Origin of the sequence: Cupriavidus sp. UGS-1 (genome assembly GCF_021213615.1) — a bacterium.
Taxonomy (GTDB): domain Bacteria; phylum Pseudomonadota; class Gammaproteobacteria; order Burkholderiales; family Burkholderiaceae; genus Cupriavidus.
This window is the reverse complement of sequence record NZ_JAJQJF010000009.1, coordinates 55,822-113,492: the sequence shown is the minus strand read 5'-3', so window position 1 is coordinate 113,492 and position 57,671 is coordinate 55,822. Positions and strand designations below refer to the sequence as shown.

At 68.3% G+C, this 57,671-nt stretch carries 46 protein-coding genes, 1 tRNA gene and 2 riboswitches (1 of these 49 running past the window's edge); of the genes, 27 read left to right on the top strand and 20 right to left on the bottom strand.

Annotated features, from left to right (window positions below; translation table 11 throughout):
* Window positions 1-139: 139 nt before the first annotated feature.
* From LRR16_RS13790 to LRR16_RS13750, 9 genes are all read left to right on the top strand, one after another.
* Window positions 140-565 carry a CoA-binding protein gene (locus tag LRR16_RS13790; RefSeq protein WP_232206266.1) on the top strand — a complete coding sequence of 142 codons (426 nt, stop codon included), beginning with the start codon at window positions 140-142 and terminating at the stop codon, window positions 563-565.
* A 129-nt stretch (window positions 566-694) separates the two neighbouring features.
* Window positions 695-1,657 carry an alpha/beta hydrolase gene (locus tag LRR16_RS13785; protein WP_232206265.1) on the top strand — a complete coding sequence of 321 codons (963 nt, stop codon included), beginning with the start codon at window positions 695-697 and terminating at the stop codon, window positions 1,655-1,657.
* 105 nt (window positions 1,658-1,762) lie between these two features.
* On the top strand, window positions 1,763-2,863 hold the full coding sequence (hemE, locus tag LRR16_RS13780) for a uroporphyrinogen decarboxylase (RefSeq protein WP_232206264.1): 1,101 nt from the start codon (window positions 1,763-1,765) through the stop codon (window positions 2,861-2,863).
* Window positions 2,864-3,435: 572 nt separating this feature from the next.
* Window positions 3,436-5,775 (top strand): primosomal protein N', encoded by a 2,340-nt coding sequence (locus LRR16_RS13775; RefSeq protein ID WP_370646812.1) that lies wholly within the window; start codon window positions 3,436-3,438, stop codon window positions 5,773-5,775.
* A 242-nt stretch (window positions 5,776-6,017) separates the two neighbouring features.
* Entirely contained in the window at window positions 6,018-10,004 is a 3,987-nt protein-coding gene (gene putA, locus LRR16_RS13770; RefSeq protein WP_232206263.1) for a trifunctional transcriptional regulator/proline dehydrogenase/L-glutamate gamma-semialdehyde dehydrogenase, read from the top strand.
* A 213-nt stretch (window positions 10,005-10,217) separates the two neighbouring features.
* Window positions 10,218-11,369: a branched-chain amino acid ABC transporter substrate-binding protein gene (locus LRR16_RS13765; protein WP_006579690.1), complete on the top strand. Its 1,152-nt coding sequence runs from the start codon at window positions 10,218-10,220 to the stop codon at window positions 11,367-11,369.
* Window positions 11,370-11,594: 225 nt separating this feature from the next.
* A complete protein-coding gene (locus LRR16_RS13760) occupies window positions 11,595-13,523 on the top strand; it encodes a tetratricopeptide repeat protein (protein WP_232206262.1) in 1,929 nt (642 codons plus the stop codon).
* Between the two features lie 123 nt (window positions 13,524-13,646).
* Window positions 13,647-14,870: a cation:proton antiporter gene (locus LRR16_RS13755; RefSeq protein WP_064574726.1), complete on the top strand. Its 1,224-nt coding sequence runs from the start codon at window positions 13,647-13,649 to the stop codon at window positions 14,868-14,870.
* The gene (locus tag LRR16_RS13750) at window positions 14,870-15,985 is read left to right on the top strand and encodes a YbdK family carboxylate-amine ligase (protein WP_006576224.1); all 1,116 of its coding nucleotides are present in this window, start codon (window positions 14,870-14,872) and stop codon (window positions 15,983-15,985) included. The genes LRR16_RS13755 and LRR16_RS13750 overlap by 1 nt, the downstream gene beginning before the upstream one ends.
* A 42-nt stretch (window positions 15,986-16,027) precedes the next feature.
* Here LRR16_RS13750 and LRR16_RS13745 read toward each other — a convergent pair whose 3' ends face one another.
* From LRR16_RS13745 to gcvT, 7 genes are all read right to left on the bottom strand, one after another.
* On the bottom strand, window positions 16,028-16,768 hold the full coding sequence (locus LRR16_RS13745) for an MBL fold metallo-hydrolase (RefSeq protein ID WP_006576223.1): 741 nt from the start codon (window positions 16,766-16,768) through the stop codon (window positions 16,028-16,030).
* A 32-nt stretch (window positions 16,769-16,800) separates the two neighbouring features.
* The gene (locus tag LRR16_RS13740; RefSeq protein ID WP_006576222.1) at window positions 16,801-17,793 is read right to left on the bottom strand and encodes an Rpn family recombination-promoting nuclease/putative transposase; all 993 of its coding nucleotides are present in this window, start codon (window positions 17,791-17,793) and stop codon (window positions 16,801-16,803) included.
* A gap of 104 nt (window positions 17,794-17,897) precedes the next feature.
* Window positions 17,898-19,274 carry an L-serine ammonia-lyase gene (locus LRR16_RS13735; protein WP_232206261.1) on the bottom strand — a complete coding sequence of 459 codons (1,377 nt, stop codon included), beginning with the start codon at window positions 19,272-19,274 and terminating at the stop codon, window positions 17,898-17,900.
* A gap of 77 nt (window positions 19,275-19,351) precedes the next feature.
* Window positions 19,352-19,885, bottom strand: a complete 534-nt coding sequence (locus tag LRR16_RS13730) for a DUF421 domain-containing protein (RefSeq protein WP_023265001.1) — start codon at window positions 19,883-19,885, stop codon at window positions 19,352-19,354.
* Window positions 19,886-20,005: 120 nt separating this feature from the next.
* Entirely contained in the window at window positions 20,006-22,924 is a 2,919-nt protein-coding gene (gene gcvP, locus LRR16_RS13725) for an aminomethyl-transferring glycine dehydrogenase (protein WP_232206260.1), read from the bottom strand.
* Window positions 22,925-22,998: 74 nt separating this feature from the next.
* Entirely contained in the window at window positions 22,999-23,379 is a 381-nt protein-coding gene (gene gcvH / locus LRR16_RS13720; RefSeq protein ID WP_006576219.1) for a glycine cleavage system protein GcvH, read from the bottom strand.
* A gap of 105 nt (window positions 23,380-23,484) precedes the next feature.
* Entirely contained in the window at window positions 23,485-24,612 is a 1,128-nt protein-coding gene (gene gcvT, locus LRR16_RS13715) for a glycine cleavage system aminomethyltransferase GcvT (protein WP_232206259.1), read from the bottom strand.
* Between the two features lie 98 nt (window positions 24,613-24,710).
* Window positions 24,711-24,858, bottom strand: a riboswitch (glycine riboswitch).
* A gap of 21 nt (window positions 24,859-24,879) precedes the next feature.
* Window positions 24,880-24,976, bottom strand: a riboswitch (glycine riboswitch).
* A gap of 208 nt (window positions 24,977-25,184) precedes the next feature.
* Here gcvT and LRR16_RS13710 point away from each other — a divergent pair.
* The 4 genes from LRR16_RS13710 (at window position 25,185) to hemN (ending at window position 30,962) form a co-directional block, all read left to right on the top strand.
* Window positions 25,185-27,269 (top strand): UvrD-helicase domain-containing protein, encoded by a 2,085-nt coding sequence (locus LRR16_RS13710; RefSeq protein ID WP_232206258.1) that lies wholly within the window; start codon window positions 25,185-25,187, stop codon window positions 27,267-27,269.
* Window positions 27,270-27,409: 140 nt separating this feature from the next.
* Window positions 27,410-28,171, top strand: coding sequence for a response regulator (locus LRR16_RS13705; RefSeq protein WP_232206257.1), 762 nt, complete (start codon window positions 27,410-27,412; stop codon window positions 28,169-28,171).
* 4 nt (window positions 28,172-28,175) lie between these two features.
* A complete protein-coding gene (locus LRR16_RS13700) occupies window positions 28,176-29,261 on the top strand; it encodes an ATP-binding protein (RefSeq protein WP_370646807.1) in 1,086 nt (361 codons plus the stop codon).
* Window positions 29,262-29,420: 159 nt separating this feature from the next.
* On the top strand, window positions 29,421-30,962 hold the full coding sequence (gene hemN, locus LRR16_RS13695) for an oxygen-independent coproporphyrinogen III oxidase (RefSeq protein WP_232206256.1): 1,542 nt from the start codon (window positions 29,421-29,423) through the stop codon (window positions 30,960-30,962).
* Window positions 30,963-31,059: 97 nt separating this feature from the next.
* Here hemN and LRR16_RS13690 read toward each other — a convergent pair whose 3' ends face one another.
* Window positions 31,060-31,980, bottom strand: coding sequence for a cytochrome c5 family protein (locus LRR16_RS13690; protein ID WP_064574708.1), 921 nt, complete (start codon window positions 31,978-31,980; stop codon window positions 31,060-31,062).
* 363 nt (window positions 31,981-32,343) lie between these two features.
* Between LRR16_RS13690 and LRR16_RS13685 the strand changes: the two genes are divergently transcribed.
* A tRNA-Arg gene (locus LRR16_RS13685) sits at window positions 32,344-32,419 on the top strand.
* A 6-nt stretch (window positions 32,420-32,425) separates the two neighbouring features.
* On the opposite strand, the gene LRR16_RS13680 is transcribed toward LRR16_RS13685, so the two are convergent.
* On the bottom strand, window positions 32,426-33,154 hold the full coding sequence (locus tag LRR16_RS13680) for a trans-aconitate 2-methyltransferase (RefSeq protein ID WP_232206255.1): 729 nt from the start codon (window positions 33,152-33,154) through the stop codon (window positions 32,426-32,428).
* Between the two features lie 172 nt (window positions 33,155-33,326).
* On the opposite strand from LRR16_RS13680, the gene LRR16_RS13675 reads away from it, so the two are divergent.
* The 6 genes from LRR16_RS13675 to LRR16_RS13650 all read left to right on the top strand — a co-directional run bounded on the left by LRR16_RS13675 (window position 33,327) and on the right by LRR16_RS13650 (window position 38,309).
* Complete coding sequence (locus tag LRR16_RS13675; protein ID WP_232206299.1) at window positions 33,327-33,701, top strand: VOC family protein; 375 nt, start codon at window positions 33,327-33,329, stop codon at window positions 33,699-33,701.
* Between the two features lie 37 nt (window positions 33,702-33,738).
* Window positions 33,739-34,428, top strand: a complete 690-nt coding sequence (locus tag LRR16_RS13670) for a YafY family protein (protein ID WP_232206254.1) — start codon at window positions 33,739-33,741, stop codon at window positions 34,426-34,428.
* A gap of 115 nt (window positions 34,429-34,543) precedes the next feature.
* Window positions 34,544-35,239 (top strand): MOSC domain-containing protein, encoded by a 696-nt coding sequence (locus tag LRR16_RS13665; protein ID WP_232206253.1) that lies wholly within the window; start codon window positions 34,544-34,546, stop codon window positions 35,237-35,239.
* A 102-nt stretch (window positions 35,240-35,341) separates the two neighbouring features.
* On the top strand, window positions 35,342-35,740 hold the full coding sequence (arfB, locus tag LRR16_RS13660) for an alternative ribosome rescue aminoacyl-tRNA hydrolase ArfB (RefSeq protein WP_232206252.1): 399 nt from the start codon (window positions 35,342-35,344) through the stop codon (window positions 35,738-35,740).
* A gap of 224 nt (window positions 35,741-35,964) precedes the next feature.
* Window positions 35,965-37,167 carry an MFS transporter gene (locus LRR16_RS13655; RefSeq protein WP_232206251.1) on the top strand — a complete coding sequence of 401 codons (1,203 nt, stop codon included), beginning with the start codon at window positions 35,965-35,967 and terminating at the stop codon, window positions 37,165-37,167.
* Window positions 37,168-37,241: 74 nt separating this feature from the next.
* A complete protein-coding gene (locus tag LRR16_RS13650; RefSeq protein WP_232206250.1) occupies window positions 37,242-38,309 on the top strand; it encodes a GlxA family transcriptional regulator in 1,068 nt (355 codons plus the stop codon).
* 31 nt (window positions 38,310-38,340) lie between these two features.
* Here LRR16_RS13650 and htpX read toward each other — a convergent pair whose 3' ends face one another.
* Together htpX and LRR16_RS13640 are read right to left on the bottom strand one after the other, a co-directional pair.
* On the bottom strand, window positions 38,341-39,219 hold the full coding sequence (gene htpX, locus LRR16_RS13645) for a protease HtpX (protein ID WP_232206249.1): 879 nt from the start codon (window positions 39,217-39,219) through the stop codon (window positions 38,341-38,343).
* 103 nt (window positions 39,220-39,322) lie between these two features.
* On the bottom strand, window positions 39,323-39,766 hold the full coding sequence (locus LRR16_RS13640; RefSeq protein WP_232206248.1) for a hypothetical protein: 444 nt from the start codon (window positions 39,764-39,766) through the stop codon (window positions 39,323-39,325).
* Window positions 39,767-40,026: 260 nt separating this feature from the next.
* On the opposite strand from LRR16_RS13640, the gene LRR16_RS13635 reads away from it, so the two are divergent.
* The 3 genes from LRR16_RS13635 (at window position 40,027) to LRR16_RS13625 (ending at window position 42,123) form a co-directional block, all read left to right on the top strand.
* Complete coding sequence (locus tag LRR16_RS13635) at window positions 40,027-40,470, top strand: Cd(II)/Pb(II)-responsive transcriptional regulator (protein ID WP_006579711.1); 444 nt, start codon at window positions 40,027-40,029, stop codon at window positions 40,468-40,470.
* A gap of 582 nt (window positions 40,471-41,052) precedes the next feature.
* Window positions 41,053-41,472, top strand: a complete 420-nt coding sequence (gene rnk, locus LRR16_RS13630; protein ID WP_023265197.1) for a nucleoside diphosphate kinase regulator — start codon at window positions 41,053-41,055, stop codon at window positions 41,470-41,472.
* 297 nt (window positions 41,473-41,769) lie between these two features.
* Window positions 41,770-42,123 (top strand): hypothetical protein, encoded by a 354-nt coding sequence (locus LRR16_RS13625; RefSeq protein WP_064574697.1) that lies wholly within the window; start codon window positions 41,770-41,772, stop codon window positions 42,121-42,123.
* A gap of 170 nt (window positions 42,124-42,293) precedes the next feature.
* Here the strand turns inward: LRR16_RS13625 and LRR16_RS13620 are convergent, their stop codons facing one another.
* The 6 genes from LRR16_RS13620 to gcl all read right to left on the bottom strand — a co-directional run bounded on the left by LRR16_RS13620 (window position 42,294) and on the right by gcl (window position 50,240).
* On the bottom strand, window positions 42,294-43,163 hold the full coding sequence (locus LRR16_RS13620; RefSeq protein WP_232206247.1) for a neutral zinc metallopeptidase: 870 nt from the start codon (window positions 43,161-43,163) through the stop codon (window positions 42,294-42,296).
* 147 nt (window positions 43,164-43,310) lie between these two features.
* Window positions 43,311-44,780 (bottom strand): pyruvate kinase, encoded by a 1,470-nt coding sequence (gene pyk, locus LRR16_RS13615; protein WP_232206246.1) that lies wholly within the window; start codon window positions 44,778-44,780, stop codon window positions 43,311-43,313.
* Window positions 44,781-44,944: 164 nt separating this feature from the next.
* Window positions 44,945-46,255: a glycerate kinase gene (locus tag LRR16_RS13610; RefSeq protein WP_232206245.1), complete on the bottom strand. Its 1,311-nt coding sequence runs from the start codon at window positions 46,253-46,255 to the stop codon at window positions 44,945-44,947.
* A gap of 151 nt (window positions 46,256-46,406) precedes the next feature.
* The gene (glxR, locus tag LRR16_RS13605; RefSeq protein ID WP_149317512.1) at window positions 46,407-47,321 is read right to left on the bottom strand and encodes a 2-hydroxy-3-oxopropionate reductase; all 915 of its coding nucleotides are present in this window, start codon (window positions 47,319-47,321) and stop codon (window positions 46,407-46,409) included.
* 251 nt (window positions 47,322-47,572) lie between these two features.
* Window positions 47,573-48,355, bottom strand: a complete 783-nt coding sequence (gene hyi / locus LRR16_RS13600) for a hydroxypyruvate isomerase (RefSeq protein ID WP_006578706.1) — start codon at window positions 48,353-48,355, stop codon at window positions 47,573-47,575.
* A 94-nt stretch (window positions 48,356-48,449) separates the two neighbouring features.
* Window positions 48,450-50,240 (bottom strand): glyoxylate carboligase, encoded by a 1,791-nt coding sequence (gcl, locus tag LRR16_RS13595; protein WP_232206244.1) that lies wholly within the window; start codon window positions 50,238-50,240, stop codon window positions 48,450-48,452.
* A gap of 256 nt (window positions 50,241-50,496) precedes the next feature.
* Between gcl and LRR16_RS13590 the strand changes: the two genes are divergently transcribed.
* Both LRR16_RS13590 and LRR16_RS13585 read left to right on the top strand, forming a co-directional pair.
* A complete protein-coding gene (locus LRR16_RS13590; protein ID WP_064574685.1) occupies window positions 50,497-51,417 on the top strand; it encodes a LysR family transcriptional regulator in 921 nt (306 codons plus the stop codon).
* Window positions 51,418-51,451: 34 nt separating this feature from the next.
* Window positions 51,452-51,823, top strand: a complete 372-nt coding sequence (locus LRR16_RS13585; protein WP_232206243.1) for a DUF2784 domain-containing protein — start codon at window positions 51,452-51,454, stop codon at window positions 51,821-51,823.
* Window positions 51,824-51,847: 24 nt separating this feature from the next.
* Here LRR16_RS13585 and LRR16_RS13580 read toward each other — a convergent pair whose 3' ends face one another.
* Both LRR16_RS13580 and LRR16_RS13575 read right to left on the bottom strand, forming a co-directional pair.
* Window positions 51,848-52,537: a GntR family transcriptional regulator gene (locus LRR16_RS13580; protein ID WP_023265202.1), complete on the bottom strand. Its 690-nt coding sequence runs from the start codon at window positions 52,535-52,537 to the stop codon at window positions 51,848-51,850.
* 42 nt (window positions 52,538-52,579) lie between these two features.
* Complete coding sequence (locus LRR16_RS13575; RefSeq protein ID WP_232206242.1) at window positions 52,580-54,028, bottom strand: C4-dicarboxylate transporter DctA; 1,449 nt, start codon at window positions 54,026-54,028, stop codon at window positions 52,580-52,582.
* A gap of 471 nt (window positions 54,029-54,499) precedes the next feature.
* Here LRR16_RS13575 and LRR16_RS13570 point away from each other — a divergent pair, with 471 nt between their 5' ends.
* Together LRR16_RS13570 and LRR16_RS13565 are read left to right on the top strand one after the other, a co-directional pair.
* Window positions 54,500-55,765 carry an allantoate amidohydrolase gene (locus LRR16_RS13570; RefSeq protein WP_232206241.1) on the top strand — a complete coding sequence of 422 codons (1,266 nt, stop codon included), beginning with the start codon at window positions 54,500-54,502 and terminating at the stop codon, window positions 55,763-55,765.
* A 77-nt stretch (window positions 55,766-55,842) separates the two neighbouring features.
* On the top strand, window positions 55,843-57,111 hold the full coding sequence (locus LRR16_RS13565) for a M20/M25/M40 family metallo-hydrolase (RefSeq protein ID WP_174782274.1): 1,269 nt from the start codon (window positions 55,843-55,845) through the stop codon (window positions 57,109-57,111).
* A 277-nt stretch (window positions 57,112-57,388) separates the two neighbouring features.
* On the opposite strand, the gene LRR16_RS13560 is transcribed toward LRR16_RS13565, so the two are convergent.
* A protein-coding gene (locus LRR16_RS13560; protein ID WP_232206240.1) for an ATP-binding protein crosses the window boundary here: on the bottom strand, window positions 57,389-57,671 show its end. 686 nt of this gene lie beyond the right edge of the window; the window shows 283 of its 969 coding nt (coding positions 687-969); its start codon lies off the right edge, out of view; the stop codon is at window positions 57,389-57,391.

Below are 57,671 nucleotides of genomic sequence, written 5' to 3'. Positions count from 1 at the left end.
ACGCTGGCATCGTTCTGGTGCATGACTATTTCCGTTTCGGCACTGCTCCCCGCGTCACCTCGCCGGGGTTGACGCGGGGGGCGTGCACCGGCAGTGTTCATCGCAACGGGCCACCCGCCCGCTTGTCGAGGAGCACTGAATGGACGCCCTGCAGGCCGATATCGAAGGCATGTTGAAGCTGCGCACGGTCGCCGTGGTCGGCCTGTCCGACAAGCCCGAGCGCGCCAGCCACGAGGTGGCCGCTTTCCTGCAGCGGCACGGTCACCGGATCGTGCCCGTCAACCCGAACCACGCCGGCGAGTCGATCCTTGGCGAGCGCTGCCATGCCTCGCTGCACGACGCCGCCAAGGCGTTGGCGGCGGAGGGCGCGCGCATCGACTGGGTCGATATCTTCCGGCGCTCGCCCGATGTGCCGCCCGTGGTGGACGAGGCGATCGCGATCGGCGCCCGTGGGGTCTGGCTGCAACTGGGCATCGTCAACGACGAGGCGTTGGCCCGTGCGAAGCGCGTCGGCCTGATGGCGGTGCAGGACCGCTGCAGCAAGATCGAGTCGATGCGCAGTTGAGCGGCGCCGCCGCATATTGTCGCTCTCGCCTATCATTCGGGCCTCCGATTCGACCTTTCGATTCGACCTTTCGCTTCGCCCCTCGCATTCCGTCTTTCCTTCCACTCCACGTTTGTTGCCCAGCGCGCCATGGCCATCGACCCAGACCTGCTTGCCTACTATCGCGGACTCGCCGAGCGCTATGCCGGCGCGCCGGTGCCTGCCAATGCGGTAGAGCGGCGCGCCCGGTTCCGCGAGGTCGCGGCGCTGTCGCACCGCCCCGATCCGGATGGCCTGGCCATATCCGAGCTGCAAATCGCGCTGCAGGGCAGGACGCTGAACGCGCGACTGTTCCGGCCGACCGAGCCGGACAAGCCCCGCCTGTTGGTCTATTTCCACGGCGGCGGCTGGGTCGTGGGCTCGCATGACACCCATCATGGCGTCGCCGCGGCGCTGGCACTCGATACCGGCTGCGCGGTCGTCAGCGTCGACTACCGGCTGGCGCCCGAGCATGCCTATCCCGCCCCCTGTGACGACGCGCTCGACGCGATCCGCTGGCTGGCGGAACGGCGCGACGCGCTCGACGTCGATCCGCGTTTCCTTGCCGTCGCCGGCGACAGCGCGGGTGGCCATCTCGCGGCGCAGGCCGCGGCGCTGGCCAATGCCGATACGCCGGGCCTGGTGCGCGCGCAGTTGCTGATCTATCCGGTCACCGCGCCGCGGTTTGCCAGCGAGAGCTATCGCGCCTTTGCGTCAGGGCCGGGCCTGACCCGCGACGAAATGGCGTGGTACTGGGCGCAGTTCGTCGGCGAAGCCCGCCTCGCCGACGGTACCGCGATGGACGATCCCCGGCTGCATCTGATGACGCGGCTTCCCGGCGGCGCCGGCGCGGCCCCTGCGTCGACGGTGGTGCTGGTCGCGGCTCACGACGTGCTGCGCGACGACGGCCTCGCATACGCCGATCATCTGGTCCGCGAAGGCGCCGCGGTGATCACGATCGAGGCGAGTGGCATGACCCATGGCTTCGCCCGCTTGCAGGGCGAATCGCCGCGGGCCCGGGAATGGATGCGGCGCGGCGCCCAGGCCTTCGTGCAATTGCTGGACGAGGAATGAGTCCGGGCGCAAGCGTGCGCGGCATCATGGCAGCGCCATACCGCTGATAGTGGCGGCGCCGGGGTGGCGATCCCGTAGAATGGCGGGCTGCTGACGAGGACCGCCATGAACGCACTGCAAAACGACATCTTCCTGCGCGCGCTGCGCCGCCAGCCGACCGAATACACACCGCTGTGGCTGATGCGCCAGGCCGGGCGCTACCTGCCCGAGTACAACGCCACGCGCGCACGGGCCGGCAGCTTCCTGGGCCTGGCGAAAAATCCGGCCTTTGCCACCGAAGTCACGCTGCAGCCGCTCGACCGCTTTCCGCTCGACGCCGCGATCCTGTTCTCCGACATCCTGACCGTACCCGATGCGATGGGCCTGGGCCTGTCGTTTGCGCAGGGCGAAGGTCCGCGCTTTGCACGGCCGCTGCGCACCGAGGCCGATGTCGCCAGGCTGGCGGTGCCGGACATGAGCGAGCTGCAGTACGTATTCGATGCGGTCGCGTCGATCCGCCGCGCGCTGGTGCAGGACGGCCGCCAGCGCGTGCCGCTGATCGGCTTCTCCGGCAGCCCGTGGACGCTGGCCTGCTACATGGTCGAAGGCGGCGGCTCCGACGACTTCCGGCTGGTCAAGGGCATGATGTACGCCCGTCCCGACCTGATGCACCGGATCCTGGAGATCAATGCGCAGGCGGTATCCGCCTACCTGAACGCGCAGATCGAGGCCGGCGCGCAGGCCGTGATGCTGTTCGATACCTGGGGTGGCACGCTGGCCGACGGCATGTACCAGCGCTTCTCGCTGGACTACATGCGCAAGGTCATCGCCGGCCTGCGCCGCGAGCATCAGGGCGAGAGCGTGCCGGTGATCGTCTTTACCAAGGGCGGCGGCCTGTGGCTGGAGCAGCTGGCGGACAGCGGCGCCGACGCCATCGGCCTGGACTGGACCGTCAATCTGGCCGCCGCACGCCGGCGCACCGGCGGCCGCGTGGCCTTGCAGGGCAACCTGGACCCGACCGTGCTGTTCGCGGACGAGGCCGGCATTCGCGAACAGGCGCGCCGCGTGCTGGACGATTACGCGGCCGACGGTGGCAGCGATGGCCATGTCTTCAACCTCGGACATGGCATCTCGCAATTCACGCCGCCGGAGAGCGTGTCGGTGCTGGTGGACGAAGTGCATCGCCACAGCCGGGTGCTGCGGCAGCGCGAGGGCACGCAGGCATAGGCCAGCCGCCTGCTGCAAGCCGTCTGTGCTGCCGATTCGTGCGCTTGCGGGGCGCCATCATGGCGCTTCGGCGATGAATCGGTGCCTGTCAAGGCTTGACTTATGCACACAAATGGGCTTTCCGCAGTGCACGACCGGGTTATTACTTAACACGATTGGGGGATATTGCTAAGTCATTGATTTTTAATGACTTGACAGCAGGCCTTGGAGCGTGGTGGTGACCCAGAAGGCCTTGTTTCGCGCGCCTTCACGGCAAGTAGGCCCAAGTTTTCAACAAAGTTATCCACAGGCGATGTGGAGAGAGGGGAAAACTGGTCATCTATCATCGACTTAGCCCCACATTTGAAGTTTTACTTTAAGTTGATGCTGCACTGCACCCAATCGACGGCGCCTCGCCGCCGTACTCCGGACAGCGCGCCGCCGATGCACAGTCTCGGCGACGACGTGTCGGGTATGGTGCGCACTCCAGCCGACCCGGTCTGCCATCGCCGCCCGCGCTGATCGTGTCCTCCCTGTCCTCATCTCCGTCAAGCTCGCCGCCGCAACACGAAGCCGCAGGCACCGTAGCGCCGCTGGTACAGATCGCGCTGGACACGCCCGCCGACGACCGCTTCGACTATCTGAACGCCGATCCCGACGGCGGCCGGGTCCGCCCGGGCGAGGTCGTGGCCGTACCATTCGGCCGACGCGAGATGGTTGGCGTGGCGATTGCCGGTACCGATCGCAGCGAGGTACCGGCCGACAAGCTGCGGCCGGTCTCGCACCGGCTGGCCTGGCTGCCACCGCTCAATGCGCACTGGCTCGCACTGGCCGCTTTCGCGGCTGCCTATTACCACCGGCGGCTCGGTGAGGTGATCCTGCCCGCCTTGCCGCCCGGTTTGCGTGACCCGCAGGCGTGGCCACGACTGGCGGCACGCGCGCGCACCGAGCAATTCCGCCTGCGCGACGGCTGCGCCGAAGCGCTGCTGGCCGCGGTGCCGCCGCGCGCGCGCTCGGTCGGCGCGCTGGCGAAGGCGCTGATTGACGCCGCCTCGCAAGGACAGTGGCTGACGCGGGAGGCCGCGCGGACACTTTGCACGGCCGCGACGGCGCGGCTGGCGCAATGGGCGGAGGCGGGCTGGATCGACTGCGAGACCATCGACCGCCCGTTGCTGACGGCCGTCGACGCGCAGGAATCAACCTGGCAGGGCGATCCGGGCGCTCCGGCTGATCAGGCCGACACGGCGGCAGCGACCGAACCGCCACCGCCCGCCACCGCGCCGCCGGTCTTGCCGGCCCCGGCGCTGCATCCGGAACAGCGCCAGGCCGTCGACGCGATTGCCGCCGCCACCGGCTTCGCGCCGTTCCTGCTGCACGGCGTGACCGGCAGCGGCAAGACCGAGGTCTACCTGCACGCGATCGCCACCGCGCTGGCCCGTGACCCCGCCGCGCAGGTGCTGATGCTGGTGCCGGAAATCAATCTGACGCCGCAGCTGCAGGCGCGCATCGCCGCGCGCTTCCGGGCGGCACCGCTGGCGGTGCTGCACAGCGGCATGGCGGACCAGGAACGCACGTTGCACTGGCTCGCGGCGCATCGCGGCGAGGCGCGCATCGTGCTCGGCACGCGGATGGCGGTGATGGCGTCGCTGCCGACGCTGGCGCTGATCGTCGTCGACGAGGAGCACGACACCTCGTACAAGCAGCAGGAGGGCCTGCGCTACTCGGCCCGCGATCTGGCGGTCTGGCGCGCCAAGCAGCTCGCCATCCCGGTGGTGCTGGGCTCTGCCACGCCGTCGATGGAATCGTGGTGGCGCGCCGAGCAGGGCGCCTACCGCAAGCTGGTACTGCGCGAACGCGCGCAGGCGGACGCGGTGCTGCCCACGGTGCGGCTGATCGACCTGAACCATGAGCGGCAGCGCCAGCGGCCGCTGTACGAGGGCCTGTCGGCGCCGCTGCTGCAGGCGATCGAGGCGCGCCTGGCCCGCGGTGAGCAGAGCCTGCTGTTCCTGAACCGGCGCGGCTATGCGCCGGTGATCGCCTGCGACAGCTGCGGCTGGCTGTCCGGCTGTCCGCGCTGCTCCGCGTACCTGGTGCTGCATCGTCCCGAGCGCTGCCTGCGCTGCCATCACTGCGGGCTCGAGGCCCGCATCCCGCACCATTGCCCAGACTGCGGCAACGTCGACATCGCGCCGCTGGGCCGCGGCACCCAGCGGATCGAGGAGGCGCTGGCCGCGCGCTTCCCGCAGGCCCGGATCGCCCGCATCGACGCCGATTCGACGCGCCGCAAGGGCAGCGCGCAGGCGATGTTCGACGAGGTTCACGCCGGCCAGGTCGACATCCTGGTCGGTACCCAGATGATCGCCAAGGGCCACGACTTCCAGCGCGTGACGCTGGTCGGCATCGTCCATCCGGACGCGGCGATGTTCAGCCACGACTTCCGCGCGGCCGAGCACCTGTTCGCCTCGCTGATGCAGGTGTCGGGCCGCGCCGGACGCGCCGGCCTGGCGGGCGAGGTGCTGATCCAGACGCGGTATCCGGACGCGCCCGCGCTGCAGGCTTTGGTACGGCACGACTACGACGGCTTCGCCGCCACGCAGCTGCGGGAACGGCGCCAGGCCGGGCTGCCGCCCTTCGTCCACCAGGTGCTGGTGACGGCCGAGCACGGGCAACTGCAACGAGCGCTGGACTTCCTGCATGCCGCGCGCGAGCGCGCCGACGGCACGGCGCTGGCCGCCGAGGTGCAACTGCACGATCCGGTGCCGATGTCGATGGTCCGCATCGCCAACCGGGAGCGCGCCCAGATGCTGATCGAGAGCGGCTCGCGCATGGCGCTGCAACGCTTTGTCGGAGAGTGGACGCAAACTTTCGGCGAGGTCGGGGCCACCGTCAAAGGGGTGCGCTGGCAGCTGGAGATCGACCCGCTGCGGATCTGAGCCGGAGCGCCCGAAAGCCCGAACATCGGGGTCGGCCGTAGTTGTGGTGCAACCGCCTGACGTCAGCGGATCGGACGGGGTTGCACTAGTGGGTTATATCAAGTTGCACCCCGGCTTTCTTCGAGAGTATGATCGCGCCAGTTTGCGTCACATCGCGCGACTTCCGCACCGACCATCCCGGCCCGCATTGGCTTGGCTTGGCCATCCAGAGCGGCAAGCGCGCTCCTCGGAGATCTCCTCGCATGGCCACCACCACCCTCGGCGTCAAGCTCGACGACGCCTCCCGCGACCGCCTGAAGCGCGTTGCCCAGTCGATCGACCGCACGCCGCACTGGCTGATCAAGCAGGCGATCTTCTCTTACCTGGAGCAGATCGAGCGCGGACAGGCGCCGCACGATGTCAACGGCAGCGGCCAGCCCGAGGCCGATGGTGCCGACACGCTCGACGCGGTCGCCGGCGAGGGCGCGCCCCAGCCCTTTCTCGAATTCGCCCAAAGCATCCAGCCCCAGTCGGTGCTGCGCGCGGCCATCACGTCCGCCTACCGCCGACCCGAGACCGACTGCGTACCGGTGCTGCTCGAGCAGGCCCGGCTGCCGCAGCAGCAGGCCGACGCCGCGCTGGCGATGGCGAAGAAGCTGGCGCTGAATCTGCGCCAGCAGAAGGTCGGCAGCGGCCGCGAGGGGCTGGTGCAAGGGCTGATCCAGGAGTTCTCGCTGTCCTCGCAGGAGGGTGTGGCGCTGATGTGCCTGGCCGAGGCGCTGCTGCGCATTCCGGACAAGGCCACCCGTGACGCGCTGATCCGCGACAAGATCAGCGGCGCCAACTGGCAGTCGCACCTGGGGCAGAGCCCGTCGCTGTTCGTCAACGCCGCGACCTGGGGCCTGCTGGTCACCGGCAAGCTGGTGTCGACCCACAACGAGGCGGGCCTGACCCGCGCGCTGACCCGCATCATCGGCAAGGGCGGCGAGCCGCTGATCCGCAAGGGCGTCGACATGGCGATGCGGCTGATGGGCGAGCAGTTCGTCACCGGCGAGACCATCTCCGAGGCGCTGGCCAATGCGCGCAAGTACGAGGCCCAGGGCTTCCGCTATTCGTACGACATGCTGGGCGAGGCCGCGATGACCGAGGCCGACGCGCAGCGCTACCTGGCCTCCTACGAGCAGGCGATCCACGCGATCGGCCAGGCCTCGCGCGGCCGCGGCATCTACGAGGGCCCGGGCATCTCGATCAAGCTGTCGGCGCTGCATCCGCGCTACAGCCGCGCCCAGCACGAGCGCGTGCTCGGCGAGCTGTACGGCCGGCTCAAGTCGCTGACGCTGCTGGCTCGCCAGTACGACATCGGCATCAATATCGACGCCGAGGAAGCCGACCGGCTGGAGATCTCGCTGGACCTGCTGGAGCGGCTCTGTTTCGAGCCGGAACTGGCCGGCTGGAATGGCATCGGCTTCGTCGTGCAGGGCTACCAGAAGCGTTGCCCCTTCGTGATCGACTATCTGATCGACCTGGCCCGCCGCAGCCGCCACCGCCTGATGATCCGGCTGGTCAAGGGCGCCTACTGGGACAGCGAGATCAAGCGCGCCCAGGTCGACGGCCTGGAGGGCTATCCGGTCTACACGCGCAAGGTCTACACCGATGTGTCGTACCTGGCCTGCGCGCGCAAGCTGCTGTCGGTGCCCGACGCGATCTATCCGCAGTTCGCCACCCACAACGCGCACACGCTGGCGGCGATCTACCAGATCGCCGGCCATAGCTATTACCCGGGCCAGTACGAGTTCCAGTGCCTGCACGGCATGGGCGAGCCGCTGTACGACCAGGTGGTCGGCCCGGTCGCCGAGGGCAAGCTGAACCGGCCGTGCCGGATCTATGCGCCGGTCGGCACGCACGAGACGCTGCTGGCCTATCTGGTGCGGCGCCTGCTGGAGAACGGCGCCAATACGTCCTTCGTCAACCGCATTGCCGACGACACGATTTCGCTGGACGAGCTGGTGGCCGACCCGGTCGCGCAGGTAGAACGGATGCACAAGGAAGAAGGCACGCTGGGCCTGCCGCACCCGCGCATTCCGATGCCGCGCACCCTGTACGGCAAGGCGCGCGCCAATTCGGCGGGCCTCGACCTGTCGAACGAACATCGGCTGGCCTCGCTGTCATCGGCGCTGCTGCATGGCGCCACCGAGCGCCTGAGTGCCGAGCCGATGCTGGGGGTTGACGCCGTGGGAGGCGGTGACACCGCGCCGGTGCTCAATCCTTCGGACCATCGCGATGTCGTCGGCCAGGTCACCGAGGCCAGTGCGGCCGACGTCGAGGCCGCGCTGCAGGCCGCGGTCAACGCCGCCCCGATCTGGCAGGCCACGCCGCCCGAGGTCCGCGCCGCCGCACTGGAGCGTGCCGCCGACCTGATGGAAGCGCAGATGCAGGCGCTGATGGGCGTGATCATGCGCGAGGCCGGCAAGACGTTCTCGAACGCGATCGCCGAAGTGCGCGAGGCGGTCGACTTCCTGCGCTACTACGCGGTGCAGGTGCGCGAGCATTTTTCCAACGACACGCACCGACCGCTCGGTCCAGTCGTCTGCATCAGCCCGTGGAACTTCCCGCTGGCGATCTTCACCGGCCAGGTGGCCGCGGCGCTGGCCGCGGGCAACACGGTGCTGGCCAAGCCGGCCGAACAGACCCCGCTGATCGCGGCGCAGGCGGTGCGCCTGCTGCGGGAGGCCGGCGTACCGGCCGGCGCGGTGCAGCTGCTGCCGGGCCGCGGCGAGACTGTCGGCGCGGCGCTGGTCGGCGATGCGCGCGTCAAGGGCGTGATGTTCACCGGCTCGACCGAGGTCGCGCGGCTGCTGCAGCGTAACCTCGCCGGCCGCCTCGATGCCGCCGGCCGTCCGGTGCCGCTGATCGCCGAGACCGGCGGCCAGAACGCGATGATCGTCGACTCGTCGGCGCTGGCCGAGCAAGTGGTCGCCGATGTCGTGACCTCGGCGTTCGATTCGGCGGGCCAGCGCTGCTCCGCGCTGCGCGTGCTGTGCCTGCAGGAAGATGTGGCCGACCGCGTGCTGGAGATGCTCAAGGGCGCGATGGCCGAACTGACGATGGCCAATCCGGATCGTCTGTCGACCGATGTTGGCCCGGTGATCGACGAGGAGGCGCGCGCCGGCATCGTCAAGCATATCGAGGCGATGCTGGCCAAGGGCCGCCGCGTCCATCAGGCCGATGCCAACGCCGCGCAGTCGGCCGCATGCCGCCATGGCACCTTCGTGCCGCCGACGCTGATCGAGCTGAACCACATCGGCGAGCTGCAGCGCGAGGTGTTCGGTCCGGTGCTGCACGTGGTGCGCTACCAGCGCGCGCGCCTGGATGCGCTGCTCGACCAGATCAACGCCACCGGCTACGGCCTGACGATGGGCGTGCACACTCGCATCGACGAAACCATCGAGCACATCGTCGCGCGCGCCCATGTCGGCAATCTCTACGTCAACCGCAACATTGTCGGCGCGGTGGTCGGCGTGCAGCCGTTCGGCGGCGAGGGCCTGTCGGGCACCGGCCCGAAGGCCGGCGGCCCGCTGTATCTGCACCGCCTGCTGTCGACCTGTCCGCAGGACGCGTTCGTTGCCGCCGCCCGTGCTGCCGCGGCGGCCGACGCGCCGGCCGCGGAGCCGCGCGCGACGCTGCGGCCCGAGGCTCAGGCCGCGTTCGACGCCTACCGCCAGTGGGCGGCGAGCGCCGCCGCCATGCCGGAGCTGGCGCAGCAGTGCGAGCGCTTTGCCGCTGCCTCGACCTCGGGCATGACGGTGACGCTGCCGGGCCCGACCGGCGAGCGCAATACCTACACGCTGCTGCCGCGCGACACCGTGCTGTGCCTGGCGCCGAACGAGGCGGATCTGGCCACGCAACTGGCCGCGGTGCTGGCGGTCGGCGCCGGCGTGTTGTGGCCGGACGTCGAACCCGCGCGCACGCTGTATGCGCGCCTGCCGAAGGCAGTACAATCGCGCGTCCGCCTGATTGCCGACTGGACCGCGGCCGACGTGGCCTTCGATGCGGTGCTGCACCACGGCGACTCGGACCAGCTGCGCGAGGTATGCGAACAGGTCGCGCAGCGGCCCGGACCGATCGTCGGCGTGCAGGGGCTGGGCCATGGCGACACCGGCATCGCGCTGGAGCGTCTGCTGATGGAGCGCTCGCTGTCGGTCAATACCGCGGCGGCCGGCGGCAACGCGAGCCTGATGACGATCGGCTGACCGCAACGACCGACCGCAAGACTGACCGCCCGACCTGGTCCGACGTATCGGCTGACGTATCGGTCGGACGCCCCGGGTTGGGCGCCAGACAGGCGCAGGTGCGGCGGTGATCCCGCCCTCGCTGTGCCACCAAAGAAAGCGTGGTCCGCAGGGGTGGGCCGAACGCTTCCAACAGTGCAGTGAACCGGCCTACAGGCTACCCAAGGAGAACGGATGAACACGACCTTCCACAAGACGGCGCTGACCGTCGCACTGACGATCGCCGGCCTGACCGCGGCGTCCGCCGCGTTCGCGCAGGCGCAGGAGATCAAGCTCGGCTTTGCCGCGCCGATGACCGGCGGCCAGGCGCAGTACGGCAAGGACATGCAGAACGGCGTGGTGCTCGCGATCGAGCAGATGAACGCCACCAAGCCGAAGATCGGCGGCAAGGAAGTCAAGTTCGTGCTGCTGTCCGAGGACGACCAGGCCGATCCGAAGACCGGTTCGGTGGTGGCGCAGAAGCTGGTCGACAACGGCATCCAGGGGATGCTGGGCCATTTCAACTCGGGCACCAGCATCCCGGCCTCGATGGTCTACAACCGCGCCGGCATCGCGCAGATCGCGATGGCGACCGCGCCGGAATACACCCGCCAGGGCTTCAAGACCACCTTCCGCATGATGACGTCCGACACCCAGCAGGGTTCGGTGATCGGCACCTTCGTGGTCAAGAAGCTGGGTGCCAAGAACATCGCCATCGTCGATGACCGCACGGCCTACGGCCAGGGGCTGGCCGACGAGTTCGAGAAGGCCGCCAAGGCCGCCGGCGGCAAGATCGTGCGCCGCGAGTACACCAACGACAAGGCGGTGGACTTCAAGGCCGTGCTGACCAACATCAAGCGCAGCAACCCGGACATCATCTTCTTCGGCGGCGCCGAGACGCAGTCCGCGCCGATGGCCAAGCAGATCAAGGAACTGGGCCTGAAGGCGCCGCTGGTATCGGGCGAGATGTCCAAGACGGACAACTTCCTGAAACTGGCCGGTCCGGCCGCCGAAGGCACGGTGGTGTCGCTGGCCGGCCTGCCGCTGGAGCAGATGCCGGGCGGCGCCAAGTATGCGCAGGACTACGAGAAGCGTTTCAAGAGCAAGGTCCAGACCTACTCGCCGTACGCCTACGACGGCGCCACCGCGCTAATGACCGCGATGGTCAAGGCCGGCTCGGCCGATCCGGCGCGCTACCTGCCGGTGCTGGCGGCGACCAACATGCCGGGCGTCACCACCAAGACGCTGGCCTACGACGCGCGCGGCGACCTCAAGGACGGCGGCATCACCGTCTACAAGGTCGTCGGCGGCAAGTGGACCGTGCTGGAAACGCTGGGCGGCAAGTAAGCCTGGCGGTTGCCCAAGGTTGGTCCACCGTTGACTCGCAGTTCGGAACGCCACCCCCCGGGGTGGCGTTTTCTTTGGGGGCCGCGCCGGTCGTGACGGCCGTGCCGCTGGCGGCGGCTGGGCCCGTTCCGCGGCCTTGCCTCGCCGGTGGCGCATAATCGCGGTCTTGCCGTTTCCCCGCTATCCCAGTTGTCCCTCTTTGCCCATCACCCTGAAGGAGTACCCGTGTCCGCGCAGCCAGTCAGCTACGACCACGCCATCGAGCTCGCCACGCAGGAGCGCTACGACGAAGCGCTGGCGGTGATCGACGCGTTGGCGCGCCAGCGGCCCGAGGTCGTCGATTACGAGGCGCTGCGCGCCCGGCTGCTGTTCGACAAGGGCGAGCCCGACCAGGCGCTGGCCGCGCTCGACGCGGCGCTGGCCCGGCTGCCCGACCTGCCGTTGCAGCCGGCGCACCGCTGGGCCTCGCGCGGCGTGCTTGCGCATCGCTACGGCATGCTGCTGATGAACCAGCAGCGTTTCGCCGAGGCGCTGCCGTGGCTGGAGGAAGCAGCGCGGCGCAATGGGCTGGCGACCGGCGAATGGAGCGCGCAGCTGCATGCGGGACTCGCGCATTACCGGCTGGGCCAGTTCGCCGAGGCGGGGCGCTATTGGTACGACCTGCTGTATCGCGCCCCGGATCTGGGCGCGCACGACATTCTGGGCCTGGCCGCCGACCACGTGCAGGGCGCGGAGGCCGAGGGCCGGCGCGCCGAGCCGATGCTGCGGCTGTGCCTGGCCCGCATCGGCCTGGACAATGCCGATCTGCTGGAGATGAGCGAGGAGCAGGGCGACGCGCTGGCCGCGCAGCAGGCGCAGATGGTGCTGGCCGAGGAGCCGGACCACCCGCACGCGCGGCGCATCCTCGCGCCGCTGCGCCTGCGCTCCGGCGATCTGGCCGGCGCGCGTGAGGATCTGGCGGTCTACCAGCGCGAGGTGCCGGACCCGAAGGCGCAGGTACGCGAACTCGAGTGGCGCCATCAGGGCGGCGAGGCCGAGCCCTGGCGCGATTTCTCGTTGACCGAGGCGGCCACCGACGCGCATGGCTATTACCTTGCCGGTCTCGCGCTGGCGGACTTCATCGAGCGCGTACCCGCGTCGGCGGACGTGCTGCGGCCGCAGCTGCTGCGCGCCTGGCAGACGGGCCTGGCCCGCTTCGAACAGTATTTCGCCACCGGCGAGGGCGGTTACGACGACGCCGATCCGCATATCTATTCGCTGCTGTGCGACCGGCTGGCACGCCGTCTGGACCTCGACGATCCCGCGCAGCGCGACGAACGCATCGCGCTGCACGACAAGGGCATCGCGGCCAGCGATTTCATCGAGCACTGGCTGGATCTGCTGGCCTGCCACGACGCGGCCGGTCGCTATCAGCGCGTGGTCGAAATCGCCGGCGAGGTGCTGAACCGCTATCCGCTGGACCGCCATGCGGGCCAGGTGACCTGGGTGTTCAGCCGGCTGATCCATGCCTGGAAGGCGATCGGCGGCAACGAGGCGATCGCCGCGGCGCGCGCGGCGATCTCGCATATGGAAGCGAGGCTCGATGCGCTGCCGGTCGAGGAGCGCAGCGAGGCCGCGCTGTCGATGGCGCATGCGCGCACGCATTTCGCCACGCTGCTGGCGAACTCCGCCGCGTCGATGGAAGCGCGCGAGCGCGCGCTGGCGCTGGACGAGATCGAGGCCTTGCAGGCGCGTGCGGTGGCGATCGAGGACGCCTGGGTCTACGACGCCTTCGGCCGTATCTGGCGGGGCCTGGCCGACAATGAACGCGCCTTGCCGCTGTTCGAGCGTGCGATCGCGCTGACCGAGGGCGATGCCGAGGACCAGGTGGCCGCGCTGCTGCAGCGCGGACTGATCCGCCTCGACGCCGAGCAGTACGCGCAGGCGTTGACCGACTTCCATGCCGCCTTCGCGGTGCGCGACGATTGGGAGGCCGACGTGCACCTGCACGCCGCGCAGGCTGCGCTGGGCCTGGCCCGGCGCGAGGAGGCACGGGCGCTGTTCCTGCAGGCGCGGGCGCGCGGGGCCGCGCAGGGCCGCACGCGTGCGTTGTACGCGAAGGTCGAAAACGCACTGAAGGCGACGCGGCCGGCCTGGAAAATCTGGGGCCTGTAGACCAGCCCTGCAGTGGGTGAGGTCAGCGCAGACGCGATCCGAAAGAACACTGGCAGAAACCTCAGCAAAACTCGTGCCTTGTCGGACAAACCCGGACACGGGTTCAAAGGCCCTTCCGTTAGGATGTCACCCATGAATGGATTGAGCCAACTATTTCCGACCTGGCCGCTCGCTCCCAGCGGGCTGTTCTGGGTCGGCCTCGCGCTGGTAGGCGCGGGCCTTGCCGGCGAAGTCTGCCGGATGTATCTGAGATTGCCGCGTATCGTCGGTTATGCCGCCACCGGTCTGTTGGCCGGCACGCTGGGGCGGCCCATCGTCGACCAGACGATGATTGCCCAGACCCGCATCCTGATCGACATGGCGCTGGCGCTGGCGCTGTTCGAACTCGGGCATCGGCTGTCGCTGGTCTGGCTGCGCGCCAATCGCTGGCTGCTGTTTACCAGCGCCTCCGAGTCCCTGCTGACCTGGGGCCTCGTCACCGCGGTGCTGCAATGGATCGGCGTAAGCCCGACCGTCGCGATCCTCGCGGGCGGCATCGCGGTCAGCACGTCGCCGTCGATCGTGCTGCAGCTGAAGAACGAACTGCGCGCGGAGGGCCAGGTCACCGAACGGCTGATGGCGATGACCGCGCTGAACAGCATGTATGCGGCGGTGATCGTGCAGCTGGCGACCGGCTGGCTGCACTCGGAATACGGCAATCTCGGCGCCGCGCTGCTGCATCCGCTGTATCTGCTGGTCGGCTCCTGCCTGCTGGCGTGGCTGGTCGGCAAGCTGAGCCAGGCGGTCTATGCGCGGATGCCGGCCGACGATCAGTACAGCTTCCTGGTGCTGGTCGGCATCGTGCTGTTCACGCTGGCACTGACGCGGCTGCTGAAGCTGTCGATGCCGTTGACGTTGCTGCTGGCCGGCGTCGTGTTCAAGCATCAGGACAATCAGCCGCGTGTGTGGCCGGCGCATTTCGGCAGCGCCGGCACGTTGCTGATCATCGTGATGGTGGTGTCGCTGGGGCTGCCGGTGACCGTGCGCGACTGGTCCATCGCCGGCGTCGCCGCGATCGTGCTGGTGCTGCTGCGGCATCTGGCCAAGCTTGGGGGCGTAGTCTCGCTGGGTTCGTTTTCTGGCCTGAGCCTGCGGCAGTGCGTGGCGCTTGGCGTGGCGCTCGGGCCGATGTCGGGTCTGGCGTACCTGCTGATGAGCGATGTGGCGCGGCTCTATCCTGAGACCGGGGAAATGCTCAACGCGATCGTGCTGTGCGCGCTGGCGATCGAGCAGATCGCGGCGCCGGTGCTGGCCGCGTGGGCACTTCGCTATGCCGGCGAGGTCAGAGGCAATGGAGGAGGGCGCTGATGTCACTCGAACCGTTCAAGCAATCCGAGGCGCTGACCTTCGGCGTCGAGCTGGAGATGCAGCTGGTCAATCGCCATGACTATGATCTGGCGCCGTTCGCGCCCGATCTGCTGCGGCTGCTGAGGGGCGCCCAGCATGCCGGCGATATCAAGCCGGAGATCAGTCCGTCGATGATCGAGATCAGCACCGGGATCTGCCACGACTACGCGCAGGCGCTGTCCGAGCTGACGACGATGCGCGACCTGATGGTCGAGGCCTCGCATTCGCTCAATCTCGGCATCTGCGGCGGCGGCACGCACCCGTTCCAGCAGTGGGCCGACCGCACGATCTCCGACTCGCCACGCTACCAGTACATCTCGGAGTTGTACGGCTATCTGGCCAAGCAGTTCACGGTGTTTGGCCAGCACGTGCATATCGGCTGCCCGACCGCCGACGATTCGCTGTTCCTGCTGCATGCGATCGGCCGCTACGTGCCGCACTTCATCGCACTGGCGGCGTCGTCGCCGTATGTGCAGGGCGTCGATACCGGCTTCGCTTCCGCGCGGCTGAATTCGGTCGCGGCCTTCCCGATGAGCGGCCGCGCGCCCTTCATGCTGACGTGGGACGCCTTCACCGCGTACTTCGAGAAGATGCGCAAGACGGGCGTGATCGAGAGCATGAAGGACTTCTACTGGGATATCCGTCCCAAGCCGGAGTTCGGCACCATCGAAGTCCGCGTCATGGACACGCCGCTGACGGTTGCGCGCGCCTGCGATATCGCGGCCTATATCCAGGCGCTGGCGCGCTATCTGCTGCTGTCGCGGCCGTTCATGCCGGAAGAGGACGATTACCTGGTCTACACCTTCAACCGCTTCCAGGCCTGCCGCTTCGGCCTCGACGGCGAGTACGTGCATCCGAACGAATTGACGCGGATGCCGATCGCCGACCATATCCTGTCGATCTGCGACGTGCTGGTGCCGCATGCCGAAGCGCTCGGTTCGCTGGAGGCGCTGGCCAATATCCGCATGCTGGCTGCCAGCCGCCGTGGCGACGCGGAATGGGCGCGGCAGGTCGATGCCGATACGCGCAGCCTGCGCGAGGCGGTGCGGCAGAGCTGCGACCGCTGGGCCGGCTGACGGCAGCGCGCCCGCCGCGCATTCTGCGTTCGAGCGCGCGGGTCAGATCCCGTGCGGGATGTTGTCGCCGTCGCCAAGGCCCAGCCGCTGGTTGGCGGGCACGGCGACTGCCAGCAGCTTCGGCGGCGGCAGGTTCAGCCCCTTCATCATTTCGATGAATTCTTCGCGCGTGCGGCCGCACAGCCGGCTGTTGGTCGCCCGCTCGTTCCCGATCGTTGAATGGGTGCGGCCCTTGTAGTCATGGGCCGGATACACCAGCGTGTCGTCGGGCAACGCAAACAGCTTGTGCGTCAGGCTGTCGTACAGCGTGCCGGCGTCGCCCGACTGGAAGTCCGTGCGTCCGCAGCCATCGATCAACAACGCATCGCCGGTAAAGACGCGGCGCACCACGCCGCCGTCCGGGTGCGGCTCTTCCCACAGATAGCTCATGCTGCCGGCCGTATGGCCCGGGGTATGGATCGCGCGCAGCGTCTGCGCGCCGAACGCGATGGTGTCGCCGTCGATCAACTGCTTCAGCGCCGGCCGGATCTCGCAGCCCGACGGCGCGGCGGTATGCGCGCCGGTACGTTGCGCGACATGGCCTGCCGAGGTGATGTGGTCCGCGTGCGCGTGGGTTTCGATGACCCAGGCCAGGCGTACACCGGTCTGCTGCACCAGCGCCAGATCGCGTTCGAGCTGACGGTCGACCGGATCGATCAGCACGGCATCGCGCGTCGCCGCGTCGATCAGCAGATACGTGTAGGTGCAGGACTCGGGGTCGAAGAGTTGATGGAAGGTTTGCATCTGCGGGAATACTGACAATCGGTCGCCAGGGTTCAGGCTTCGAATACGTCGGGGAGGTGTTGGGCGCTGAGCAGCCTTTCTCCCCAGGCTTGCAATTGTTCGGCCGAGGCGCCGTTCAATCGCGTTTCCAGCTCGGCCGGCAGAGGACCGAACCGTTTGGCAAGCATGTTTCGCAGCATCATGGCCTGGCCTTGCTGCAGACCTTCCTGCCGGCCCTTCTGCCGGCCCTCCTGCAGGCCTTCCAGCCGGCCTTCTTGCAGGCCTTCCAGTCTGTAGTTGGCCTTCCACCGTGCGATATTCGTCGACAGCGACATTTCAGCCTCCATCAGGTTGTGTACATTCGTGAAATCCAGACCGGCATGGCGATGCCGTGAGCCTACATCCTTCAGCCAGCGTACGAAAGTGTTCGACAGGACCGGGTTGTCGGCGACGCGCCGCCTGAGCCAGTGGACCGTGTCGAGCAACGTTTCCTCGCTGGTCGCGTTTTCGAAGCGGAACACGGCGGCGACCAGATTGTCGAGCCTGGCCAGTTCCTCGTCCGAGTATCGGCTTGCGTCGACCAGCAGATACTTGCAGCGGGGCTGGTAGCCAGATAGTTCGCCAGGCAGTCGTGGTGACAGGTCGGCGATGTCGGTCGTCGCAGTCCACCTGCCCTCGCCGTTGTAGATGACGACAGGCAGTACCGGGGGCAGGCGGCCTCCGTCGAGCATATTCTGACCACGGATCAGCTCGAGATCGAGGCACGTGACGTAATTCGTCATGCGAATCGCCATATGTCGATCGATGGTGCTTTGAAACTCGATCAGCAGATAGAGATAGACCCACTCGCCGCCGGCCTGGATGCGCCATACCATGTCGCTTGCATGCTGGCGAAACGCATCGGTGACGTAGGTTCCGGATCGCCGTTCGAGGGTATCGAAGTCCAGGCTTCGAACCCAGTCTCCCGGCACGAAATCGCGCAGCAGGTCACGGACGAGTTCCGGCGTGGAGAACAAGGTCTTGTAGCAGGCATCGTGGTTCGGCATGGCACACGCATCGCAGTGGCGGAGCCGAGAGAATGCCGCGCCAGGGAGGCGCGGGATTCCACAAAAGTGCGTGCTACTTTAGTGTTCGAACAGCAGGCCGAGGGTCAGCACTCGACGATATTGACCGCGAGTCCGCCGCGCGCCGTTTCCTTGTATTTGGTCTTCATGTCGGCGCCGGTTTCGCGCATGGTCTTGATCACCGAATCGAGCGAGACATAGTGATTGCCGTCGCCGCGCAGCGCCATGCGCGCCGCGTTGACGGCCTTGACCGAGGCCATCGCATTGCGTTCGATGCAGGGAATCTGCACCAGCCCGCCGACCGGATCGCAGGTCAGGCCGAGGTTGTGTTCCATGCCGATCTCCGCGGCATTCTCCACCTGTTCCGGCGTGCCGCCAAGCACCGCGGCCAGCGCGCCGGCGGCCATCGAACACGCGACGCCGACCTCGCCCTGGCAGCCCACTTCGGCGCCGGAGATCGACGCGTTCAGCTTGTACAGCAGGCCGATCGCGCCGGCCGTCAGCAGGAAGTCGATGACGCCGCGCTCGTTCGCGCCGGGCACGAAGCGATCGTAGTAATGCAGCACGGCCGGGATGATGCCCGCCGCGCCGTTGGTCGGCGCGGTCACCACGCGGCCACCGGCCGCATTTTCCTCGTTGACGGCCATCGCATAGAGATTGACCCAGTCCATCACCGACAGCGGGTCCGACAGCGTCCGTTCGGCGCGCTCGGTCAGATTGCGGTGCAGCTCGGGCGCACGCCGCTTGACCTTGAACGGACCGGGCAGCTCGCCATCGGTGCGGCAGCCGCGCGCGACGCAGGCCTGCATCACCTGCCAGATATGCAGCAGGCCCGCGCGCACGTCGGCTTCGCTGCGCCACGTGCATTCGTTCTCGAGCATCAGCTGCGCAATCGACTTGCCGGTGCTGTTCGCCATGTCGAGCATCGCGCGGCCGCTGCGGAACGGATGCGGCAGTTGCCGGTCCGCTTCGAGCACCTGCGTGTTGGCGGCGCCGGCGCTGACGACGAAGCCGCCGCCGACCGACAGATAGCGGCCCTCGCGCAGCGTTGCGCCGGCGGCATCGAAGGCATGGAATTTCATGCCGTTCGGATGCTCGGCCATCGCCTCGCGCCGGTAGAACGCAATGTGTTCCTTCTCGACGAAGGGAATCGGATGCTTGCCGAGCAGCGCCAGCGTGCGCGACGCGCGCAGCTGGGCCAGCCTGGCGTCGATGGTGTCCGGATCGATGGTGTCCGGCGCCTCGCCGAGCAGGCCGAGGATCACGCCCTTGTCGGTGCCGTGTCCCTTGCCGGTCGCGCCAAGCGAGCCGTACAGTTCGACCCGCACGCTGGCCACTTGCGGCAGCAGGCCGTCGCGCTCCAGTCCGTGCGCGAACATGCCGGCCGCACGCATCGGTCCCACCGTATGCGAGCTCGATGGCCCGATGCCGACCTTGAACAGGTCGAAAACGCTGACAGCCACGTTGGTCTCCTATCGTTTGCGGCGGTGTGCCGGCCCGCGCCGCGGCCCGCCCTCCGGTTGGACCGGAACAGACCGGGCTAGACCGGCCGATCGTCCTCGGGGCGCTCCCACAGGGAGACGCCGGGGCCGGGCGGTTCCTCCGGCAGTTCCTTGCGCTTGAGCACGCTGATCGCGCCGTCGTTTTCCAGGATCGCGATATAGACGTCGTCCAGGCTCGCGCATCCCTCGCGCCGCAGTACCTTCATCAGGTCGTCGCTGGTCAGCCGCGCGCCATGCATGACCTCGTCGATCACCTTGCCATGGCGGATCAGCAGTTGCGGATGGCCCTCGACCGCGTACTCGAACTTGCGGCTGCGCCAACTGAGCCAGCTGACCAGCACGTTGATGCCGATCAGCGTCGCGGCGAGGATCAGGCCCGCGGAGACCGACTTGTCATCGCCGACCATGGCGTTCTGCACGCCCTCGGACAGGATCAGCAGCAGGATCAGATCGAACGGTGTCATCTGTCCGATCTGCCGCTTGCCACCCAACCGCATCATGATCAGAAGGGCGAAATAAACGATCAGCCCTCGGACAATGAATTCCCACCACGGCGCGCTCATTTCCCACATCGACAGTCTCCTTACCGATGATGGTTCCGGCCCGGAGGCCGGAACCAGAAAGGCCGCACGCCGTCCAGCGTGCGCGCGGCAACAAGCCGCCGTGCGAAATGCAGCAGGAAGCGTGCCCGCTTACTCCTCGTACGCGCTCATCGGCACGCAGGAGCAGAACAGGTTGCGATCGCCGTAGACGTTGTCGGCCCGGCCGACCGGCGGCCAGTACTTCTGCGTCCGCAGCGAGGCTACCGGATAGGCGGCTTCCTCACGCGTGTACTTGTGATTCCACTCGTTGGCGGTGATGACCGCCGCGGTGTGAGGCGCGTTCTTCAGCGGGTTGTCCTCGCGGTCGAAGCTGCCGTCCTCGACGCGCGCGATTTCCTTGCGGATCGCGATCATCGCGTCGATGAAGCGGTCCAGCTCGTGCAGCGCCTCGCTCTCGGTCGGCTCGATCATCAGCGTGCCGGGCACCGGGAAGCTCATCGTCGGCGCATGGAAGCCATAGTCCATCAGCCGCTTGGCGACATCCTCGTTGCTGATGCCGGTCGCTTTCTGGATCGGACGCAGGTCGAGAATGCACTCGTGCGCGATATGGCCGTTGCCGCCGGTGTACAGCACCGGGTAGTAGTCCGACAGCCGCTTGGCGACGTAGTTGGCCGCCAGGATCGCGTTCTCGGTGGCGGCGGTCAGTCCGCGCGCGCCCATCATCGCGATATACATCCACGAGATCGGCAGGATGCTGGCCGAGCCGTAGGGCGCGGCAGAGATGGCGCCGATGCCGTCATCGGCGCGGCGATAGCCGGTGCTGGTGTGATTCGGCAGGAACGGGGCCAGGTGCGCGCCGACCGCAACCGGACCGACGCCCGGGCCGCCGCCGCCGTGCGGGATGCAGAAGGTCTTGTGCAGGTTCAGGTGCGACACGTCGCCGCCGAACTGCCCCGGCGCGGCGGTGCCGACCATCGCGTTCATGTTGGCGCCGTCGACATAGACCTGGCCGCCGTGGCTGTGGACGATCTCGCAGATGCGCTGCACGCCTTCCTCGAACACGCCGTGCGTGGACGGGTAGGTGATCATGATCGCCGCCAGGTTCTTGCCATGCTGCGCGGCCTTCTTCTCCAGATCGGCCAGGTCGACGTTGCCGTCCTCGTCGCAGGCCACGACCACCACCTGCATGCCGGCCATCTGCGCGGACGCCGGGTTGGTGCCGTGCGCCGACGACGGGATCAGGCAGATGTTGCGATGGCTCTCGCCGCGGCTCGCATGGTAGGCGTGGATGATCTGCAGGCCGGCGTATTCGCCTTGCGAGCCGGCGTTGGGCTGCAGGCTGACGGCGGCGTAGCCAGTGGCCGCGCACAGCATCGCCTCGAGCTGGGCGATCATCTCGCGGTAGCCGACGGTCTGGTCGTCCGGCGCGAACGGATGGATGCTCGAGAACTCGGGCCAGGTGACCGGGATCATCTCGCTGGTCGCGTTGAGCTTCATCGTGCAGGAGCCCAGCGGGATCATCGTGCGGTCGAGCGCCAGATCCTTGTCGGCCAGCATGCGCAGGTAGCGCAGCATCTCGTGCTCGGCATGGTGGGTGTTGAAGACCGGGTGCGTGAGGTAGGCGCTCTGGCGCGACAGCGCCGCCGGATAGCCATCATCGGCCGCGGCTTCCAGTGCGTCGAAGGCCGGCACCGGCTTGCCCTGCGCGAAGATCTCCCACAGCGCGACCACATCGTCGCGGCTGGTGGTCTCGTCCAGCGAGATGCCGACCTGCGTGGCGCCGGCGCGGCGCAGATTGATCTGGCGCGCGGCGGCCGCGGCGTGGATCGCCTCGGTGGCGGCACCAGTCTCGATCGTCAGCGTGTCGAAGAAGGTCTGGTTGGTGCGGGCGTAGCCCAGCGCCTGCAGGCCGCCGGCCAGCGTCGCGGTCAGCCGATGCACGCGCTGCGCGATCCGCTTCAGGCCCTGCGGCCCGTGGTAGACCGCGTACATCGACGCCATGACCGCCAGCAGCACCTGCGCGGTACAGATGTTCGAGGTCGCCTTCTCGCGGCGGATATGCTGCTCACGTGTCTGCAGCGCCAGCCGGTACGCCTTGTTGCCCTGCGCGTCGACGGTGACGCCGACCAGGCGGCCCGGCATCGAACGCTTGTAGGCGTCCTTGACGGCCATATAGCCGGCGTGCGGGCCGCCGAAGCCCAGCGGCACACCGAAGCGCTGCGAATTGCCGACCGCCACGTCCGCACCCCATTCGCCCGGCGCGGTGAGCAGCGTCAGCGCCAGCAGGTCGGCCGCGGCGACCACCAGGCCGCCGGCCGCGTGGACCGCATCGGCGATCGCGCGGTAGTCCGCCACGTCGCCGTTGACGCCCGGGTATTGCAGCAGCACGCCGAACGCGTGCGCCTGCGCCGCGTCGGCGGCGGGACCGACCTTGACCTCGATGCCGAGCGGCAGCGCGCGCGTGCGCACCACTTCGATCGTCTGCGGCAACACGTCGTCGGCCACGTAGAAGGTATTCGATGCGTGCTTGTTCACGCGCTGCAGCAGCGTCATCGCCTCGGCCGCGGCCGTGCCTTCGTCGAGCATCGACGCATTGGCGATATCGAGGCCCGTCAGGTCGGTGACCATCTGCTGGAAGTTCAGCATCGCCTCCAGGCGGCCCTGCGAGATCTCCGGCTGGTACGGCGTGTAGGCGGTGTACCAGGCCGGGTTTTCGAAGATGTTGCGCAGGATCACGCCCGGCGTCAGCGTGTTGTAGTAGCCCTGGCCGATGAAGCTCTTGAACACCTTGTTCTTGCCGGCGATGCCGCGCAGCTTGGCCAGCGCGGCTTCCTCGGTCAGCGGCTCGGTGAATTCGCCCAGCGGCATGCCGTCGCTGCGGCGGATCGCGGCCGGGATGATGGCGTCCATCAGCGCGGCGCGGCTGTCGTAGCCCAGCACCTTCAGCATGTGCTGCTGTTCGGCGGCGTCGGGACCGATATGGCGGTGGGAGAAGGCGTCGCGAGCTTCGAGTTCGGCCAGCGAAGGGCGAGCGGATTGAGCGGCGTTCATGGGCAGGGGAGCGTTCATGGCAAGTGACTCGGAGAGGCGGGCCGGGGCATGGTGGTCAGCCATGCCTCGGCGCCGCGGGCGGGGCGCCGGGCTCAGGCGCCGACGCTGGCCTTGTAGGCGTCGGCCGTCATCAGGCCGTTGACGTCGTCGCCGTTGGCCGGCTTGATCTTGAACAGCCAGGCATCGAAGGCGTTGGCGTTGACGCTCTCGGGCGCGTCCTTGACGGCGTCGTTGACGGCGACCACTTCACCGGCCACCGGCGCGTAGATGTCCGACGCGGCCTTGACCGATTCGACCACGGCCAGCGCGTCACCGGCGCCGACCGTCTTGCCGACCTCGGGCAGTTCGAGGAAGACGATGTCGCCGAGCGCATCCTGTGCGTGATCGGTGATGCCGATCGTCAGCGTGCCGTCGGTTTCGACGCGCACCCATTCGTGCGACTCGGTGTACTTCAGGTCAGCGGGGAAATTCATCGAGATTCTCCAATTTCAGATTCTTGTGTCGCGCCGCCGCGTGCCATCGGTGAAAGGGGCCGCGGGGCGCAGCGTGACCGGGTGGACGATGTCCGCAGTGAGCCGTCAGCTCACGAGTGCCTTGCCATTGCGCACAAACGGCAGTTTAACCACAGTCGCAGTCAGTTTGCGGTCGCGGATCAGCACCTGGACTTCGCTGCCGAGCGCCACATCCTTGGGCAGGCGCGCGAAGGCGATCGATTGGGACAGGGTCGGGCTGAAGGTGCCCGAGGTGGTTTCGCCCTCGCCGGCGGCGGTCAGCACGGTCTGGTGCGCGCGCAGCACGCCGCCCTTGTCGCGCAGGATCAGGCCGGCAAACTGCTGGCGCTGGCCGTTGGCCACCAGCGCGGCCTTGCCGACGAAATCGCGCTCGCTTTGCAGGTCGACGGTCCAGGCCAGGCCGGCGTCGAGCGGGGAGGTGTGGATGTCCATGTCCTGGCCGTACAGGTTCATGCCGGCTTCGAGCCGCAGCGTGTCGCGCGCGCCGAGCCCGGCCGGACGCACGCCGGCGGCATGCAGCTTTTCCCAGACCGCGGCGACGTTGTCGGCCGGCACCACCAGCTCGAAGCCGTCCTCGCCGGTGTAGCCGGTGCGGGCCACCATGATTTCGCCGATCGCGGCGTCTTCGACGACCATCGCGTTGAACGGCTTGAGCGCCTCGCTGGGCTGGGTCGACGGGAAGGCCGCCCACACCTTGGCGCGCGCGTTCGGGCCCTGCACGGCGACGATGGCCAGCGGTGCGGCATTATCGGAGGCGTTGTCGGTGCGACGGGGAGTAATGGTCACGCCGGCGCCGGTGTCGGCATTGCGCTGGCGGATCCAGTCGATGTCGCCGGTCGCGGTGCTGGCGTTGACCACCAGGCGGAAGCGGTCCTCGGCGAAGAAATAGACGATCAGGTCGTCGATCACACCGCCATTCGGGTCGAGCATGCAGGAATACAGCGCCTTGCCCGGGGTTTGCAGCTTGTCGACGTTGTTGGCGAGCAGTCCGCGCAGGAAGGCGCGGGTATTGGGTCCGGCGAGGTCGACGACGCACATGTGCGAAACGTCGAACATGCCCGCATCGCTGCGCACCGCATGGTGTTCTTCGATCTGCGAGCCGTAGTTGACCGGCATGTCCCATCCGCCGAAATCGACCATGCGGGCGCCGAGGGCGCGGTGGATGGCGTTGAGCGGGGTGGCCTGGAGCGTCATGGATTCCTCGGAGCGTGGCATCGTTCGGTCCGGCGCGCGCGGCGCGCCAAACAAAAAAGGGTCATCCGTCGCGCGGCTCGTTGGAACCGTCGCGACGGATGACCCCCTCTGTCCTCGATACCTGAGAGATTACGGACTGGTCCTGCGGTTCGCTTCGAACCCGCCGGCCCCGCCGTGCGCCCCTTCGGTGGACACGCTCATCATTCAATCGATGAATGGCGGGTGTCGCTCTCCAGAGTTCGGCATACATCGTGTGCATGCTGCATGCCGATCCGCCCGGTCCATGGTGCCTGAGAGTTTTCGGGTGATTCCCCTTCGGCGGCGCGAGTGAATGGTCTGTCGCGCGCTCTCCCGGACGGATGGCGCGACTCTAACCGCAGGCCTGCCGGCTGTCAACGCGAGAGCGGCGCGTTGCAGGCCACGGTTCCGGTGGCTCGGCCGGACCCGCCCCCGTGTTAACATCGCCCGCTTTGATCCATCCGCGACCCGTGCCCAAACGCGTCGCGCCTGCGGCCCGCCTCCCTTGCGATGCGGCCCGGCCTCCAGCCGTACCCGACCTCCGCCCCCGACCGATGACCCACGGACTGAACGCCGCCCAATCCGAAGCCGTCCGCTATCTGGACGGCCCCTGCCTGGTGCTCGCCGGCGCGGGTTCGGGCAAGACCCGGGTGATCACGCAGAAGATTGCGCATCTGATCGAGGACAAGGGCTTCGAGCCCCGCCACATCGCCGCGGTGACCTTCACCAACAAGGCCGCCAAGGAAATGCAGGAGCGGATCGCCAAGCTGATGGAGGGCAAGACCCGGGACGGCAAGCGCATCCCGCTGCGCCAGCTGACCGTCTGCACCTTCCACTCGCTGGGCGTGCAGATCCTGCGCGCCGAGGCCGAGCACCTGGGCCTGAAGCCGCAGTTCTCGATCATGGACGCCGATGACTGCTTCGGCCTGATCCAGGAGCAGCTGGCCACCACTGACAAGAAGCTGATCCGCAGCGTGCAGAGCACGATCTCGCTGTGGAAGAACGGCATGGTCGATCCCGAGACCGCGATCGCCGAGGCCACCGACGCCGACCAGCACCAGGCCGCGCTGATCTACCGCAACTATGTCGCCACGCTGGCGGCGTACCAGGCGGTCGACTTCGACGACCTGATCCGGCTGCCGGCCGAGCTGTTCGCACGCGACGAAACCGTGCGGCTCAAGTGGCAGAACCGGCTGCGCTACTTCCTCGTCGACGAATACCAGGACACCAACGCCTGCCAGTACCAGCTGCTGAAGCTGCTGGCCGGCGGCTCGCATCTGCGCGCGCCCGCCTTCACCGCGGTCGGCGACGACGACCAGGCGATCTACGGCTGGCGCGGCGCCACGCTGGACAATCTGCGCCTGCTGCAGACCGACTTCCCGAACCTGAAGGTCATCAAGCTCGAGCAGAACTATCGCTCCACGGTGCGCATCCTGCAGGCCGCCAATGCGGTGATCGCCAACAACCCCAAGCTGTTCGACAAGACGCTGTGGAGCGAGCACGGCATGGGGGACCCGATCACCGTGACGCCGATGAACGACGAGGAGCACGAGGCCGAGTCGGTGGTGTTCAAGCTGTCGGCGCACAAGTTCGAGCGGCGCGCGCAGTTCCGCGACTACGCGATCCTCTATCGCGGCAACCACCAGGCGCGGCTGTTCGAGCAGATCCTGCGCCGCGAGCGCATCCCGTATGTGCTGTCCGGCGGGCAGAGCTTCTTCGACAAGGCCGAGATCAAGGACATCTGTGCCTATCTGCGGCTGATCGCCAATCCCGACGACGATCCGGCCTTTATCCGCGCGGTCACCACGCCGCGGCGCGGGGTCGGCAATACCACGCTGGAGGTGCTGGGCACCTTCGCCGGGCAGGCCAAGGTGTCGCTGTTCGAGGCGGCGATGATGGGCGGCATCGAAGGCAAGCTGCAGCCGCGCCAGCTCGAGCCGCTGCGCACCTTCTGCGAGGCGATGGTGCGGCTGGCCGACCGTGCCGCGCGCGATCCGGCCACCGAGGTGCTCGACGATCTGATGGAAGGCATCCACTACGAAGCCTATCTGTACGACACCTTCGACGAGCGCCAGGCCCAGGCCAAATGGACCAATACGCTGGAATTCCTCGACTGGCTCAAGCGCAAGGGCACCAAGCCGGAGGCCGCGGACGGCGAGGCGACCGGCTTCGACACCGCCGACGGCTTCGGCGACGAAGGCAAGAACCTGCTGGAGCTGACGCAGACGGTCGCGCTGATGAGCATGCTCGAGGGCCGCGAGGAGGATCCGGATGCAGTGCGGCTGTCGACGCTGCACGCGTCCAAGGGCCTCGAATATCCGCACGTGTTCCTGGTCGGCGTGGAGGAGGGCATCCTGCCGCATTGCCGCGAGGACGAGGACCTGAGCGACGAGAAGATCGAGGAGGAGCGGCGCCTGATGTATGTCGGCATCACGCGCGCGCAGCGCAGCCTGCATATCAGCTGGTGCAAGAAGCGCAAGCGCGCGCGCGACACCTACTCGTGCCAGCCGTCGCGCTTCATCGGCGAGATGAAGCTCGAGGAAGCCCCGGCACCGAAGGACGAGACGCCGGCGATGAGCCCGAAGGACCGGCTGGCGGGACTGAAGGCGCTGCTCGGCACCAAGGCCGCGGCCGGCTGAAGCGCAGCGCCGGGTACGCGAGGCCTTTCGTATCAGCGCCGATACAAAGCGGCCAAGGGCCTGCAACATCGGGCTGCTACAGTGCCGGATCGCCGAGGCCGCTCGGCGCCGCGGCACACCGCTTCTTCCCTTCCTCCTCGATGGACCTGAGTCTTCCCGATGCCGCGCCCGCGGCAATCCGCCTGCTGATCGTCGATGACGACGCGCAAATCCGCACGATGCTTGCCGACTACCTGTCGACCTTCGGCATCGCTGCGGACGGCGTCGAAGGCGGCGCCGCCATGCGGGCCGCGCTGGCCGCCCAAGCCTACGACCTGGTGATCCTCGACCTGTCGCTGCCGGGCGAGAACGGCCTGGCGCTGTGCCGCGAACTGCGGGAGCAGGGCGATCTGCCGGTGATCATGCTGACCGCGCGGGCGGAACTGGCCGATCGCGTGGTCGGCCTGGAGGTGGGGGCCGACGACTACGTCACCAAGCCCTTCGAAATGCGAGAGCTGGTCGCCCGCATCCATACGGTGCTGCGGCGCAGCCGCGGCGGCGAGCGCGGCATGCGGGCCGGCCCTTCTGCGGCAGCGGCGCGCGCCCGGGTCGAACTGCGCTTCGGCGACTGGCGCCTGCATACGGTGCTGCGCCAGCTGGTCGACCGCGACGATACCGTGGTGCCGCTGTCGAACGCGGAATTCCGGCTGCTGCTGGCCTTTCTTGACCATCCGCAGCAGATCCTCGATCGCGAACGGCTGATCCAGTTGGCGCGCGGCCGCGAACTGGATCTGTTCGATCGCAGCATCGACCTGCTGGTGTCGCGGCTGCGGCAGAAGCTGCGCGAGGACCCGCGCGAGCCCGGCCTGATCCGCACGGTTCGCGGCGAGGGCTACGTCTTTACCGCCAGCGTGCAGGGCTGAGCCAGTGGCGGCGCGTCGCTTCGACACGATGTTCGTGCGCCTGTTCGTCGCGATGGCGGCGATCATGGTTGCGGTGCATATCCTTGGCGTGACCGTGGTGGAGAGCGTGTTTCCGCGGCACGGTCCCCGGCACGGCAGCCACGCCGTCGGTGGTACCGCCGACCGGCCCGCCGCACCGGCGCACGAGGGCCAGCGTCCGCCGCCGGGCCCACCGCGCCCGCCAGGCCCGCCCGGTCCGGGCAGGCCACCGCCATTCGGCATGCTGTTCCAGTTCGCCGCGATCGTGGCCGCCTCCTGGGTCGGTGCGCGCGTGCTGGCGCGCCCGGTGCAGCAGCTCGCGCGCGGCGCCGGCAGGCTGACCCAGGACGTCCACGCGCCACCGCTCGACGAACAGGGCGGACCGAACGAGGCGCGCGAGGCCGCGCGCGCCTTCAATCGCATGCAGCAACGGATCCAGACCCAGCTGGCGCAGCAGGCTCGCTTCCTGGCCGCGGTCTCGCACGATCTGCGCACGCCGCTGACCCGGATGGCCTTGCGCATCGAGCGGCTAGACGATGCCGACACGAGCCGGCGGCTGCGTCAGGACCTCGCCGAGATGAACGCGCTGATCGATGCCACGCTCGGCTATCTGCGCGAGCGCGAAGGCGCCGCCGGCCCGCGCCAGCGCGTCGACATCGCCGCGCTGGTGCAGGCCGTCGTCGACGATGCGATGGAACTGGGCCAGCAGGTCTCGTGCAGCGGCTCGGCGCAGCCGCTGGCAGTCTATCCGGCCGAGCTGCGCCGCGCGCTGGTCAATCTGATCGAGAACGCGCACCGCTATGGCGGCGGCGCCCGCGTGGCAATGACCGATGCGCCGGACAAGGTCGTCATCGATGTCGACGACGATGGCCCCGGCATTCCGCCGGACGAACTGGGGCGCGTGATGGAGCCGTTCTACCGCATCGAGTCCTCGCGCAGCCGGGCCACCGGCGGCGTCGGCATGGGCCTGGCCATCGCCGCCGACGCGGTGGCGCGCCATGGCGGCGAACTGATGCTGGAGAACCGGCCGGAAGGCGGTCTGCGGGCGACGGTGACGCTGCCGCGGGAGTAAGCCGGTAACTCCGCCACGGTGGTTTGACTGCAGCCTTCGGCGCAAGGGTGTTGCGCCGAAGGCTCCGCGCCGGGCCCGATGCGTCGGGCTTGATGTCGGTCAAGTCCGGCGCGTGCCGATCTGGCTAGCATCGAATCGGATTCCTCAAAAGGCCGCCGCATGGCAACGACCCTCCTCCATTCCGCTCCCGCCGCCGCTCCCGACTCCGTCATCCGCCGCTCCGACCTCGCCGATTTCCGCGGGCTCGCCGAGCGGATCGACGTCAACGGACCGCGCTACACGTCCTATCCGACCGCCGATCGCTTCCATGCCGGCTTCGGCGAGGACGCGTACCTGTCGGCGCTGGACGACTGCCGGGCAGGGGGCGCCGACGCGCCGCTGTCGCTCTACCTGCATATCCCCTTCTGCGAGAACATCTGCTACTACTGCGGCTGCAACAAGATCATCACGCGCGATCACGGCCGCAGTGCGCGCTATGTCCGCTATCTGGCGCGCGAGATGGCGCTGGTGGCAGCCCGGCTGGGTGAGCGCCGGCCGGTCGTGCAGTCGCACTGGGGCGGCGGTACGCCGACCTTCCTCGATCCCGCCGAAATGCGGCAGGTCATGGCCGCACTGCATCGGCACTTCGATCTGCGCGCGGACGGCGAGCATTCGATCGAGATCGATCCGCGCCGCGTCGACGAAGAACGGATGGCGCTGCTCGTCGAGCTAGGCTTCAATCGCGTCAGCCTCGGCGTGCAGGACTTCGATCCCCAGGTGCAGGCCGCGATCCATCGCGTGCAGCCGGTGGAAGACACCCGCCGCGTGGTGGCCGCCTCGCGGCGGCTCGGTTTACTGTCGGTCAGCATGGATCTGATCTACGGCCTGCCGCACCAGACCGCTGCCCGCCTTGGCGCGACGATCGAGCGGGTGCTGGAGATGCGGCCGGACCGCCTGTCGCTGTATAGCTACGCGCATCTGCCGCACGTCTTCAAGCCGCAGCGGCGGATCGACGAGGCCGCGATGCCGTCGGCCGGCGAAAAGCTGGACATCCTGGTTTCGGCCATCGAGCGGCTGACCGCGGCCGGCTATGTCTATATCGGCATGGACCACTTCGCGCTGCCGGACGACGCGCTGGCCCGCGCCCAGCGCGAAGGACGGCTGCAGCGCAACTTCCAGGGCTATGCGACCCACGCCGGTCACGACCAGCTCGGTTTCGGCATCTCGGCGATCGGCGCGGTGGCCGGCCGCTACGTGCAGAACGCGCGTACTTTGGACGAGTACTACGGCGCGCTCGATGCCGGCAGGCTGCCCGTGCTGCGCGGCCATCGATGCGACGCCGACGACCGGCTGCGCAAGGACATCATCGGCGCGCTGATGTGCCACGGCGTACTCGATACTGCGGCGGTCGCGCGGCGGCACGGCATCGACTTCGACGCCAGGTTTGCCGCCGAGCGCGCCGAGCTGGCGTCGCTCGCGGAGCAGGGGCTGGTGCGGATATCCGATAAGCGGATCGACGTGACGCCGCTGGGACGGCTGCTGGTGCGACGCGTGGCGATGGTGTTCGATCGCTACCTGCGGGGCGACCGGACGGCCGCGGCGCAACCCACAACCGAGTCGGATCCCGTTTTTGAACAGGCGGTGGCGCACCCGCTGCTACGGATGCCGCCGACATCCCGCTCCGGGGCGGCGCCGACGCCCCGATACTCGCGTGTGGTATAGCGCGGCCGAACGGCAGACGTAAAAAAGCCAGCGGCATGCCGCTGGCTTTTTTGTGCTGCGGAGTCGGGCGCCGCGCTGGCGCCCCGGTGTCGCAGCCTTACTTCGACGCGTTGACCATGTAGTCGGCTGCCGCAATCACGTCGGCGTCGGGGCCGGCGTACCCGCCCTTCGGCGGCATCACGCCCTTGCCCTTCAGCGCAAAGTTGTGGACGGCGTCCATGCCTTCCTTGATGCGCGGCGCCCAGGCGGCCTTGTCGCCGACCTTCGGCGCACCGGCAACGCCGGCGGCGTGGCACGCGGCGCAGACCTGATCGTAGACACGCTTGCCGACTTCCGCCGACGCGGCGGCCGGGGCTGCAGCCGTCGTTTGAGCCGGTGCAGCGGCTGCCGGGGCCGGAGCGGCCGGTGCCGCTGGTGCAGCGGCGGCAGGAGCAGGAGCCGGAGCGGCCGCCGCAGCGTCAGCCGCCGGTGCGGCGGGTTCCGAAGCCGCTGCGGTGGTCGCTGCGGCCGGCGCGGGCGCGGCAGGCTCCTGCAGCTTGCCGCCGGCCGAGTTGACCAGATGCACCATCGCACGGTCCAGTTCGTAATCGGAGAAATCGTCCGGCGAGGTGCCGGCGCGCGGGGGCATCGCGCCCTTGCCGGCGATCACCGATTTCAGCAGGCCGTCGTGGCCCTGGCCGAGGCGGGCGCTCCAGTCCCCGGCGGCGCCAAACTTCGGCGCACCAGCCGCGCCGGTGGCGTGGCAGGCCGCGCAGACGGCGGTATAGACCTGTTCGCCGGTCTTGTAGACGCGCGGGGCATTGGGATCGCGCAGTTCGAGCGAGGCAACCGGCTTGATGCGGTCAACCACCGCTTCCGCCGTATCGGTGGAGCCGGCGCCTTCCGGGCCACCGTAACCGACGAAGCTGACCAGCAGGATGATCACGGTGATCGGCACCACGAAGGCGGCAATCACCACAGCGATCAGCTGCTTCGGGGTCTTGATGGGAGACTCGTGTTCGTTATGGACGTCGCTCATGCTGAACTCTCGATTTTGCAGGAAACCCGTGACCGCTCCGCTTGGCGGCCTTTCGTTGGTCCGTGTCTGGGCCTGACTGCCGCCCCCTCCGCGCTTTCGAGTCTGCCGAGCCTGACAGCCACACCCCATGCCGCCTGGCGCGCCGTCCGAGTGGACGAGACGCAGCCCCGCTTTTGCGCAAATAACGGGCGATTATAGCCGCAAAGCCCCTCCCGATGGCGCGAAAAGCGCCTCGGACGAAACCCGTAGGGCCCGGGAAAAGATGCGCCGGCATGGACGCGCCACGGCAAACGCGGTATCCTATGCGACTTTCCGACGACGGCATTCGCCGCAGTCGACCGCGCGGCTCCCGCCGCCTCTCGTGCGCCCGTAGCTCAATGGATAGAGTACTGCCCTCCGAAGGCAGGGGTTGCTGGTTCGATCCCAGCCGGGCGCGCCAATCACGCTATCTCGCTACGGCGACGAGAAGCATCATCGGCCTCTCGATTTCCTCTTCCAGCCCGGGATTCAATCTGATCTGTTCCGCGGAGGGAGCGAATTCTTCGACGTCCTGGACCGTAAATCCGGCTCGTATCAGCGTATTGAGCGTGGTGGCGATGGTCCGGTGGTACTTCAACACGCCTTTCGCAAACCAGTCGGTCCGGCGTTCCCCCTCGACCGAATAACGATTGACCGGCCACGTCTTGCGGCCGTCCCCGTCGACGATCCAGCGTGGATCGGCGGCAGCCGTGAAGATGGGATGTTCAATCGTGAACACCATGCCGCCGCCCGGCGCCAGGGCCCGATAAATCATCCGGGCCAGACGTTCGAAGTCCTTGATGTAGTGGAACGTCAGCGCGCTGTAGGCGAAATCAAAAGCCGACTCGGGTAACTCCACCGTCTCGATATCTGCGATCCGATATTCGATGTTCGGATCCGTCGTGTCCGCTCTTGCCCGCGTTAGCATGTTCTCGGAGATATCCAGCCCAAGAACCGAAGCTGCGCCTTGCTCGCGCATCCATCTCGTTGCCCAGCCAAAGCCACAGCCGAAGTCGACGACACGGCTACCTGTCAAATCGGGCAGCATGGCTCGTATGGCCGGCCACTCGGGCGCCCCGTCGAGGCCATGGATTTGGCGAGGCAATTGGCTGTAGCCAATAAAGAAATCCGGATTGTCGTAAATGTTCTGCGCCATGATGGAGACCCAGATATCGTCGCATTCGCGCTAGGCTAGTTTAGTACCGTCGATGTCTCCGCCCCGCCTTCCGGATACCCGGATGCCGGCCAACATCGTGCCTCCTGACACCACGCTGTCAGCAGCCCCCTCGCAAACTGCGGTCTCCTTCAACGACCACCGAGGTGGCATCATGCAAAACGTTCTGATCAACTGGCTGGAGATTCCTGTCGTCGATATGGCGCGCGCCGTGCAGTTCTACGAGCGGGTCTTCGAGACGAAGCTGCGCCGGGAAACGATGAGCGAGATCGACATGGCAATCTTTCCGCATTCCCATTCCGGTGGCGCGCTGGTGGCCGGCGAGGGGTTCAAGCCGAGTACCGAGGGCAGCTTGCCTTATCTGCATACGCCGGTGCTCAACGACCTGCTGGCACGCGTGGCCGGCGCGGGTGGCAAGACCGTGTTCGGTCCGATGGAGCTGCCCGACGAGATCGGACGGATCGCCCACATCATCGACAGCGAAGGCAACAAGATCGGCCTGCACGAGCCCGTGCCGGCCAACCGCTGACCGTGCCTTTGACCGTGCCTCTGTCCGACCCACGCTCATGAGCCGCCGCGCCGACCGCCTGTTCCAGATCGTCCAGGTCCTGCGCGGCCGCCGCCTGACCACGGCGGCGCTGCTGGCGCAGCGGCTGGGGGTGTCGGAGCGGACGGTCTATCGCGATATCCAGGCGCTGTCGATTTCCGGCGTGCCGATCGAAGGCGAGGCCGGGATCGGCTATCGGCTGCGGGCGGACTTCGACGTGCCGCCCCTGATGTTTTCCGGGATCGAAGTCGAGGCGCTGGTGGCGGGGCTGAGGATGCTGAAGGCCTGGGGCGGGGGCGCGCTCGCCGCCGCGGCCGATCCGGCGCTGGAGAAGCTGGTGGCGGCGCTGCCACCGACGCGCCGGTTGTCGGCGCAGCAGAGCCGGGTCTTCGCGCCGGCCTATATGCACGACAGCAAGGTTCGCGAGGCCTTCGACGTCGTCCACGGCGCCATGGGCGAGCAGCGGCTGCTGCGGCTCGATTACTGCGACGCGCAGCAGCGGCTCACGGAACGTGTGGTGCAGCCGCTGGGCCTGTTCTTCTGGGGCAATGTCTGGCTGCTGGCGGCGTGGTGCACGGCGCGCGAGGACTACCGGAGCTTTCGCCTCGATCGCTGCCGGGCGATCCGGATGCTGGACGATCATTTCCACGAGACCCCTGACCGTTCGCTGAACGGCTTCCTGAAGGCGGTGAAGGCCACGGGGTTCTGAGGGTCGCGAAGCGACCGGCAGCGTTCCTGTGTTCGGCGCTACACTTGCCGCCTTGATGACGCACAGGTATTCCGCGCGCGTCTGCCCCATTCCATCCCGTCCAGGAGAATCCGCCGTGAGCCCGTCCCAGGTCACGATCCGCGAGGTATTGACCGGCACCGCCAAGCCTTATGGCGGACCCAGCAAGCCCGGCAAGCAGAGCGCGATCGACAAGCATCCCGTCTGCGCTCCCGTCGCGGTGGGTACGCTGGGGCTGCACGGCGACGAACAGGGTGACCGCCGCATCCATGGCGGGCCGGAGAAGGCGGTCCATTGCTACCCGTGGCAGCACTACGCGACATGGCGGCAAGACATCGGCCCCTTGCCGGTGCTGCAGCGCGCCGGCGCATTCGGCGAGAACCTGAGCTGGGCCGGCGGCGACGAGCATGGCGTCTGCATCGGCGACATCTGGCGGATCGGCTCGGCCACCTTGCAGCTGTCGCAACCGCGGCAGCCATGCTGGAAGCTGAACGTGCGGTTCGGTCGCGAAGACATGTCGGCGCTGGTGCAGCAGAGCCTGCGCATCGGCTGGTATTTCCGCGTGCTGGAGCCGGGCACACTGCGGGCTGGCGATGCCGCGGTGCTGCTGGAGCGGCCGCATGCCGACTGGTCGGTGGCGCGGCTGGCCGGCCTGGTGCGCGACCGCGAGACCGATCCGGAACTGCTGGACGCGGTACTGGCCTTGCCGCTGGTCGATTCGTGGCGGCGGCTGTTCGAGCGCCGCCGCCAGAGCGGGGCAATCGAGGACTGGACCCCAAGACTGCGGGGATAGCCGCGCGCATCGCGGAGTCCGGCCGCTCCGGCCGCCGGAACTTTGCCCGAAGCGCGCCGGACTGACCTTGAAGCGCGCCGCCCCACCCCAAGTTGACCGACCATGCCCGTCGCCATCCCCCACCACGAGTACCAGATCACCGCGATCCGCGCGCAGGGGGCGGGCGGGCAGAACATCAACAAGGTGTCGAACGCGGTGCATCTGCGCTTCGATGTCCGCGCGTCCTCGCTGGCCGAGGACCACAAGCAGCGCCTGCTGCAGCTGCACGACCATCGCATTACGCGTGACGGCGTCATCGTGATCAAGGCGCAGCAGCACCGCAGTCTCGAACTGAACCGCGACGAAGCGGTCCGGCGGCTGCACGAGCTGGTCGACAGCGTGGCGGTGCCGCCGCCGGTGCGTCGACCGACGCGGCCGACGTTCGCGTCGAAGCTGCGGCGGCTGGAGGGCAAGACGCAGCGCAGCCAGATCAAGGCCTTGCGCGGCCGGGTGGCGGAGTAGGGCGGCGGCGCGCGCCTTCGCCCTCTCGTCTTCTCGTCTTCTCGTCCTGGGACCTGCGCCGCTCGCACCGCGGCGCCCTCGCATTCTTCGCATCCCTCGTCGCCTCGCGCGCCTGGTCCGGCCGCTTGGCAGAAATCCACGGATCGTTGTCCGAAGGCCAGCTCGCGGGACTTTTAAGCTCGGTGGCATCCCTGCCAATCCACAGAAGCCGAGGAAACGTCCCGATGAAGCCGATGTCCCCGATGTCTCATGCCCGCGTGCTGGCGATCTGCCAGGCGCTGTTCACGTCCGCCCTGTCGGTCGACCTGACGCTGACCGGCCTGGTCGGCTACACGCTGGCGCCCGACAAGGCGCTGGCCACCGTGCCGTTCGCACTGATCACGGTCGCATCGGCGGTCACCGCGATCGCGGCGGCCTTTCTGATCGAGCGGCTCGGGCGGCGGTTGGCCTTCTGCCTGGGCGGCATCGCCTGCACCGCGGGCGGCCTGATCTCGGTCTGGGCCATCGCCCGCCACGATTTCCTGGCCTTCTGCGCCGGCACCGCGCTGGTCGGCGTGTTCCAGGCCTTTGCGCGCTTCTATCGGCTGGCCGCCGCCGATGCCGCGCCGGCCGCGGACAAGCCGCGCGCGATCTCGGCCGTGCTGACCGGCGGCGTGGTGGCCGCGGTCTGCGGCCCGGCGATTGCCGCCTGGTCGACCGACCTGATGAGCCCGCTGCCGTTCGCCGGTTCCTATGCCGTGGTGGCGGCCTTCGGCGTGGCGACGGTGCTGCTGCTGGCCTTTGCCTATCGCGAGCCGCCTCCGCCGCCGGCCGGGAGCAATCCGGAATCCCAGTTGCCCGCGCGCCCGCTGGGAGAGATCGTGCGCCAGCCGGTGTTCCAGGCCGCCTTCGCCAACAACGGCATCGGCAACGCGGTGATGATGTTCGTGATGACGGCCACGCCGATCGCCGCGGTTGCTTGCAACCACACGATCGCGCAGGGCGCGCAGATCATCGAATGGCATCTGGTCGGCATGTACGCGCCGTCCTTCGTGTCGGGCTGGCTGCTGCAGCGCTTTGGCAATCCGGCGATGCTGATGGCCGGCATCGGGCTGTCGGCGCTGTCCAGCGTGATCGCGCTGGCCTCGACCTCGCTGCCCGCGTTCTATGCCGCGCTGCTTTGCCTGGGCGTGGGCTGGAATTTCATGTTCGTCGGCGGCACGACCCTGTTGACCAGCAGCTATCGCGATGCGGAGCGGGCGCGGACGCAGGCGGTGGCCGAGTTCTCGACCGCGGTGCTGACCGCCGCCGCGACGCTGGCGGCGGGCCAGATCCTGCACCACTACGGCTGGGATGCGGTGAACCTGGCGGCCTTGCCGGCGCTGGCCGTGGCGCTGCTGATCACGCTGGGCTGGCAGCGGCGCAGCCGGGCGCTCGCACCGGTATGATCGGCCGCATACCGGCCTTCACGCTCGCTCTGGCGAGGACCTTGCCCCCTTCGCCAAGGAAGCCCACCAAGCCCATGCCCAGCCATCTGCATTCCGTCTCGGACACGCCCCGCGTGGTGTTGATCGTCGCCCCGGACCCGGCGCAGGAGCTCGACGTCACCGGCCCCACGGCCGTGTTCGGCCAGGCCAACCGGCTGTCCGGGCGGCCTAATCCGTCCTATCAGATCCGCATCGCCAGCGTCAGCGACGACGCGGTGATCCGTACCGAGAGCGGCATCCGATTGTTGGCTGATGCGCCGTTCCACCGGATCGCCGAGACCTTGCCGGGCCCGGTGGACACGCTGCTGCTGGCCGGCGGCGCCGGGCATGCGGCGGCGGCCGACAACGCCGCGTTGATCCACTGGCTGCGGGAGATGGCACCGCGCGTGCGACGGCTAGGCGCGGTGTGCACCGGCGCCTTCGTGCTGGCGCGCACCGGGCTGCTCGATACGCAGCGCGCCACCACGCACTGGCGCCATGCCGAGAAACTGGCGCGGCGGCATCCGCGCGTGACGGTCGATGCCGATCCGATCTGGATCCAGGCCGGGCGCCTGTACACGTCGGCCGGCGTCACCGCGGGCATGGACCTGTCGCTGGCGCTGGTCGAGGACGATCTGGGCCACGCGGTCTCGCTGGCGGTGGCGCGCGAACTGGTGCTGTTCCTGCGGCGGCCGGGCAGCCAGGCGCAGTTCTCCAGCGCGCTGCAGGCGCAGGCGGCGCAGAGTCCGGAGCTGAGGGAGTTGCAGGGATGGATCGCGGACCATCTGGACGCGGACCTGTCGGTCGGCGCGCTGGCCGAGCGTGTGTCGATGAGCCCGCGCAATTTCGCGCGGGTGTTCGCGCGGCAGGTGGGGCAGACGCCGGCCCGCTACGTCGAGACGCAGCGGGTCGAGGCGGCGCGGCGGACGCTCGAACAGAGCGACCGCCGGCTGGAGACGGTGGCGCGCATGGCGGGATTCGGCAGTGCCGACGGCATGCGGCAGGCCTTTCTGCGCCATCTGCGCACCACGCCGGAACGCTATCGCGCCGCGTTCCGCGCGCAGTCGACGCAAACGCAGACGCAGACCGGGGCGCCGCGGGAACCGGTGAACGCGGCCGCCTGATGTGGCCGCGGCCGGTCTGCGCGGACCGGTTTCAGCGGGTGCCTTGCAGCGCCGCGATGCGGGCCTCGATCGGCGGATGGCTGGAGAACAGCGCCAGCCACGACTTGCCGCCAGAGATGCCCATCGCCTGCATGTTCTGCGGCAGGCCGTCGGCTTCCATGCCGCCCAGGCGGCGCAGCGCCGCTACCATCGGCGACGGCGTGCCCATCAGGCGGGCGGCGCCGGCGTCGGCGCGGAACTCGCGATGGCGCGAGAACGCCGCGACGATGATGCTGGCGAGGATGCCGAACACGATTTCGCAGATGATCACGGTGACCATGTAGCCGATGCCGGGGCCGCTCGATTCCTCGTCGTTACGGCGCAGCATCGAGTCGACGAAGTAGCCGACCACGCGGGCGAGGAAGATCACGAAGGTGTTCACCACGCCCTGGATCAGCGTCAGCGTCACCATGTCGCCGTTGGCCACGTGCGCGACCTCGTGCGCCAGCACGGCCTCGGCCTCTTCGCGCGACATGCTCTGCAGCAGGCCGGTCGACACCGCCACCAGCGAGCTGTTCTTGGTCGCGCCGGTGGCGAAGGCATTGGGTTCGCCCTCGTAGATCGCGACCTCGGGCATCGGCAGGCCGGCGCGCTGGGCCAGCTTCTCGACGGTCTGCAGCAGCCACAGTTCGGTGCTGGTGCTCGGATGGGTGATCACCTGCGCGCCGGTCGACCATTTGGCGATGGTCTTGGACATCAGCAGCGAAATGAAGGCGCCGCCGAAGCCCATCAGCGCGGCGAAGGCGAGCAGCATGCCGAGGTTCAGGCCGTTGGCGGTCAGGAAGCGATTCACGCCGAGCAGGCTCGCAGTGATGCTCAGCACGATCATGACGGCGAGGTTGGTCGCCAGGAAAAGCAGGACGCGTTTCATCTTGGTTCAGTCAACAGGGAAAAGGCGCGGACAGAGCCGCATGGCGAAGGCCCGCGAAGGCTCGCGGGGCTTCGGGTTCGGGATCGGCGCGGACGGCCGGGATTCAGCCGCGCGGCGGGCGCGGCAGCAGTGGCAGGTCGGGTTCGGGCAGCCGCAGCGCGGCGTAGGCGGGCGGGCCGGCGCGGCCGCCGGCGTCCGTCATGGCGGGCGCCGAGGGAAGCAGCAGCTGTTCGGCCAGATCGGCGCCGGACGGCGCGGCTTCGCCGGCATCGGCGAACGGGGAGGGCGCGGGCGCGCCGCAGTCCGATGCCGGGTCGGCGGTGGCGCTCAACAGATCCGAAGCGCCGGCCAGTACCGTGTCGATGGTCGCGACGACGTCGATCGCCTTGGCGGCCTCGACCGATTCGGTCGCGTGCGTGGCCGCGCCGCCTGCGGGCATGCCGGCGCCTGCCCAGCCATGCAGCGGCAGCAGGGCAAGCAGCAGCGGCAACAGCGACAGCCGGAGCAGTCGCTGCAGCGATCGCACGAAGGTGGCGGAGCGCAGCACGAGGTTCGCGTGGGGTATCGAAAGCGATCCGGGCCAGCTTCTCGGGCCGACCCGGTTGGGCGATTCTACCCGAGATGCGAACGCGCCATTCGGGCGGGAAATCGGTCCGTTCCCGTCGCCCCCGCGAAGGCGGCGGCCCAGCGGCTTCGGAGCACCACCGAGGACCAGAGACCATTGCAGGCACCGGGTCAAAGGCAAAGCGCACACCGCTGCACTACACTGCCTCTTGAAAACCCTGTAATCGCTACAAGGTGGGGATCATGAGAATCGGAGAACTCGCCCGCCAGTCGGGCTGCGACGCGGAGACGATCCGCTACTACGAGCGCGAAGGGCTGCTCGATGCGCCCCAGCGCGAGGACAACGGCTATCGCCGCTACGGCGACGCCCATCTGGTGCAGCTGAACTTCGTGCGTCACTGCCGCTCGCTCGGCATGAGCCTGTCCGACGTGCGCCGGCTGCGCGATTTCGCACGCGATCCGAGCGCGGCCTGCGACGGCATCAATTCGCTGCTGGACCGGCAGATCGAGCAGATCCACGCGCAGCGGCTCGCGCTGGAGGCGCTGGAGAGCCAGTTGCGGGCGCTGCGGCACACCTGCGAGGAAGGCCACCGCGCCAGCGAATGCGGCATCCTGCAGAACCTGCAGCAGGCGGCCGGCGGCGGACCTTGCGAGTGCCACCGCACCGAAGCCGGCCATCCGCATTGAGCCGCGGTGGTCGCGGCCGCGCCACTTTGCCGGTGCTGTGCTAGCATCCCGCTAACCGGTCACGCGATTCGTCGCGCCCGCTTTTTTTTGAGCTCCCGGTTTTAGCTTCCGAACTACAACTTTCGGGACCGCGGCCACGGCGCCGCATTCCCAAACCGCACCCCTTGCCGATGTTCGCTCGCCGCTTCGTCTCGTTCGCCCAGGCCCGCCGCCTTGCCCGGCTGGCCGGCGTGCGCGTGGCGCGGCAGATTGCGAACGCGGCCCGCATGCGCGCACCGCTGATGCGCGCACCGCGTATGGCGGCCGGTCTGGCCGCCGTCCCTTTCCGCCGGATCACGCGCCGAATCCCCGCCCCGCTTGATCCCGCCCGGTTCCCAGCCTAGCCGCACCGCAGTCGCGCCGGGCCAGCCGAACCGGGCCCGAGCCTCCTTTTCCGGATCGTTTTCCCGCCACGCGCGCCGCTCGCAGTAGCCGCACGCCGGGCGTCCACCGGCACCATCGCCGCGCGGACGCCGATCCGGCCGAATCCAACAGACAAGCCAGACAAGCGCGCCCAGGCGCGCGCACCATACAGGAGCCGCCATGACCGCATCCGCTTCGCTGCAGCCCACGCTGTACCTGACCGAACTCGACGTGACCCGACTGGAGCGCATCGCCAGCCGGGCCCCCGCCAATGGCATCGCCGAGATGCTGGACGACATCCTGGCCCGTGCGGCGATCGTGCCGCCCGAGGCGATTCCGCAGGACGTGGTGACGATGAACTCGTCGGTGCGCTGCGCGCTGGAAGGCGACCCGGCGCCGCGCCAGTGGACGCTGGTGTACCCGGACAACGCCGACTTCGAGGCGGGCCGGATCTCGGTGTTCTCGCCGGTCGGACAGGCGCTGCTGGGCGCCCGCGCGGGCGAGACGGTCAGCTATCGGCTGCCGGACGGCCGCGAGCAGCGGGTGACGGTGCTGGAGCTGTCCTATCAGCCCGAGGCGAACGGCCAGTTCACGCTGTAGTTGGCGCTGCAGTTCACGCTGTAGTTGGCGCTGCAGTTGACGCTGTAGTTGGCGCTGCAGTTGACGCGGTACTTCGCGTTGTAAGGCGCCGGCGGCCCGGCGGCGGCGCCTCGCGCGGGGCGCCGCTGATTCCGCCAAGTTGTCGTTTCACGGCGCACAACTCACCGTTCGTCGCAGCCCCATTTGTGGCCGCAAGGCCAGGGACTAACCTTCAACCCGTGCTCACATGGCGACATAGATCGCTCAGGGGCAGCAGGTAGCTGACACACAAATAAAGCTCAGTTGAAGGAGTCCCAAATGATCACCAGCCGTATCATCGGCGGCGCATTGGCCGTCATCGTGGCTGCGACCTCGGCGGTCGCCGTGGCCGCACCCGCCACCTCGAGCAAGGTCGGCAAGTTCGACGTCTACGCCGATGCGCTGCGCGCCGGCAAGTTCAACACCTTCACCGACGGCGCCCGCCAGGGCAAGTTCGATACCTTCAGCGAAGGCGCGCGCCAGGGCAAGTTCGATCCCTATAGCGAAGGCACCCGCCAAGGCCAGTTCGACAGCTTCAGCGAAGGCGCCCGTGCGCCGAGCGGCGAGATTGCCGCCAGCTCGCTGGACAACGCCCGCAGCGGCGACGGCTCGCTGTACGGCTATCGCGTCTGACGCCGGGCCGGCGCCGCGCCACGGGTAGCCATCCCAGGCCACCCCAAGGCAAGCGCGCCGGCCACACCGGTTTATCTCCCACCTGCCCGGTTGACCTCCTTTCCTCCTTCTCTCTCTCCGGGTGGGTGTTTTTTATTCCGCAGTCCGTTGCCTGCCGAGCGCGCCGGCCGTTACAGCTGGCGCGCCGCGAACGCGTCGCAGCGGCCGATATCGGCCGATTCGAGTCCGCGCCGCAGCCAGCGGACCCGCTGCTCGCTGGTGCCGTGCGTGAAGGCTTCCGGCACGACATAGCCTTGCGACTGGCGCTGCAGACGGTCGTCGCCGATCGCGGCGGCGGCCTGCAGCCCTTCTTCGATATCTCCGGGTTCGAGCAGCTGCTGGTTGGCGCGTTGCGCCGCCGCGGCCCAGACCCCGGCCAGGCAATCGGCCTGCAGTTCCATCCGCACCGACAGCTGGTTGGCCTGGGCCTCGCCCATGCGGCGGCGCGCGCTGTCGACCTTGTCTGACACGCCGAGCAGGTGCTGTACATGGTGGCCGACCTCATGCGCGATCACATAGGCCTGGGCGAAGTCGCCCGCCGCGCCGAAGCGCTTGCGCAGTTCGTCGTAGAACGCCAGGTCGATATAGACCTTCTGGTCGGCCGGGCAATAGAACGGGCCCATCGCGGACTGGCCCATGCCGCAGGCGGTCTGCGTCGCGCCGGTGAACAGCACCAGCGTCGGCGGCTCGTAGCGCCGGTTCAGCTCGGTTTCGAATAGCCGCGACCAGGTGCGCTCGGTGCTGCCGAGCACCTTGCGGACGAACACGGACATCGGGTCGGTGGCGGGCGGGCCCTGGGTGGCCTGCTGCTGCGGCGCCTCGGACTGCTGCAGCACCGAGGCGCCCTGCATGATCACGGTCGGATCGATGCCGAAGAAGTAGGAGGCGGCGAGGGCGACCAGGATCGTGCCGATGCCGATGGTCTTGCGGCCTGCGCCGAAGCCTCTGCTGCCTCGCCTGTCTTCCACATGTTGGCTTTCGGCTTCGTCGTCAAGGCGCATGGTGGCTCCGCTGGTTCAGGGTCGCGGCCACGGGAAACGGGCAAAGGCGCCCGGCCGCGAAGTGCCGCCAAGTATAGCAATGGCGGCACGGCGCGGGATTGCGGGGAGGGCGCCCCGGCTCGTGCGGGCCCGGTTATGCAGGCCCGGTTACGCGGGCACGGCGCTGGCAGCCTCGGCCGCGACGCTGGCCGGCACCCTGGTGCCGCCGACCTCGGCCACGCGCAGCAGATTGGTGGTGCCTCCCTGGCCGAACGGCATGCCGGCCGCGATGGTGATCTGGTCGCCCGGCTGGGCATAGCCCTCGGCCAGCGCCGCGCGCGTCGCCGCATCGACCATCTCGTCGACGCTCTGCACGTCCGGGCTGACGGTCGAATGGACGCCCCAGGCGAGCGCGAGCCGCCGCGCGATCTCGACATGCGGCGTGATGCTGACGATCGGCGCGCACGGCCGCTCGCGCGCGGCGCGAAGGGCGGTGGCGCCCGACGACGTGTAGGCCACCGTCGCCGCCGCACCGATGATCTGCGTGACCTCGCGCAGCGCGGCGCAGATCGCGTCCTGCCGAGTCGACAGCGGCGCCTCGTGCTGGGCGTCGAGCAGATTGCGATAGAGCGGATCGCGTTCGACCTCGGTGATGATGCGGTTCATCATCGCGACCGCGGGCACCGGGTGGCGGCCGTTGGCCGACTCGGCCGACAGCATCACGGCATCGGCGCCGTCGTAGATCGCGCTGGCGACGTCGGACGCCTCGGCACGCGTGGGCACCGGCGAATCGATCATCGATTCGAGCATCTGCGTGGCGATCACGATCGGCTTGCCGAGCTGCCGGCACACGCGCAGGATGCGCTTCTGTACGCCCGGCACGCGCTCGGGCGGCAGTTCCACGCCGAGGTCGCCGCGCGCGACCATCACCGCGTCCGACACCCGCACGATCTCGTCGAGCTGCTGCAACGCGGCCGGCTTCTCGATCTTCGACAGCACGCCGGCGCGCGTGCCGATGATCTCGCGCGCCTCGACGATGTCCGACGGACGCTGCACGAACGACAGCGCGATCCAGTCGGCGCCGAGCGACAGCGCGAACTCGAGATCGCGGCGGTCCTTGTCGGTCAGCGCGGGAATCGGGATCACCGCGTCGGGCACGTTGACGCCCTTGCGGTCCGACAGCGTGCCGTGATTGACCACGCGCGTGGTAATGCTGCCCGCCGACACCGACTCGATCCGCAGCTGCACCTTGCCGTCGTCGATCAACAGCGACTGGCCCGGTGCGGCGACGCGGAACAGCTCCGGATGCGGCAGATGCACGCGCGTCGCATCGCCCGGGGTCGGATCGCTGTCGAGCACGAACGGATCGCCGGCCTTGACCGCGACCTTGCCGACCGCGAACGTGCCGATACGCAGCTTCGGTCCCTGCAGATCGGCCAGCACCGCGATCGGACGGCCCGTCTCGGCCTCGACCTGGCGCACGGCTTCATAGCGCTGGCGATGGTCCTCGTGCGTGCCGTGGCTGAAGTTCAGCCGGAATACGTCGGCGCCGGCCTCGAACAGCTGCCGGATCACCGCGATATCGGTGCTCGCCGGTCCCAGCGTGGCAACGATCTTGGCTTTGCGCTGGCGTCGCATGGTGTCTCCTGTTGCGGTGATTGCAGTGGTGCGGTGTTCGCAGTAATCGCGTTGTTCGCGTTGATGCGGTGGGATCGGGCACGCTGGCGTGCCGATCGCGATTCGATACCGTTGCTGTTGTGGTTGTCGTTCCCGGCAGGCGCGGCGGCGTCGCAGGGCCATCGTCAGAGGATCAGCATCGCGCGGAAGTCGTTGACGTTGGTGCGAGTCGGCCCGGTGACGATCAGATCGTCGAGCGCGGCGAAGAAGCCGTAGCCGTCGTTGTCGGCCAGGCGCGCCCGCGCCGACACGCCGCGCGCGGCGGCGCGCTCGAGCGTGTCGGGCGACAGCAACGCACCGGCGTTGTCCTCCGAGCCGTCGATGCCGTCGGTGTCGGCGGCGATCGCATGCACGCCGGGCAGGCCGTCGAGCGCCACCGCCAGCGACAGCAGGAACTCCGCGTTGCGCCCGCCGCGGCCATTGCCGCGCACGGTCACGGTGGTCTCCCCGCCTGACAGCAGCACGCAGGGCTTGCGCCAAGGCTGGCCGCGCTGCGCGACCTGGCGCGCCAATGCCGCATGCACCAGCGCGACCTCGCGCGCCTCGCCCTCGATGCAATCCGAAAGAATGTGGGCCTCGATGCCGAGCGCACGCGCACGCGCGGCGGCGGCTTCCAGCGCCTGCTGCGCGGTGGCCAGCGTCACGCTGCGATGGCCTTCGAAGCGCGCGTCGCCGGGCTTGGGCGTTTCACCGGCGCCGCTCTCCAGATGCGCGCGCACGGCCGCCGGCACCTCGATGCCGTATTTGTCGATCACCGCCAGCGCATCGGCGCAGGTGGTGGCGTCGGGCAACGTCGGGCCGCTGGCGATCAGCGTCGGATCGTCGCCCGGAATGTCGGAGATCAGCAGCGTCTCGACGCGCGCGGGGGCGCATTGCAGCGCGAGCCTGCCGCCCTTGAGCGCGGAAAGGTGCTTGCGCACGCAGTTCATCTCGCCGATATTGGCGCCGCTGCGCAGCAGCGCCTTGTTGACGGCCTGCTTGTCGGCCAGCGTCAGCCCCGGCGCAGGCGCCGCCAGCAGCGCCGAGCCGCCGCCCGAGATCAGGCACAGCACCAGGTCGTCGGCGCTCAGTCCCTTGACCAGTTCGACCATGCGCTGCGCGGCCTGCTGTCCGGCGGAGTCGGGCACCGGATGCGCGGCCTCGACGACCTCGATGCGGGAGCACGATGCCCCGTGCCCGTAGCGCGTGACCACCAGTCCCGACAATTCGCCCTGCCAGTTGGCCTCGACCGCCTGCGCCATCGACGCGGCGGCCTTGCCCGCGCCGATCACCACGGTACGGCCCTTGGGCGGTGGCGGCAGTTGCGGCGGCAGGCATTGGCCCGGACTGACCGCGGCAACCGCTGTGTCGAACAGCTCGCGCAGCAGCGCGCGCGGATCGGCAAGACTGTCGCGACGCGGCGGCGTCAGCAGGGCGGCGTGGGAATCGGAATACATGGCGGTGCGGGATGAGCGTAGGCGGAGCGACTCGTCATTCCCGCGAACGCGGGAACCCAGCGGCTTCCGAAGTCACTGGGTCCTCGCATTCGCGGGGACGACGCCAGGGTTGGCCAGGACGAGGGCGCCGGTAGCGCCCGCGGCCGGCGGCTTACTTCGCGATCGTATGGTTCGACATCAGCTCGATCGCGCGGCACAGCGCCGAGTGATCCTGCTTGCCGAAGCCATTGGCGGCGCAGGTGTTGAACAGCTCCTGCGCAGTCGCGGTGTTGGGCAGTGCCACGCCCAGCGCCTTGGCGCCCTGCAGCGCCAGGTTCAGGTCCTTCTGGTGCAGCTCGATGCGGAAGCCCGGATCGAAGGTGCGCTTGACCATGCGCTCGCCGTGCACTTCGAGGATGCGCGACGAGGCGAAGCCGCCCATCAGCGCCTGACGCACCTTGGCCGGATCGGCGCCGGCCTTCGAGGCGAACAGCAGCGCCTCGGCGACGGCCTGGATGTTCAGCGCGACGATGATCTGGTTGGCCACCTTGGTGGTCTGGCCATCGCCATTGCCGCCGACCAGCGTGATGTTCTTGCCCATCAGCTCGAACAGCGGCTTGACCTCCTCGAAGGCCTCGGCCGGGCCGCCGACCATGATGGTCAGCGTGGCCGCCTTCGCGCCCACTTCGCCGCCCGACACCGGCGCGTCGAGGTACGCCGCGCCCAGCTTGTTGATGCGCGCCGCGAAGTCCTTGGTGGCGATCGGCGAGATCGAGCTCATGTCGACCACGATCTTGCTGTGCGAGGCCTCCTTGCCGGCCGCCTTCAGCGCGGCGGCCACGCCCTTCTCGCTGAACAGCACGCTTTCCACGTGCGGGGTGTCGGGCACCATGATGATCACGATGTCGGCGCGCTTGGCGACCTCCTCGGCGCTGGTGCAGACCGTGACGCCAGCGTCGACCAGCGCCTGCGGCGCGGGATTGACGTCATGGACGAACAGCGTGTGGCCGGCCGCGCGCAGGTGGCCGGCCATCGGCGCACCCATGATGCCCAGGCCGATGAAGCCGACGTTGCGTTGGTTTGCCATGGTGAGTCTCCTTGGATTTGGTGATGGAAGAAATCGGATCCGATTGTTGGGGCAGTGCTTGGACCGTCCGCTCGCAGGGGGCTTCTCCCCTCTCCCGCAACGCGGGAGAGGGGCCGGGGGAGAGGGAAGGGGCGGTGGTCAATCGACCGCGATTGCTATTGCGAATGCCCTTGCCCTCTCCCCCACCCCTCTCCCGCGAGGGCGAGAGGGGAGCCCTACGGCCTGCCGTGGAGGTTCGTACCAGCCCCCACTTACTGCACGCCGAACTGCGCGCGCCAGCCCAGTCCCGCCTCGGTAGTCGTGCGCGGCTTGTATTCGCAGCCGACCCAGCCGGTGTAGCCGATCTGGTCGAGCCAGCCGAACAGGAAGCCGTAGTTCAGCTCGCCGGTGCCCGGCTCGTTGCGGCCCGGGTTGTCGGCCAGCTGCACATGCTTGATGCGCGGCAGGTTGGCCTTCAGCGTCGCGGCGATCTCGCCTTCCATCCGCTGCATGTGATAGATGTCGTACTGCACGTACAGATTGGGCTCGCCGACCTGGTCGATCAGATCGAGCGCCTGCTGCGTGCGCGACAGGAAGAAGCCCGGGATGTCGAAGGTATTGATCGGCTCGATCAGCAGGTCGATCTTCTCGGCGGCCAGCTTGCGGGCGGCAAAGCGCAGGTTCTCGACCAGCGTCTCCTGCGCCTGCTCGCGCCTGACGTTCTGCGGCAGGATGCCGACCAGGCAGTTCAGCTGCTGCACGCCCAGCGCCCTGGCGTACTGGATCGCGTCGCCGACGCCGTCCTGGAATTCGCCGACGCGATCCGGATGGCAGGCGATGCCGCGCTCGCCCGCTTCCCACTTGCCTGCCGGCAGGTTGTGCAGCACCAGGTCGAGCTGGAAGCGGTTGAGCCGATCGGCGATCTGATCGGCATGGAAGGCATAGGGGAACAGGAACTCGACGCCGCGAAAGCCCGCGCGCGCGGCGGCTTCGAAGCGGTCGAGGAAACCGACCTCGTTGAACAGCATGGTCAGGTTGGCAGCCAGTTTCGGCATGGGTGTCTCCAACAGTCTGGGTGGTGATGTCGTTACGGCCCAAGGGCGGCGGACGGCACGCCGATGAATCGGCCCGCGTCCGCCTGCGCGCGCGTCAGGCCGTTTCCGCTTCTTCCGTCAGGATCGCCGTGTCGGCTTCCTCGTCGACGCGATCGTCGATCGGCTCGAACTCGTTGATGTTGTCGATCTCGGTACCCATCGCGATATTGGTCACGCGCTCCAGGATCACCTCGACCACCACCGGCACCGAGAACTCGGCCATCAGGTCGCGCGCCTCGGCGAAGGCCGGGGCGATGTCCTCGGGTTTGAACACGCGGATCGCCTTGCAGCCCAGGCCTTCCACCACCTTGACGTGGTCGACGCCATAGCCGTCGAGCTCCGGCGCGTTGATGTTGTCGAAGGCCAGCTGCACGCAGTAGTCCATCTCGAAATTGCGCTGCGCCTGGCGGATCAGGCCGAGGTAGGAGTTGTTGACCAGCACGTGGATGTACGGCACCTTGAACTGCGCCGCCACCGCCAGCTCCTCGATCATGAACTGGAAGTCGTAGTCGCCGGAGATCGCCACCACGTCCGATTCGGGCGAGGCGACCTTGACGCCGATCGCGGCCGGAATGGTCCAGCCCAGCGGGCCCGCCTGGCCGCAGTTGATCCAGTGGCGCGGCTGGTTGACCGACAGGAACTGCGCCGCGGCGATCTGCGACAGGCCGATCGTGCTGACGTAGCGCACGTCGCGCGGGAAGTACTGGTTCATCTCGCGATAGACGCGCTGCGGCTTGACCGGAACGTTGTCGAAATCGCTCTTGCGATGCATCGTGCGGCGGCGCTTCTGCACCTCGGCGACCCAGGCCTTGCGGCACGGCAGCCGGCCTGCCTGCTTCATTTCACGGGCGACCTCGACGAACTGCTGCAGCGCCAGCTTCGCATCGGAGACGATGCCCAGGTCCGGACCGAACACGCGGCCGATCTGCGTCGGCTCGATATCGACGTGCACGAACTTGCGGCCCTTGGTGTAGACGTCGACGCTGCCGGTATGGCGGTTGGCCCAGCGGTTGCCGATGCCCATCACGAAGTCGGACGCCAGCAGGTTCGCGTTGCCGTAGCGGTGCGAGGTCTGCAGCCCGACCATGCCGGCCTGCAGCGGATGATCGTCGGCCAGCACGCCCCAGCCCATCAGCGTCGGCACCACCGGCACGTTGACCAGCTCGGCGAACTCGACCAGCAGGTCCGCCGCATCGGCGTTGATCACGCCGCCGCCGCAGACGATCAGCGGCCTGGCGGAGGCGTTCAGCATCGCGATCGCCTTCTCGATCTGCACGCGCGACGCGGCCGGCTTGTACGGCTGCAGCGGCTGGTAGGTTTCCGGATCGAACTCGATCTCGGCGACCTGCACGTCGAACGGCAGATCGATCAGCACCGGACCCGGACGGCCCGAACGCATCAGGTGGAACGCCTGCTGGAAGACCTGCGGCACCAGCGCCGGCTCGCGCACGGTCACGGCCCACTTGGTCACCGGCTTGGCGATCGATTCGATATCGACGGCCTGGAAGTCCTCCTTGTACAGGCGGGCGCGCGGGGCCTGGCCGGTGATGCAGAGGATGGGAATCGAGTCGGCCCAGGCCGAATACAGCCCGGTGATCATGTCGGTGCCGGCCGGGCCCGAGGTGCCGATGCAGACGCCGATATTGCCGGCCTCGGCGCGCGTATAGCCCTCGGCCATGTGCGAGGCGCCCTCGACGTGGCGCGCCAGGTAGTGGTCGATCGAGCCGGTCTTGCGCATCGCCGAATAGAACGGGTTGATAGCGGCGCCCGGTACGCCGAACGCCACGGTGATGCCTTCCTTTTCCAGCACGGCCACCGCCGCGTCCACTGCTCTCATCTTCGGCATGTCTGTCTCCAATGGTGATGAATTTCCGTTGGAGTCGATCCTATTACCGCCTTGGCGCTGCGATAAAGGGAAGAGAGATCAGTTGATTCCATACCTGAGGTTTGGAATGATGTCGTCTGGCGCGTGCGCCGGCGCACCGTCCGCGTTGATTGGCGTTCATCGGCGTCATGCGTTCCGGCGCATTGCCGGCATAGCGCGCGGCGGATGCCGGCGCATCGCGGCGCGGCGCACAATCGGGCGCGGGAGGAGACAAAGAGTGGACAAACTCAAACAGATCGAAGCCTTCATCTCGGTGGTGGAGCAGGGCAGCATGGCGGCCGCCGCGCTGACCCAGGGCGTCACGCCGGTGATGATCGGCCGGCGCATCAACGCGCTCGAGGCGCGCATCGGGGTCAAATTGCTGCACCGCTCCACGCGCCGCATCGTCGTGACGGAGCAGGGCGCCGCCTTCATGGAGCAGTGCAAGAAGGCGCTGGCGGACCTGGACCGCGCCGAGATGCTGATCGCCGAGGGCCGCCACAAGGCCACCGGCCATTTGATTGTCTCGGCCCCGGCGGCGTTCGGCCGCAAGCACGTGGCCCCGCACGCGCCGGCCTTCCTCGCCAGCAATCCCGAGGTGCAGATCTCGTTCAACCTGACCGACCGTGTCGTCGATCTGGTGCGCGAGGGCTACGATGTCGGCATCCGCATCGGCGGCGCGATCGACCCGAACTTCGTCGCGATCAAGCTGGCGACCAACAAGCGCGTGGTGTGCGGCACGCCGGCCTACTTCGCGAAGCACGGCGTGCCGCGTACGCTGGATGACCTGGCGCAGCACAACTGCCTGGCGTTCAACCTGCAGGGCGGACAGCAGCGCGGCTGGTACTTCCGCCACAACGGCAAGGCCGTCAGCGTGCGCGTGACCGGCAATCTCGACTGCAACGATGGCGAGTTGCTGCACCGCTGGACCTGCGAAGGCCTGGGGCTGGGCTGGCGCTCGACGTGGGAGATCCTGCCGCAGCTGGAGAGCGGAGAGCTGATCACGGTGCTCGACGAATACGCGCTGCCCGACTACGACATCCTGGCGGTGTACCCGCAGCAGCGACCCGTACCCGCGAAGATCCGCTTCTTCATCGAGCATCTGAAGACCGAGTTCAACCGCCCGGGCTACTGGACCGCGCGCGCTGGCGGCGCGTAAGCATCCGGGGCGCCGGCTTCGAAGGGGAGGGCCGATGGCTGCCTGGCTGGCCGATGCCGTGGTGGTGCTGCACCTGCTGTTCGTCGCCTTTGTCGTCGCGGGCGGCGTGCTGCTGTGGCGCTGGCCCCGGGTCGCGTGGCTGCATCTGCCGGCCGCGCTGTGGGGCGCCACCGTCGAATGGACCGGCTGGATCTGCCCGCTGACGCCGCTGGAAAATCGGTTGCGGCATGCCGCCGGCGAGCAGGGCTATGCCGGCGGCTTCGTCGAGCAATATCTGCTGCCGCTGCTGTACCCGCAGGCGCTGACGCGCGAGACGCAGCTGTGGCTGGGCGCGCTGGTGGTGGGGATCAATGTCGCGGTGTACGCGCTGTGGTGGTGGTCGCGGCGGTGCCGGCCCCGGCTTTGACGCAATGCACGGGCGACGAGGACGTCAGGCCAGCAGCGCCGTCACCAGGTCCTTGCCGGCCGGCGCCGGGACCTCGTCGAAGTGCAGCGCGCCTTCGACATGGCTTAGGTGGCCGACCATCAGTTCGACCGCGCGCTCGGCGTCGCCGGCGCGCGCCGCTTCGATGAATTCGCGGTGCTCGTCCGACGAGCAAGCCGCATCGCGGCGCGACTGATACAGCATCGTGATCACCGCGCTGCGCATCGACAGCTCGTGCAGCATCTCGGTCAGCACCTTGTTGCCGACCACCTCGGCCAGCAGGATATGGAAGTCGCTGAGCAGGCGGGTGCGGGTCTGGGCGTCGTTGCCGGCCAGCGCCTTCTTCTCCGCGGCCAGATGCTTGTCGATGCGTTTGTAGTCGGCGGCGGTGGCGCGCGCGACGAACTCGCGGGCCAGCGCGGCCTCGAGGATGCGCCGCACGGCGAAGACCTCGCGGGCCTCCTCGGCGCTGGGCTTGGCGACGAACGCGCCCTTGTCGGGCACGATCTGGATCACCTTGTCCTTGGACAGCATCAGCAGCGCCGCGCGCACCTTGGTACGGCTGACCCGGTAGACCGCCGCCAGAGCCTCCTCGCGCAGCTTGGTGCCGGGCGGCAGGCGGTGCGAAACGATCGCCGCGACGATGTCGTCGGCAATCGCTTCGGCGGTCATGGCAGGGTCGATATGCTCGGGCATGGGGCGCAGCGCGGGCGGCGCGCTTGGGGGAAATGCCGAATTCTATCGTCCCGTGGCTTTACCCGGCACCGGCGCATACCCGGGGGCCTGGCTACCTTCCACGCCGTCCAGGCCGTCGAGCACCGGCGCGCTGAGCCCTTCGTCCAGTTCGGCCGCCGGGATCTGGCCGTTCAGCACGGCATGCGCGCGTTCGCGGTCGATGTCCTTTTCCCAGGACGCCACCACCACGGTCGCGACGCAGTTGCCGATCAGGTTGCCCAGCGCGCGGGCGATGCCGATGAACCAGTCGACCGACAGCACCAGCACCAGGCCGATCGCCGGGATTGCCGGATGCGCGGACAGCGTCGCGGCCAGGATCACGATGGCGGAACCGGGGATGCCGTGCGCGCCCTTAGAGGTCACCAGCGCGACGGCCAGGATGCCGAGCAGGTCGGCCATCGACAGCGCCGTGTTGGTCGCCTGCGCGATGAACACCGCCGCCAGCGTCAGATAGATCGAGAAGGCGTCGAGGTTGAACGAATAGCCGGTCGGGATCACCAGGCCGACCACCGACTTGCGGATGCCCATGAACTCGAGCTTGCGCATGACCTGCGGCAGCACGCTGTCCGACGAGGCCGTACCGAGCACCACCAGCAGTTCGGCGCGCAGGTACTTGATCAGCTTGAACACCGAGAAGCCCGACATCCGCATCACGGTGCCCAGCACCACGGCGACGAACACGACGACCGCGCCGTAGAACAGCACCACCAGGAAGCCGAGCTGCTTGAGCGAGCCGATGCCATACTTGCCGACGGTGAAGGCCACCGCGCCCAGCACGCCGAGCGGCGCCAGCTTGATGATGAAGCCCATCATCTTGAACAGCGTCTGCGAGAAGGTGTCGATCAGCCTGACCAGCGGCCGGCCCGGCTCGCCGATCAGCGACAGCGCGCAGCCGAACAGCACCGAGACCAGCAGCACCTGCAGTACGTCGCCCGACGAGAAGGCGCCGATCATGGTCGACGGAATCAGCTTGAGCAGGAAGTCGACGGTGCCGCCGCTGGCCACCTTGGCTGCGTTGTCGACATAGGCGCTCATCGCCGAGGCGTCCAGCGAAGCCGGGTTGACGTTCATGCCGGCGCCGGGCTGGAACACGTAGGCCAGCAGGATGCCGAGCGCCAGCGCGATGGTGGTGACGATCTCGAAGTAGACCACCGCCTTGACGCCGACGCGGCCGACCTTCTTCAGCTCGCCGGCGCCGCAGATGCCGGCGACGACCACGCAGAACACGATCGGCGCGATCAGCATCTTGATCAGCTTGATGAACGCGTCGCCGAGCGGCTTGAGCTTGGCGGCGAACTCGGGGAAGGCCAGGCCGAGCACCGTGCCGAGCACCAGCGCGATCAGCACCTGGCCGAACAGCGAGCGCGTGAATCGGTGGATCGGATGGCGGGGGGAGGAATTCGGGGTAGGCGTGTGCGGCCGGCCGGCGCCGGGCAGGGCGGGTTGCTGCATGACTTGTCTCCAGACGGGCGAGTCCGTGTCGGTGTGACGGCTCGCCCTGTTCGATTCAGGACTGCCACCGGCGCCGCTTGTCGGCGACGGTGTCTCGGGTCCGGCACACCTCCCCGGGACGGGGCATGGGCTCGCGTGGAAGGCCCCCCTGTTGGGGCGGAATTCACGCCGACGACTGTCTGGACCGGATTGTCCGCAGCGCTTTGTCGGAACCTGGACCGGAATATAGTGCATATCTTTTTTGTATGCAATTTTTGAATTCACTGTGCTAACATGGTTCGCATCGATGCTCCCGGGGCGCGCCTTTGCGCCGGGAAACAGCGCACCACACAAGCACAACAGCCCCCGCGCCAGGCGGGCAGCCCAACAGGCTCGCCAAGCCACGAGCGAGCGCGCTACAGTCATCGCATCCCCGTCCGGGGCCCGGGTGCCGGCCGACAGCCGGCACGATCCGTTCAGCAGGAGACACGCATGGCAGCATCCACAACGCCCTCCTCGGTGTCCGGCACCGAAGTCGGCGCGCGCATCATGGCCTTGGCCGACGCCCTTGCCGTTCACACCGAGCAGCCCGGCATGCTGACTCGCACCTATCTGACCGACGCACACCATGGCGCCGCCGCCCAGCTGGCGGCGTGGATGGAAGCGGCCGGCATGACGGTGCGCCGCGACGCCGCCGGCAACGTGATCGGACGCTATGAAGGCACCGAGCCGGACGCGCCAGCGCTGCTGACGGGGTCGCATTTCGACACCGTGCGCGACGCCGGCCGTTACGACGGCAATCTGGGCGTGATCCTGCCGATCGCCTGCGTCGCCGAATGGCATCGCCAGGGCAAGCGCTTTCCGTTCCCGATCGAAGTGGTTGGCTTCGCGGAGGAAGAGGGCGTGCGCTTCAAGGCCACGCTGCTCGGCAGCCGCGCGATCGCCGGCACCTTCGATCAGAACGTGCTGGACAACGTCGACGACAGCGGCAAGACCATGCGCGACGTGATGCGCGCGGCCGGCTTCGATCCAGCTGGCCTGCCGGCCGCGGCCCATTCGCCTGACAAGGTGCTGGCCTTCGTCGAAGTGCATATCGAGCAGGGGCCGGTGCTGCTGAACGAGAACTTGCCGGTGGGCGTGGTGACCGCGATTTCCGGCGCGACCCGCTTCATCGTCGAACTCGACGGCCTGGCCGGCCACGCAGGCACCGTGCCGATGGACATGCGGCGGGACGCCGCGATGGCCGGCGCCGAGATCGGCCTGTTCATCGAGCGCCGCTGCAGCGGCTCGCCGGGCCTGGTCGGCACCGTCGGCCAGTTCAACGTGCCCAACGGCGCCGCCAACGTCGTGCCGGGCCGTGCGGTGTTCTCGATCGATATCCGCGCCGGCGAGGACGCGGTGCGCCAGGCCGCCGTCGCGGACGTGCTGGCCGAGATCGAACGCATCTGCGCGCGCCGCAAGGTCCGCGCGCAGGTTCGCAAGACGCACGAGGCCGCCAGCGTGCCGTGCGCGCCGTGGCTGCAGCAGCAGTGGGCGGCGGCGATCGAGCGCCAGGGCGCGCCGGTCCGCCTGCTGCCGTCGGGCGCCGGCCACGACGCGATGGCCATCGCCGCGATCGCCGACGTGGCGATGCTGTTCGTGCGCTGCGGCAACGGCGGCATCAGCCACCATCCGACCGAGACCATGACGGTCGAGGACGCCGCGCTCGCCGCGCGCGTGTTCAGCGATTTCGTCGAACACTTCAGCGCCCGTCCTTGACTTCGGCCCTTGCCGGCCGCCCTGATTCCGAACACATTCCCGCGCCGAGCGCGCCCACAAACGACAAGCGAAGAGCCATGACCGCACGAGACAACATGAATCCCACGCAAACCACGCTGACCAACTTCATCGACGCGCATCGTCCCGCGCAGGAGGCCTTCCTTGCCGAGCTGGTCAAGGTGCCCTCGGACAACCCGCCGGGAGATTGCGACGCCCACGGGGCGCGCGCGCGGCAGCTGCTCGAAGGCCTGGGCTTCCAGGTCGAGGCGCACAAGGTGCCCGACGAACTGGTCAAGGCCGCCGGCATGATCAGCGCCACCAACCTGATCGTGCGCAAGACCTTCGGCAATGGCGGCCCGACCATCGCGATGAACGCGCACGGCGACGTGGTGCCGCCGGGGCTGGGCTGGACGAAGGACCCGTACGGCGGCGAGATCGCCGACAGCGAACACGGCCCGGTGATGTACGGCCGCGGCGTGGCGGTGTCGAAGTCGGACTTCGCCACCTACACCTATGCGGTGCTGGCGCTGATGGAAGCGGAGAAGCAGGGCGCCAAGCTGAACGGCACCGTCGAGCTGCAATTCACCTACGACGAGGAAACCGGCGGCGACATCGGCCCGAAGTTCCTGCTGGACCAGGGCCTGACCAAGCCGGACTACGCGATCTCGGCCGGCTTCTCGTACGGCATCACGTCGGCCCATAACGGCTGCCTGCACGTCGAGGTCACCGTCAAGGGCAAGCAGGGCCATGCCGCGATGCCGCATACCGGCGTCGATGCGATCGAGGCCGCGACGCACATCCTGCAGGCCGTCTACGGCCTGCGCGCCGAACTGGCGACGCGCAAGTCCAAGGTGCCGGGCATCGACACCGCGACGCTGAACGTCGGCCTGATCAAGGGCGGCATCAACACCAACGTGGTGCCCGACCTGGTGACGTTCCGTATCGACCGCCGGATGATCCCGGAAGAGATCGGCTTCGACGCGGAAGGCGAGATCCGCGCGGTGGTCGAGAAGGCCGCCAAGGACCGCCCGGGCATCGAGGTCAAGGTCGAGCGCATCATCCTGGCCGAGCCGCTGTCCGAACTGCCGGGCGTGGAGAAGCTGATCGGCGCCCTGAAGAGCCGCGCCGAGGAAGTGTTCGGCGTCGACATCCCGGTGCACGGCGTGCCGCTGTACACCGACGCCCGCCACTACACCAGCCGCGGCATCCCGACCGTGCTGTACGGCGCCGGCCCCCGCACGCTGATGGAAGCCCGCGGCCACAACTCCGACGAAAACCTGCGGCTGAACGACCTGAACCGGGCCACCAAGGTGGTGGCGCTGGCGTTGTCGGATTTGATGAGCTGATCGAGTTCATCCGCCGAGTAGCGATGTAGCGCGCTACCGAGCGTATGAATTGGCGACTGCACCCCAATGTTGGCCGCGCTCCAACATTGGGGTGTTTTTCTGTGGCATCCCGCGGCCGCCGGCAATCGTCCACCGCGGGCGCCTGGTAGGCCGGTGAAGTCTTGCGTCAAATGACCATCAAATGACGATGGCAGACCTATGTCATTGATTTTTATAGGAAACATAACGCAGCGGCGCGGCCGGGATGCCCTGGGGTCAAGCAGCGATCAAATTAGCGTTACGCCCAGAAAGGCACATATTTCATGTACTTGCGCCCTGCAGACTCGTCGTGGGCGCGGATCATTCCCGCTTCGACGGCTTCCTTGATGAGCCGCGACGCCACTGCGCTGTTGTGTGTTTCGATAGCGAAGCGCTCGCGCAGCGACGCGTTTGTCATCGAATCTCTCTGTACATATCGAAGGCAGGCATGCAGATAGCACGCCCGTATCCGATCGTTCCGATCCATTTTCGACAGGTTCCGATGGGCAAAGAGCGTAGCCCGTGTGTGGTCGGACACGATC

Excerpts from the sequence above, each read along its gene's own strand:
- LRR16_RS13790 (WP_232206266.1), top strand. The coding sequence starts at position 140 with ATGGACGCCCTGCAGGCCGATATCGAAGGCATGTTGAAGCTGCGCACG.
- LRR16_RS13785 (WP_232206265.1), top strand. The coding sequence starts at position 695 with ATGGCCATCGACCCAGACCTGCTTGCCTACTATCGCGGACTCGCCGAG.
- hemE (WP_232206264.1), top strand. The coding sequence starts at position 1,763 with ATGAACGCACTGCAAAACGACATCTTCCTGCGCGCGCTGCGCCGCCAG.
- putA (WP_232206263.1), top strand. The coding sequence starts at position 6,018 with ATGGCCACCACCACCCTCGGCGTCAAGCTCGACGACGCCTCCCGCGAC.
- LRR16_RS13765 (WP_006579690.1), top strand. The coding sequence starts at position 10,218 with ATGAACACGACCTTCCACAAGACGGCGCTGACCGTCGCACTGACGATC.
- LRR16_RS13755 (WP_064574726.1), top strand. The coding sequence starts at position 13,647 with ATGTCACCCATGAATGGATTGAGCCAACTATTTCCGACCTGGCCGCTC.
- LRR16_RS13750 (WP_006576224.1), top strand. The coding sequence starts at position 14,870 with ATGTCACTCGAACCGTTCAAGCAATCCGAGGCGCTGACCTTCGGCGTC.
- LRR16_RS13745 (WP_006576223.1), bottom strand. The coding sequence starts at position 16,768 with ATGCAAACCTTCCATCAACTCTTCGACCCCGAGTCCTGCACCTACACG.
- LRR16_RS13740 (WP_006576222.1), bottom strand. The coding sequence starts at position 17,793 with ATGCCGAACCACGATGCCTGCTACAAGACCTTGTTCTCCACGCCGGAA.
- LRR16_RS13730 (WP_023265001.1), bottom strand. The coding sequence starts at position 19,885 with ATGTGGGAAATGAGCGCGCCGTGGTGGGAATTCATTGTCCGAGGGCTG.
- gcvP (WP_232206260.1), bottom strand. The coding sequence starts at position 22,924 with ATGAACGCTCCCCTGCCCATGAACGCCGCTCAATCCGCTCGCCCTTCG.
- gcvH (WP_006576219.1), bottom strand. The coding sequence starts at position 23,379 with ATGAATTTCCCCGCTGACCTGAAGTACACCGAGTCGCACGAATGGGTG.
- gcvT (WP_232206259.1), bottom strand. The coding sequence starts at position 24,612 with ATGACGCTCCAGGCCACCCCGCTCAACGCCATCCACCGCGCCCTCGGC.
- LRR16_RS13710 (WP_232206258.1), top strand. The coding sequence starts at position 25,185 with ATGACCCACGGACTGAACGCCGCCCAATCCGAAGCCGTCCGCTATCTG.
- LRR16_RS13705 (WP_232206257.1), top strand. The coding sequence starts at position 27,410 with ATGGACCTGAGTCTTCCCGATGCCGCGCCCGCGGCAATCCGCCTGCTG.
- hemN (WP_232206256.1), top strand. The coding sequence starts at position 29,421 with ATGGCAACGACCCTCCTCCATTCCGCTCCCGCCGCCGCTCCCGACTCC.
- LRR16_RS13690 (WP_064574708.1), bottom strand. The coding sequence starts at position 31,980 with ATGAGCGACGTCCATAACGAACACGAGTCTCCCATCAAGACCCCGAAG.
- LRR16_RS13680 (WP_232206255.1), bottom strand. The coding sequence starts at position 33,154 with ATGGCGCAGAACATTTACGACAATCCGGATTTCTTTATTGGCTACAGC.
- LRR16_RS13675 (WP_232206299.1), top strand. The coding sequence starts at position 33,327 with ATGCAAAACGTTCTGATCAACTGGCTGGAGATTCCTGTCGTCGATATG.
- LRR16_RS13670 (WP_232206254.1), top strand. The coding sequence starts at position 33,739 with ATGAGCCGCCGCGCCGACCGCCTGTTCCAGATCGTCCAGGTCCTGCGC.
- arfB (WP_232206252.1), top strand. The coding sequence starts at position 35,342 with ATGCCCGTCGCCATCCCCCACCACGAGTACCAGATCACCGCGATCCGC.
- LRR16_RS13655 (WP_232206251.1), top strand. The coding sequence starts at position 35,965 with ATGAAGCCGATGTCCCCGATGTCTCATGCCCGCGTGCTGGCGATCTGC.
- LRR16_RS13650 (WP_232206250.1), top strand. The coding sequence starts at position 37,242 with ATGCCCAGCCATCTGCATTCCGTCTCGGACACGCCCCGCGTGGTGTTG.
- htpX (WP_232206249.1), bottom strand. The coding sequence starts at position 39,219 with ATGAAACGCGTCCTGCTTTTCCTGGCGACCAACCTCGCCGTCATGATC.
- LRR16_RS13635 (WP_006579711.1), top strand. The coding sequence starts at position 40,027 with ATGAGAATCGGAGAACTCGCCCGCCAGTCGGGCTGCGACGCGGAGACG.
- rnk (WP_023265197.1), top strand. The coding sequence starts at position 41,053 with ATGACCGCATCCGCTTCGCTGCAGCCCACGCTGTACCTGACCGAACTC.
- LRR16_RS13625 (WP_064574697.1), top strand. The coding sequence starts at position 41,770 with ATGATCACCAGCCGTATCATCGGCGGCGCATTGGCCGTCATCGTGGCT.
- LRR16_RS13620 (WP_232206247.1), bottom strand. The coding sequence starts at position 43,163 with ATGCGCCTTGACGACGAAGCCGAAAGCCAACATGTGGAAGACAGGCGA.
- pyk (WP_232206246.1), bottom strand. The coding sequence starts at position 44,780 with ATGCGACGCCAGCGCAAAGCCAAGATCGTTGCCACGCTGGGACCGGCG.
- LRR16_RS13610 (WP_232206245.1), bottom strand. The coding sequence starts at position 46,255 with ATGTATTCCGATTCCCACGCCGCCCTGCTGACGCCGCCGCGTCGCGAC.
- glxR (WP_149317512.1), bottom strand. The coding sequence starts at position 47,321 with ATGGCAAACCAACGCAACGTCGGCTTCATCGGCCTGGGCATCATGGGT.
- hyi (WP_006578706.1), bottom strand. The coding sequence starts at position 48,355 with ATGCCGAAACTGGCTGCCAACCTGACCATGCTGTTCAACGAGGTCGGT.
- gcl (WP_232206244.1), bottom strand. The coding sequence starts at position 50,240 with ATGCCGAAGATGAGAGCAGTGGACGCGGCGGTGGCCGTGCTGGAAAAG.
- LRR16_RS13585 (WP_232206243.1), top strand. The coding sequence starts at position 51,452 with ATGGCTGCCTGGCTGGCCGATGCCGTGGTGGTGCTGCACCTGCTGTTC.
- LRR16_RS13580 (WP_023265202.1), bottom strand. The coding sequence starts at position 52,537 with ATGCCCGAGCATATCGACCCTGCCATGACCGCCGAAGCGATTGCCGAC.
- LRR16_RS13575 (WP_232206242.1), bottom strand. The coding sequence starts at position 54,028 with ATGCAGCAACCCGCCCTGCCCGGCGCCGGCCGGCCGCACACGCCTACC.
- LRR16_RS13570 (WP_232206241.1), top strand. The coding sequence starts at position 54,500 with ATGGCAGCATCCACAACGCCCTCCTCGGTGTCCGGCACCGAAGTCGGC.
- LRR16_RS13565 (WP_174782274.1), top strand. The coding sequence starts at position 55,843 with ATGACCGCACGAGACAACATGAATCCCACGCAAACCACGCTGACCAAC.